The 57,174-nt window shown below is 55.2% G+C and carries 56 protein-coding genes (2 of these 56 cut by a window edge); 28 read left to right on the top strand and 28 right to left on the bottom strand.

Annotated features, from left to right (window positions below):
• Positions 1–634: the 5' portion of a cobalt-precorrin-6A reductase gene (locus tag MWU61_RS04560; RefSeq protein ID WP_247127059.1), read on the bottom strand. The gene continues 98 nt to the left of window position 1, outside the view; 634 of the gene's 732 nt are visible here — the first part of the coding sequence; the start codon lies at positions 632–634; its stop codon lies off the left edge, out of view.
• A complete protein-coding gene (locus tag MWU61_RS04555) occupies positions 631–1,674 on the bottom strand; it encodes a cobalt-precorrin-5B (C(1))-methyltransferase (RefSeq protein ID WP_247127058.1) in 1,044 nt (347 codons plus the stop codon). Before MWU61_RS04555 ends, MWU61_RS04560 begins: the two co-directional genes overlap by 4 nt.
• A gap of 97 nt (positions 1,675–1,771) precedes the next feature.
• Between MWU61_RS04555 and cobA the strand changes: the two genes are divergently transcribed.
• Genes cobA through MWU61_RS04540 form a run of 3 tightly spaced genes read left to right on the top strand, consistent with a single transcriptional unit; the run spans position 1,772 to position 5,205 of the window.
• Positions 1,772–2,623 (top strand): uroporphyrinogen-III C-methyltransferase, encoded by an 852-nt coding sequence (gene cobA / locus MWU61_RS04550; protein ID WP_247127057.1) that lies wholly within the window; start codon positions 1,772–1,774, stop codon positions 2,621–2,623.
• A 42-nt stretch (positions 2,624–2,665) separates the two neighbouring features.
• Positions 2,666–3,922 carry a cobyrinate a,c-diamide synthase gene (locus tag MWU61_RS04545; protein WP_247127056.1) on the top strand — a complete coding sequence of 419 codons (1,257 nt, stop codon included), beginning with the start codon at positions 2,666–2,668 and terminating at the stop codon, positions 3,920–3,922.
• A 44-nt stretch (positions 3,923–3,966) separates the two neighbouring features.
• Positions 3,967–5,205 (top strand): MFS transporter, encoded by a 1,239-nt coding sequence (locus MWU61_RS04540; RefSeq protein ID WP_247127055.1) that lies wholly within the window; start codon positions 3,967–3,969, stop codon positions 5,203–5,205.
• Here MWU61_RS04540 and MWU61_RS04535 read toward each other — a convergent pair whose 3' ends face one another.
• Genes MWU61_RS04535 through cysS form a run of 3 tightly spaced genes read right to left on the bottom strand, consistent with a single transcriptional unit; the run spans position 5,206 to position 9,050 of the window.
• The gene (locus MWU61_RS04535; RefSeq protein WP_247127054.1) at positions 5,206–5,976 is read right to left on the bottom strand and encodes a squalene/phytoene synthase family protein; all 771 of its coding nucleotides are present in this window, start codon (positions 5,974–5,976) and stop codon (positions 5,206–5,208) included.
• Positions 5,977–6,011: 35 nt separating this feature from the next.
• Positions 6,012–7,628, bottom strand: coding sequence for a citramalate synthase (cimA, locus tag MWU61_RS04530; RefSeq protein ID WP_247127053.1), 1,617 nt, complete (start codon positions 7,626–7,628; stop codon positions 6,012–6,014).
• 39 nt (positions 7,629–7,667) lie between these two features.
• Positions 7,668–9,050: a cysteine--tRNA ligase gene (gene cysS, locus MWU61_RS04525; RefSeq protein ID WP_247127052.1), complete on the bottom strand. Its 1,383-nt coding sequence runs from the start codon at positions 9,048–9,050 to the stop codon at positions 7,668–7,670.
• Between the two features lie 228 nt (positions 9,051–9,278).
• Here cysS and MWU61_RS04520 point away from each other — a divergent pair, with 228 nt between their 5' ends.
• Positions 9,279–9,608 (top strand): MmcQ/YjbR family DNA-binding protein, encoded by a 330-nt coding sequence (locus MWU61_RS04520; protein WP_247127051.1) that lies wholly within the window; start codon positions 9,279–9,281, stop codon positions 9,606–9,608.
• Between the two features lie 46 nt (positions 9,609–9,654).
• Here the strand turns inward: MWU61_RS04520 and MWU61_RS04515 are convergent, their stop codons facing one another.
• From MWU61_RS04515 to MWU61_RS04500, 4 genes are all read right to left on the bottom strand, one after another.
• Positions 9,655–10,896 (bottom strand): saccharopine dehydrogenase family protein, encoded by a 1,242-nt coding sequence (locus tag MWU61_RS04515; protein ID WP_247127050.1) that lies wholly within the window; start codon positions 10,894–10,896, stop codon positions 9,655–9,657.
• A gap of 29 nt (positions 10,897–10,925) precedes the next feature.
• Positions 10,926–12,020, bottom strand: a complete 1,095-nt coding sequence (locus MWU61_RS04510; RefSeq protein WP_247127217.1) for a carboxynorspermidine decarboxylase — start codon at positions 12,018–12,020, stop codon at positions 10,926–10,928.
• Between the two features lie 202 nt (positions 12,021–12,222).
• A complete protein-coding gene (locus tag MWU61_RS04505) occupies positions 12,223–12,612 on the bottom strand; it encodes a VOC family protein (protein WP_247127049.1) in 390 nt (129 codons plus the stop codon).
• On the bottom strand, positions 12,609–12,764 hold the full coding sequence (locus tag MWU61_RS04500) for a hypothetical protein (protein ID WP_247127048.1): 156 nt from the start codon (positions 12,762–12,764) through the stop codon (positions 12,609–12,611). Before MWU61_RS04500 ends, MWU61_RS04505 begins: the two co-directional genes overlap by 4 nt.
• 74 nt (positions 12,765–12,838) lie before the next feature.
• Between MWU61_RS04500 and soxR the strand changes: the two genes are divergently transcribed.
• Genes soxR through MWU61_RS04485 form a run of 3 tightly spaced genes read left to right on the top strand, consistent with a single transcriptional unit; the run spans position 12,839 to position 15,376 of the window.
• Positions 12,839–13,294, top strand: coding sequence for a redox-sensitive transcriptional activator SoxR (soxR, locus tag MWU61_RS04495; protein WP_247127047.1), 456 nt, complete (start codon positions 12,839–12,841; stop codon positions 13,292–13,294).
• 32 nt (positions 13,295–13,326) lie between these two features.
• Positions 13,327–14,505 (top strand): pyridoxal phosphate-dependent aminotransferase, encoded by a 1,179-nt coding sequence (locus MWU61_RS04490; RefSeq protein ID WP_247127046.1) that lies wholly within the window; start codon positions 13,327–13,329, stop codon positions 14,503–14,505.
• A gap of 55 nt (positions 14,506–14,560) precedes the next feature.
• Positions 14,561–15,376: an isocitrate lyase/phosphoenolpyruvate mutase family protein gene (locus MWU61_RS04485; protein WP_247127045.1), complete on the top strand. Its 816-nt coding sequence runs from the start codon at positions 14,561–14,563 to the stop codon at positions 15,374–15,376.
• A 151-nt stretch (positions 15,377–15,527) separates the two neighbouring features.
• Here MWU61_RS04485 and MWU61_RS04480 read toward each other — a convergent pair whose 3' ends face one another.
• Positions 15,528–16,127: an outer membrane beta-barrel protein gene (locus MWU61_RS04480; RefSeq protein WP_247127044.1), complete on the bottom strand. Its 600-nt coding sequence runs from the start codon at positions 16,125–16,127 to the stop codon at positions 15,528–15,530.
• A gap of 365 nt (positions 16,128–16,492) precedes the next feature.
• Between MWU61_RS04480 and MWU61_RS04475 the strand changes: the two genes are divergently transcribed.
• Positions 16,493–18,058, top strand: coding sequence for a trimethylamine methyltransferase family protein (locus tag MWU61_RS04475; RefSeq protein ID WP_247127043.1), 1,566 nt, complete (start codon positions 16,493–16,495; stop codon positions 18,056–18,058).
• Positions 18,059–18,105: 47 nt separating this feature from the next.
• Here the strand turns inward: MWU61_RS04475 and MWU61_RS04470 are convergent, their stop codons facing one another.
• Positions 18,106–19,209 (bottom strand): anhydro-N-acetylmuramic acid kinase, encoded by a 1,104-nt coding sequence (locus tag MWU61_RS04470; protein ID WP_247127042.1) that lies wholly within the window; start codon positions 19,207–19,209, stop codon positions 18,106–18,108.
• 62 nt (positions 19,210–19,271) lie between these two features.
• Between MWU61_RS04470 and tyrS the strand changes: the two genes are divergently transcribed.
• Positions 19,272–20,522: a tyrosine--tRNA ligase gene (gene tyrS / locus MWU61_RS04465; protein ID WP_247127041.1), complete on the top strand. Its 1,251-nt coding sequence runs from the start codon at positions 19,272–19,274 to the stop codon at positions 20,520–20,522.
• A gap of 1 nt (position 20,523) precedes the next feature.
• Here the strand turns inward: tyrS and MWU61_RS04460 are convergent, their stop codons facing one another.
• Positions 20,524–20,682, bottom strand: coding sequence for a hypothetical protein (locus MWU61_RS04460; RefSeq protein WP_247127040.1), 159 nt, complete (start codon positions 20,680–20,682; stop codon positions 20,524–20,526).
• A gap of 48 nt (positions 20,683–20,730) precedes the next feature.
• Here MWU61_RS04460 and MWU61_RS04455 point away from each other — a divergent pair, with 48 nt between their 5' ends.
• The 7 genes from MWU61_RS04455 (at position 20,731) to MWU61_RS04425 (ending at position 26,839) form a co-directional block, all read left to right on the top strand.
• The gene (locus MWU61_RS04455) at positions 20,731–21,624 is read left to right on the top strand and encodes a GNAT family N-acetyltransferase (protein WP_247127039.1); all 894 of its coding nucleotides are present in this window, start codon (positions 20,731–20,733) and stop codon (positions 21,622–21,624) included.
• Between the two features lie 71 nt (positions 21,625–21,695).
• Positions 21,696–22,547: a PhzF family phenazine biosynthesis protein gene (locus MWU61_RS04450; RefSeq protein ID WP_247127038.1), complete on the top strand. Its 852-nt coding sequence runs from the start codon at positions 21,696–21,698 to the stop codon at positions 22,545–22,547.
• The gene (locus MWU61_RS04445) at positions 22,537–23,499 is read left to right on the top strand and encodes a zinc transporter ZntB (protein WP_247127037.1); all 963 of its coding nucleotides are present in this window, start codon (positions 22,537–22,539) and stop codon (positions 23,497–23,499) included. Before MWU61_RS04450 ends, MWU61_RS04445 begins: the two co-directional genes overlap by 11 nt.
• A gap of 58 nt (positions 23,500–23,557) precedes the next feature.
• Positions 23,558–23,971: a Fur family transcriptional regulator gene (locus MWU61_RS04440; RefSeq protein ID WP_247127036.1), complete on the top strand. Its 414-nt coding sequence runs from the start codon at positions 23,558–23,560 to the stop codon at positions 23,969–23,971.
• A gap of 230 nt (positions 23,972–24,201) precedes the next feature.
• Positions 24,202–25,098: a DMT family transporter gene (locus MWU61_RS04435; RefSeq protein WP_247127035.1), complete on the top strand. Its 897-nt coding sequence runs from the start codon at positions 24,202–24,204 to the stop codon at positions 25,096–25,098.
• A gap of 39 nt (positions 25,099–25,137) precedes the next feature.
• Positions 25,138–26,415, top strand: coding sequence for a phosphopyruvate hydratase (eno, locus tag MWU61_RS04430; RefSeq protein ID WP_247127034.1), 1,278 nt, complete (start codon positions 25,138–25,140; stop codon positions 26,413–26,415).
• A 1-nt stretch (position 26,416) separates the two neighbouring features.
• The gene (locus tag MWU61_RS04425) at positions 26,417–26,839 is read left to right on the top strand and encodes a cupin domain-containing protein (protein ID WP_247127033.1); all 423 of its coding nucleotides are present in this window, start codon (positions 26,417–26,419) and stop codon (positions 26,837–26,839) included.
• Between the two features lie 56 nt (positions 26,840–26,895).
• On the opposite strand, the gene MWU61_RS04420 is transcribed toward MWU61_RS04425, so the two are convergent.
• From MWU61_RS04420 to MWU61_RS04380, 9 genes are all read right to left on the bottom strand, one after another.
• Complete coding sequence (locus MWU61_RS04420; protein WP_247127032.1) at positions 26,896–27,681, bottom strand: TIGR00266 family protein; 786 nt, start codon at positions 27,679–27,681, stop codon at positions 26,896–26,898.
• A gap of 83 nt (positions 27,682–27,764) precedes the next feature.
• Entirely contained in the window at positions 27,765–29,156 is a 1,392-nt protein-coding gene (locus MWU61_RS04415; protein WP_247127031.1) for an exonuclease domain-containing protein, read from the bottom strand.
• A 1-nt stretch (position 29,157) separates the two neighbouring features.
• Positions 29,158–29,679: a hypothetical protein gene (locus MWU61_RS04410; RefSeq protein ID WP_247127030.1), complete on the bottom strand. Its 522-nt coding sequence runs from the start codon at positions 29,677–29,679 to the stop codon at positions 29,158–29,160.
• 17 nt (positions 29,680–29,696) lie between these two features.
• Positions 29,697–31,523: a DUF294 nucleotidyltransferase-like domain-containing protein gene (locus tag MWU61_RS04405; protein ID WP_247127029.1), complete on the bottom strand. Its 1,827-nt coding sequence runs from the start codon at positions 31,521–31,523 to the stop codon at positions 29,697–29,699.
• Positions 31,524–31,581: 58 nt separating this feature from the next.
• Positions 31,582–33,378: a sodium:solute symporter family protein gene (locus tag MWU61_RS04400; protein ID WP_247127028.1), complete on the bottom strand. Its 1,797-nt coding sequence runs from the start codon at positions 33,376–33,378 to the stop codon at positions 31,582–31,584.
• A gap of 3 nt (positions 33,379–33,381) precedes the next feature.
• Positions 33,382–33,642, bottom strand: coding sequence for a DUF4212 domain-containing protein (locus tag MWU61_RS04395; RefSeq protein ID WP_247127027.1), 261 nt, complete (start codon positions 33,640–33,642; stop codon positions 33,382–33,384).
• Positions 33,639–34,397 (bottom strand): adenylate kinase, encoded by a 759-nt coding sequence (locus tag MWU61_RS04390; protein ID WP_247127026.1) that lies wholly within the window; start codon positions 34,395–34,397, stop codon positions 33,639–33,641. The genes MWU61_RS04395 and MWU61_RS04390 overlap by 4 nt, the downstream gene beginning before the upstream one ends.
• A gap of 3 nt (positions 34,398–34,400) precedes the next feature.
• Positions 34,401–36,362 (bottom strand): acetate--CoA ligase, encoded by a 1,962-nt coding sequence (gene acs / locus MWU61_RS04385; protein ID WP_247127025.1) that lies wholly within the window; start codon positions 36,360–36,362, stop codon positions 34,401–34,403.
• Positions 36,363–36,409: 47 nt separating this feature from the next.
• Positions 36,410–38,305 carry a propionyl-CoA synthetase gene (locus tag MWU61_RS04380; protein WP_247127024.1) on the bottom strand — a complete coding sequence of 632 codons (1,896 nt, stop codon included), beginning with the start codon at positions 38,303–38,305 and terminating at the stop codon, positions 36,410–36,412.
• A 284-nt stretch (positions 38,306–38,589) separates the two neighbouring features.
• On the opposite strand from MWU61_RS04380, the gene MWU61_RS04375 reads away from it, so the two are divergent.
• Positions 38,590–40,011, top strand: coding sequence for a helix-turn-helix transcriptional regulator (locus MWU61_RS04375; protein WP_247127023.1), 1,422 nt, complete (start codon positions 38,590–38,592; stop codon positions 40,009–40,011).
• Here the strand turns inward: MWU61_RS04375 and MWU61_RS04370 are convergent.
• From MWU61_RS04370 to MWU61_RS04360, 3 genes are all read right to left on the bottom strand, one after another.
• Positions 40,008–41,288 (bottom strand): TRAP transporter large permease, encoded by a 1,281-nt coding sequence (locus MWU61_RS04370; protein WP_247127022.1) that lies wholly within the window; start codon positions 41,286–41,288, stop codon positions 40,008–40,010. The two genes, MWU61_RS04375 and MWU61_RS04370, sit on opposite strands and share 4 nt — an antisense overlap.
• A 3-nt stretch (positions 41,289–41,291) precedes the next feature.
• Positions 41,292–41,822 carry a TRAP transporter small permease gene (locus tag MWU61_RS04365; protein WP_247127021.1) on the bottom strand — a complete coding sequence of 177 codons (531 nt, stop codon included), beginning with the start codon at positions 41,820–41,822 and terminating at the stop codon, positions 41,292–41,294.
• A gap of 102 nt (positions 41,823–41,924) precedes the next feature.
• A complete protein-coding gene (locus MWU61_RS04360; RefSeq protein ID WP_247127020.1) occupies positions 41,925–42,911 on the bottom strand; it encodes a TRAP transporter substrate-binding protein in 987 nt (328 codons plus the stop codon).
• A gap of 505 nt (positions 42,912–43,416) precedes the next feature.
• On the opposite strand from MWU61_RS04360, the gene MWU61_RS04355 reads away from it, so the two are divergent.
• Complete coding sequence (locus MWU61_RS04355) at positions 43,417–44,550, top strand: lytic murein transglycosylase (RefSeq protein ID WP_247127019.1); 1,134 nt, start codon at positions 43,417–43,419, stop codon at positions 44,548–44,550.
• Positions 44,551–44,612: 62 nt separating this feature from the next.
• On the opposite strand, the gene MWU61_RS04350 is transcribed toward MWU61_RS04355, so the two are convergent.
• Positions 44,613–46,802, bottom strand: a complete 2,190-nt coding sequence (locus MWU61_RS04350) for an NADP-dependent isocitrate dehydrogenase (protein ID WP_247127018.1) — start codon at positions 46,800–46,802, stop codon at positions 44,613–44,615.
• 137 nt (positions 46,803–46,939) lie between these two features.
• Positions 46,940–47,374, bottom strand: coding sequence for a hypothetical protein (locus tag MWU61_RS04345; RefSeq protein ID WP_247127017.1), 435 nt, complete (start codon positions 47,372–47,374; stop codon positions 46,940–46,942).
• A gap of 177 nt (positions 47,375–47,551) precedes the next feature.
• Between MWU61_RS04345 and MWU61_RS04340 the strand changes: the two genes are divergently transcribed.
• Entirely contained in the window at positions 47,552–48,490 is a 939-nt protein-coding gene (locus MWU61_RS04340) for an aldo/keto reductase (protein WP_247127016.1), read from the top strand.
• On the opposite strand, the gene MWU61_RS04335 is transcribed toward MWU61_RS04340, so the two are convergent.
• Positions 48,487–48,780, bottom strand: coding sequence for a hypothetical protein (locus MWU61_RS04335; RefSeq protein ID WP_247127015.1), 294 nt, complete (start codon positions 48,778–48,780; stop codon positions 48,487–48,489). The genes MWU61_RS04340 and MWU61_RS04335 overlap by 4 nt on opposite strands.
• Positions 48,781–49,019: 239 nt before the next feature.
• Between MWU61_RS04335 and phnC the strand changes: the two genes are divergently transcribed.
• The 6 genes from phnC to MWU61_RS04305 all read left to right on the top strand — a co-directional run bounded on the left by phnC (position 49,020) and on the right by MWU61_RS04305 (position 54,318).
• The gene (gene phnC / locus MWU61_RS04330) at positions 49,020–49,835 is read left to right on the top strand and encodes a phosphonate ABC transporter ATP-binding protein (protein WP_247127014.1); all 816 of its coding nucleotides are present in this window, start codon (positions 49,020–49,022) and stop codon (positions 49,833–49,835) included.
• A gap of 57 nt (positions 49,836–49,892) precedes the next feature.
• The gene (phnD, locus tag MWU61_RS04325) at positions 49,893–50,804 is read left to right on the top strand and encodes a phosphonate ABC transporter substrate-binding protein (RefSeq protein WP_247127013.1); all 912 of its coding nucleotides are present in this window, start codon (positions 49,893–49,895) and stop codon (positions 50,802–50,804) included.
• A gap of 61 nt (positions 50,805–50,865) precedes the next feature.
• Positions 50,866–51,741 (top strand): phosphonate ABC transporter, permease protein PhnE, encoded by an 876-nt coding sequence (gene phnE / locus MWU61_RS04320; RefSeq protein WP_247127012.1) that lies wholly within the window; start codon positions 50,866–50,868, stop codon positions 51,739–51,741.
• The gene (phnE, locus tag MWU61_RS04315; protein ID WP_247127011.1) at positions 51,738–53,051 is read left to right on the top strand and encodes a phosphonate ABC transporter, permease protein PhnE; all 1,314 of its coding nucleotides are present in this window, start codon (positions 51,738–51,740) and stop codon (positions 53,049–53,051) included. Before phnE (MWU61_RS04320) ends, phnE (MWU61_RS04315) begins: the two co-directional genes overlap by 4 nt.
• Positions 53,051–53,698, top strand: a complete 648-nt coding sequence (locus MWU61_RS04310) for an SDR family NAD(P)-dependent oxidoreductase (RefSeq protein ID WP_247127010.1) — start codon at positions 53,051–53,053, stop codon at positions 53,696–53,698. The genes phnE (MWU61_RS04315) and MWU61_RS04310 overlap by 1 nt, the downstream gene beginning before the upstream one ends.
• Positions 53,698–54,318, top strand: a complete 621-nt coding sequence (locus tag MWU61_RS04305) for a DapH/DapD/GlmU-related protein (protein WP_247127009.1) — start codon at positions 53,698–53,700, stop codon at positions 54,316–54,318. The genes MWU61_RS04310 and MWU61_RS04305 overlap by 1 nt, the downstream gene beginning before the upstream one ends.
• A 27-nt stretch (positions 54,319–54,345) precedes the next feature.
• Here the strand turns inward: MWU61_RS04305 and phnF are convergent, their stop codons facing one another.
• Positions 54,346–55,065: a phosphonate metabolism transcriptional regulator PhnF gene (gene phnF / locus MWU61_RS04300; RefSeq protein WP_247127008.1), complete on the bottom strand. Its 720-nt coding sequence runs from the start codon at positions 55,063–55,065 to the stop codon at positions 54,346–54,348.
• Positions 55,066–55,146: 81 nt separating this feature from the next.
• Here phnF and phnG point away from each other — a divergent pair, with 81 nt between their 5' ends.
• The 3 genes in view from phnG to MWU61_RS04285 are tightly spaced (each overlapping or abutting the next) and all read left to right on the top strand, a layout consistent with a single transcriptional unit that may run on beyond the window.
• Positions 55,147–55,602 (top strand): phosphonate C-P lyase system protein PhnG, encoded by a 456-nt coding sequence (gene phnG, locus MWU61_RS04295; protein ID WP_247127007.1) that lies wholly within the window; start codon positions 55,147–55,149, stop codon positions 55,600–55,602.
• Positions 55,602–56,171 (top strand): phosphonate C-P lyase system protein PhnH, encoded by a 570-nt coding sequence (phnH, locus tag MWU61_RS04290; protein ID WP_247127006.1) that lies wholly within the window; start codon positions 55,602–55,604, stop codon positions 56,169–56,171. The genes phnG and phnH overlap by 1 nt, the downstream gene beginning before the upstream one ends.
• Positions 56,162–57,174: the 5' portion of a carbon-phosphorus lyase complex subunit PhnI gene (locus tag MWU61_RS04285; RefSeq protein WP_247127005.1), read on the top strand. The gene runs 76 nt beyond the window's last position; the window shows 1,013 of its 1,089 coding nt (coding positions 1–1,013); it begins with the start codon at positions 56,162–56,164; its stop codon lies beyond the right edge, outside the window. Before phnH ends, MWU61_RS04285 begins: the two co-directional genes overlap by 10 nt.

Genomic DNA, 57,174 nt, shown 5'->3' with positions numbered 1-57,174 from the left:
CAAGCTGCCGAGCAGCAGTCAGCTTTGTCTCACTTCGCGCCCCACCTGCGTTCTTCACGATAAGCCAATCCACACCAAGCCGTTCAAACAAAGCGACCTCGTCCGCTACCGGAAACGGCGGACGTCCAACCAGAAATTCGCCCCCTTCAAAAGGAAACGGTCCTGTTGGCGGGTCAATCTGCCGACAAATCACACGACAGCCCTGTAGGTTCGCAAATCGGTCCAGCGTCTGACGGCCTGTTCCTAGGAAGACCGTTTGGCCTTCAGTTACAAATTCCGCAGCTTCAGCCTCCGATGTGATTTGGGTCCAGTTATCGCCGTCCTGCGGCTCCCACGGAGCCCGCAAGAACTGTGCATAGTCCAGTCCCAATTCCGCACAAATCGCTGCCGTTCTATCTGTGATCCGGTGTGCAAATGGATGCGTCGCATCCAAAATCGCTGTGATCCCAGCCTCTTCAAGATATGCCCGAAACCCGTCCGCGCTGCCAAAGCCACCTACGCGCGTAGGAATTGCCAGCGCCTTTGGCTGGCGCGTCGCCCCTGCCAAAGACGCAACCGCATCAATGCTCGTCTTGGCCAAACCTTTAGCGATATCCTTTGCTTCTCCGGTTCCAGCTAATAGCAATAACGTCATGCGCCTGCCCGCCCGATAATTGCACCTGACCGATCAATCACCACGACATCAAATGTCATGCCCGCGTAGGTCTGCGTGACACGGTCTAAGGCGCGCTGGGCAATCACATTGGCAAACGGTGCGCCAGCGATTGTATAAGCCTCTAACGCAGTATTTGCCTTGGCCAACCGCGGATCATCCATCATCTGTGCTAGATCGTCGAAATCCACCTGCGAACGTGACGAATGGAGATCAACGGCCCCCTGCGCGAGCTTTGTCAACTTGCCGATACCGCCGCCAATCGTGACACGCTCAATTGGTTTTTTGGCCAGATATTTCAGCATACCACCCGCGAAATCGCCCATATCCAACATCGCGTGATCCGGCAGACCGTACAGTTGTTGGACTGTGGTTTCTGAGGTCGCCCCCGTACACCCCGCCACATGCGTCAGCCCATCAGCGCGGGCCACGTCGACACCGCGATGGATCGACGCAATCCAAGCGGCACAAGAAAACGGACGGACAATTCCGGTTGTGCCAAGGATCGACAGCCCCCCTTTGATCCCCAACCGCGGGTTCCACGTTTTTTCGGCAATGGCAGCGCCACCCGGAACGGAAATCTCAATCTCGACGTCAGGGGATTGGGCACAATCAGCCGCCACTTCGGCGACGACATCATCCATCATCGCGCGCGGCACAGGATTGATCGCGGGTTCGCCAACGGCAATCGGTAGCCCTGCTTTTGTGACAGTCCCGACGCCTTCGCCTGCGCGAAACTGGATGCCACCATCTGACGCCGAAACCGTCGCAATGATCATCGCTTGATGCGTAACATCAGGATCGTCACCCGCGTCTTTCACAATACCAACCGAAACCCAGCCATCACCCCGTTCGGATTGCGCAATCTGGGGCGAGAACGTTTCACCTTTCGGCAAAACAATCGTAACGCTGTCAGGCACTTGCCCACGCCACAGGCCAATCAACGCAGCCTTTGTGGCGGCGGTGGCACAAGCCCCTGTGGTCCAGCCACGGCGCAACTCTCCCACGGGTTTGCGTGTCATACGCCGGACTATAATGTCGCAATGACGTGCCGCCAATGTGAATTAACAGGTCGCTTGAACTCTTTTCAACGGGGACCAAGCGCGGCATAAGCAAAGCATGACTACTAACGTCCCCCTTCCCGCCCACGCATGGCCGCAACTGGAACCTGGTTGGGTCTGGCTTTGTGGCGCAGGCCCCGGTGATCCAGGGCTGTTGACCTTGCATGCCGTGAACGCGCTGCGCCAAGCCGACGTGGTGATCTATGACGCGCTGGTTCAGGAAGCGATCCTTGAATGGGCGCCGCAAGCCGAACATATTTACGCGGGCAAACGCGGTGGCAAACCGTCTGCAAAACAACGCGATATTTCACTGCGCTTGGTTGATCTGGCACGCGAAGGCAAACGGGTACTGCGTCTTAAAGGCGGCGATCCCTTTGTGTTCGGTCGTGGCGGCGAAGAAGCGCAAACGCTCGTCCAACATGACGTGCCTGTCCGGATCATTCCCGGCATTTCAGCCGGCATCGGCGGTTTAGCCTACGCAGGCATTCCCGTTACGCACCGCGATGTGAACCAATCTGTCACCTTCATCACCGGCCACGACCAATCAGGCAACGCAACGGGATCTCTGAATTGGCAAGCGATCAGCGATGGTTCGCAAGTGCTCGTAATTTATATGGGCATGAAACACATCGCCCAGATTAGCAGCAAACTGATCGCAGCGGGCCGCCCGTTGTCCGAACCAGTCGCGGTTGTCACAACGGCAACGACTGACGACCAACGGGTGCTCGAAACCACGCTTGGCACAATTGTCGCTGACATCGCAGCAGCCGGAATGGAACCGCCGGCGATCATCTGCGTTGGATCATCTGTTTTGATGCGTCAGGTTCTTGATTGGCAAGGCATGGCGGCAGGTGAACCACCTCGGAACCTCGACCCTTTGGGACGCGGGCGGCCAGCCGAGTCGGCATGATCAGGTGACGACAAGTTTTCGCGAAGAATCGGAGCGGGCGACGTGAGTTTTCTGATAGCAGCGCCAGCATCCGGATCGGGTAAGACGACTGTCACCTTAGGTCTACTCCGCGCATTGGCTCAAGACGGCATAGCGTTGCGCGGCGCGAAATCTGGCCCCGACTATATTGATCCACGGTTTCACGAAGCGGCCTGCAGTCAACCTTGCCTAAACCTAGACGCATGGGCGATGTCGCCAGACCGGATAACATCGCTCGCCGCTGGATCACCGTTGATAATCGAAGGTGCAATGGGGCTGTTTGACGGCGCGCCGCCGGACGGCAAAGGCGCTTGCGCGGACCTTGCGCGCCAGTTGTCATTGCCCGTGGTACTGGTTGTAGACGCATCACGCATGGCCCAGTCCATCGCGCCGATCGTAAAGGGTTTCGCGTCCCACGATCCTGCGGTCGAAATCGCTGGGGTCATCCTGAACAAAGTTGGATCAGACCGTCACGCACGGATGTTGTGCGACGCATTGGCCCCGACCAATATCCCGGTTATTGGCTGCATTCCACGTGATCCAAGCCTCATACAACCGTCCCGTCATCTTGGTCTGGTACAAGCACAAGAACGACCCGATCTAGAAGCCTTCCTATCCCGCGCCGCTGACACAATGCGGGCCAATCTCGATTTCCAGCTCTTACCGGACCTAATATCAATAGGCTCCCCCCAAACGCGTCCGGCCATCGCCCCGCCGGCCCAATCCATTGCCATCGCCCAAGATGCAGCCTTTGCATTTGTTTACCCACATTTGCTTGCCGACTGGCAGGCAGCGGGTGCAACGATCACCACCTTCTCACCCCTTGCGGATGAAGCGGTGCCACAAGTTGATCTCATCTATTTGCCGGGTGGTTATCCGGAACTCCATGCGGGCCAACTCGCAGCAAACGCGACCTTCATTAAAAGCTTAAGATACGCCGCGCAAACGTCTGATATTTATGGCGAATGCGGCGGATATATGACGCTTGGCGAAACGCTAACTGACGCTCAAGGCTTGTCCCATCGCATGGCTGGACTGCTTCCACTAAAGACGTCTTTTGCCACCAGAAAACTGCACCTCGGCTACCGGTCAATCCAATCGAAGACAGGACCATTTCAGGGACGTTGGAAAGCGCATGAATTCCACTATGCGACCACCATCGCAGCCAAGGGCGACCCTCTTTTCACAGCCCAAGACGCGACCGGTGCAGACCTTCCAGACATGGGGCTCATTCAGGGTCGTGTATCCGGTTCTTTTGCGCATATCATTGACCAAGCCTGATTTCGCGATGGACAGGCCTTCGCCCGAGGTCTACCGATTGGCACATGACCGATATTTCCGATAGCCGCGCCAAACGTAACGTTGCTGTGCTTGTGATCGCGCAGGCGATTCTAGGCGCACAGATGCCAATGATCTTTGTGGTTGGGGGGCTTGCGGGCAGCATGCTCACGACGAACCCGTGTCTGGCCACATTACCGATTTCATTTATTGTTTTTGGATCAATGACTACAGCGCCGTGGATTTCGCCGTTGATGCAGTCGCGCGGACGTCGGTTCGGATTCATGATCGGGGCAATCGGTGGAGCCGCGGGGGCAGCGATTGCGGCCTATGGGCTCTTTAGCCAGTCCTTCCTGATCTTGTTGATCGGATCCTACCTGACCGGCATCTACATGTCTGCGCAGGGTTTTTATCGGTTTGCTGCAGCGGATTCCGCCTCTGACAGCTTCCGACCCAAAGCGATTTCTTACGTGATGGCCGGCGGTCTGATGTCCGCAATCTTTGGGCCTCAGTTAAACAAAGTTGTTGGAGAACTGTTCGTCATACCGTTCCTTGGCACATACATCGCCATCATTTTCTTGAACCTCTTCGGGATGGTTCTGTTCTTCGGGCTAGACCTACCCAAAGGTACGAAGAACGCGCCGCAACAGGCTGGTCCAACAGGCCGCACACGTCGTGAACTGCTGCGTGATCCACGTATCGTTGTCGCGATCATCTGCGCCATGGTCAGCTACGCATTGATGAACCTTGTTATGACGTCCACGCCACTGGCCGTCGTTGGCTGCGGTTTCACGGCGGCAGACGCCAACGACATCGTATCTGCGCATGTCTTGGCGATGTTCGCACCATCCTTCTTCACAGGCCATTTGATCGCCCGCTTCGGTGTCGAAAAGATCATCGGGCTTGGCTTGATCATCCTTGCAGGCGCGGGTGCCGCGTCCTTGTTCGGGATCGAAGTTGGCGGCGGCGACCCCGCGCTTTGGAGCTTTTACGCGGGCCTTATCCTTCTTGGTCTTGGCTGGAACTTCGGGTTCATTGGCGCCACGACGATGCTGACAGCGACGCACCGGCCAGAAGAACGCGGTGTCGTGCAAGGGATGAACGATATGCTTGTCTTCGGCTTTGTGACCATCGCGTCACTGGCATCCGGCGGCTTGATGAATTGTTCTGGCGGGACAGCCGTTGAAGGGTGGACTGCCGTTAACTATGCGATGGTGCCTTTCCTGATCTTGGCAGGTGGATCGCTTGTTTGGTTGGCACTGCGCGGCGGCAGAACCGAGGCCTAATTACCAGCGGTTCAACACAGCCCGACGCAACAACTCGCCCCGTTTACGGAACTCGGAAACCGCGAGCGTGCCATCTACGACACGCCGCGGATCTGCCACAACCTGCCGTAAAATCGGGGCCGTCAGCCAAGCGGCACGCAACGCGGGCACGGCTGAGCCAAAGGCAACATTGCGATGTTGTGCCAAGGCATCCAAGCCACGCTTGGCCCGCGCGACCAACACATCACTATCCAAATCGTCTGCAGCGGCACGTTTATGACCTATCAAGTCAGGGACCGCACGCATCCACAACGCGATGCCCATTGCTTCACCGACATCTGTGGCCACATCCGACACCACGGCATCCCCACCACAAGCCCGAGCGGTAAAGGCCATCAGATGTCCTGACGTGCGTCGCAAATAGGTGTCCAGATCAAAGCCCACCTGATCTGTGTCGTTTGGATAAATATCAAACCTGCGGGCCGCGATCATTTCATCCAAAACGGCGGCATCCAATCCGGTCTCGTTAATCAGCGCGGCCAACGGTGCCGCAACCTCATGTGCCCGAACAGGCTTCCCAGCAACAGCATCCGCAACCGTATCCCGCCAAAACTGCAGCCGCATTTCCGCGATCATCGGTTCTTGGGTTACAAACGGTGCCTTCGCGATTTCCAAGTTCAACGCATACAACACGAATAATCCGCCGCGCACATCCGCAGGGGCCGCCATCGCAGCCAAGAACCGTTCGGGATCACCCGCTTCAACAAGTGCCGCACATGCGTTTATCGACATGTCATCGCTTTCATCAGTCCACAGAAAATCAAAACCTAAACTTTCGCGTCACGCACTAGTTTCCAGTTGATCGCATCCAACAGGGCCTCAAATGACGCGTCCACGATGTTGGCTGACACACCAACAGTGGACCAGCGTTTCCCCTGCCCGTCTTCACTGTCAATGATGACGCGGGTCACGGCTTCGGTACCGCCGTTGGTGATCCGGACCTTGAAATCGACCAGACGCATATCATCAATGATATCCTGATAGCGCCCCAAATCTTTGCTCAACGCACGGTTCAACGCGTTCACAGGACCCTGATCCGACCCATCGTCGCCCAAACTGTCCGAAACATTCAGAACCTTCTGCCCGTCGATCTTCACAACAACAACGGCCTCGGACAACGACACCATCTCGCCGCGCTTATTCATCCGACGTTCAACCGTGACGCGGTAGCGTTTGACCTCGAAGAACGATGGCAATTGACCGAGTTCATCACGTGCCAACAATTCAAAGCTGGCCTGCGCGGTATCATAAGAATAGCCACGCGCCTCTTGCTCTTTGATCCGGTCAAGAATGCGCGACAGAGCAGGATCACCCTTTTCCACCGTCAGCCCAGCATCCGACAGCCGTTTGCGCAGGTTTGACTGTCCGGCTTGGTTCGACATCGGTACGATGCGGCTATTGCCCACAGTTGCAGGATCGACGTGTTCGTAGGTGGTCGGGTTCTTGAGGATCGCGCTGGCATGTAGTCCAGCCTTATGCGCAAAGGCCGAGGCACCGACAAATGCGGCCTGCTTAGCAGGCACACGGTTCAAGATATCATCCAAGGTGCGCGATACTTTGCGAAGACCCTTCAATGCATCCAACGTCACGCCAGTTTCAAACCGGCTCGCGAATGGTTCCTTCAGCAACAGCGTCGGGATGATCGTCGTCAGGTTCGCATTCCCACAGCGTTCGCCCAAACCGTTCAACGTCCCTTGCACTTGACGGACGCCTGCGAGAACGGCCGCAAGCGATCCTGCGACGGCCTGTTCGGTATCATTATGGGTATGAATGCCAAGCCGATCACCGGGAATACCGCTGGCGATCACATCGGTGACAATTTCAGCGATTTCAGCGGGTTGCGTGCCACCGTTCGTGTCGCACAGCACAATCCAACGACAGCCCGCGTCAAAGGCCGCATGTACGGCCCGCAGCGCGTAGTCGCGGTCAGCTTTGTAGCCGTCGAAGAAGTGTTCCGCGTCGAATAACGCCTCGCGACCTTCCGCCACGAGATGAGCAAAACTACCCGTCAGGTTTTCGGTATTTTCGTCCAGCGTAATCCCAAGCGCATCCGTCACATGAAATGCGCTCGACTTTCCCACCAGACAAACGGCAGGTGTGCCTGCGTTCATCACAGCCGCCAACACATCGTCATTCGCAGCAGAGCGTCCCGCCCGTTTGGTCATGCCAAAGGCGGTCATCCTCGCGCGTGTCTTGGGGGCCGCATCAAAAAAGTCGCTGTCCGTCGGGTTCGCGCCGGGCCAACCACCTTCAATGTAATCAACCCCAAGCCCGTCCAGCATTTCAGCAATCTGTTGCTTTTCAGCCGTCGAGAATTGCACGCCTTGGGTCTGCTGACCATCGCGCAGCGTTGTGTCGTAAAGGTACAGGCGTTCCTTAGTCATCGCGCTTAGCCCCACATCCTGAATTTATGCAAAGATTCATCATAACAACCCCTGAAGTTTCTCTGCGTCAAACCCAACAGCAGGCGTCAGTGAAACGCCTTCCTTCGACATTTTCACCTCAACACCAGCGTCGGTCAGTTGCTTTTTCAACGCATCTAATGGTCCGAAGTCTTTGGTTTCCATCGCCTCGGCCCGAATAGCATCGAAGTGCTCAACATAAGCCGATAGATCGACGTCATCGCCTGCAGCATCTAGGCGCGTTTGCATGTCCAGAAAACCCAAGAAACCCATGCCAGCTTTCAGCCCTGCAACATCTCCTGAGCTAGACAGTTTATGAAGCTCTGCGATTGCGCCGGACGTATTAAGGTCGTCGCTCACCGCCGCAATGACGGCTGATGGGACGCCGCCGATATTGACGTCCCCAACCTGTCCGTACCACTTCCGCAGCGTCTTCTCCGCCTCTTGCCGCTTGGCGTCTGTCCAGTCCATCGGCTTGCGGTAATGCGTTCCCAACATCACGAAGCGGATCACTTCACCCGGTACACCTTGGTCAAGCAGATCCCGGACCGTAAAGAAGTTGCCCAAAGACTTGGACATTTTTTTGCCTTCCACCTGCAGCATCTCATTGTGCAGCCAGTAGTTCGCAAACCTGTGACCCGCGCATTTGGACTGCGCGATCTCATTTTCGTGGTGCGGGAATTGCAGGTCGTTGCCGCCGCCGTGGATGTCAAACTGCGCACCTAGCAACTCGTACGCCATGGCAGAACACTCAATATGCCACCCCGGACGTCCACGCCCCCACGGGCTGTCCCAACCGGGTTGGTCGTCGGTTGAGGGCTTCCACAGCACAAAATCCATCGGATTGCGTTTATACGGTGCGACCTCAACCCGCGCACCCGCGATCATATCATCGACAGAACGGCCCGACAAAGCACCATAGTTCTTGTAGCTCTCAACAGCGAACAGCGCATGACCTTCAGCTTCATAGGCATGGCCCTTCGCAATCAAGTCTTCGATCATCGCAATCATCGGCGCGATCCATTGCGTCGCCCGCGGCATGGCGCGTTCGTGGTCAGTCCCTTTGATCGACGGCTGCAATGCTCCGACTGCCGCCATATCATCCAGATACCACTGGGTTGTCTCGGCTGTGATCTCACCGATCGAACGCCCGCTTTCCGCTGCCCGCGCATTGATCTTGTCATCCACGTCCGTAAAATTCCGAACGTAAGTCACGTGGTCTTCGCCGTAGGTGTGCCGCAGCAACCGGTAAAGCGTGTCAAACACAATCACGGGCCGCGCATTGCCTAGATGGGCGCGATCATAGACCGTCGGCCCGCAGACATACATCCGCACGTCGTCCTTATCCAAAGGCACAAAGTCCTCTTTGCGGCGGGTCGCGGTGTTGTGCAGTTTGATCGTCATGGTCTTACCTAATCTTGGCCCAAAGGCAGCCCAACGCGGGGCAAACGGTTTTCGCCTGCGGGCTTAACGACTTCAAGGATCAGATGAAACGTGAAAGAGCAGCCCGCGACGGTGTCAGCAGGAAATAATAATACAGCAAATGATGCAGCGGTGGCTCTTCATGCGGTATGGGTAGCAGTGCAGGTGCGTTGCGTCTAGTCTTTCGTCACGCAGCCAAAGGACACGGCCATGACCAGAGACGAGATTGACGCACTTTGCGGAACCCATGCAGGCGCCACGGCATCGGACCCCAGCACCGAATTGGATAGTTGGAAAGTCGGAGGCAAAATGTTCGTGTGTTTCGGCGACCGGATCGACGGGTTCTGCACGAAGACCGACAGCATCGAGACCGCGCAAATGCTAATCGACGCCGGTGCGGCCACGAAAGCTCCCTATTTTCATAAATCTTGGGTGTTGGTTGGGTTTGACGTCGAAGCCGAAGAAGCGGCACACCGGATCACTGTCTCTTACGACATTATCCACAAGGCGCTCCCTATGAAAATTCGCGACACCCTTTAGTTTTTGGTGGCGGCCCCAAGATCAGGAGCCGCTACCAAGCTATTGATTAAGCGCCGTTCCACGCCCGATCACCCTGCGCGTCTTTCACGCGTGTGGGCAATCCGATGTCGTCGAGCAAGGTGAACAATGGCTTCGGGTCTAATTCTTCGACGTTGACCATCGTACCGCTGTCGTAGGTCCCGTCTGCAATCAGCATAGCCATCGCAACAGGTGGCACACCTGCGGTGTAGGAAATGCCTTGGCTACCGACTTCGTTATAGGCGTCTTTGTGATCGGCGACGTTGTAAACGAACACCTCGACCTCTTCGCCGTCTTTGGTGCCTTTGACCAAATCACCGATGCAGGTCTTACCAGTGTAATTCGGCGCGAGGCTAGATGGATCGGGCAGTACGGCTTTCACAACCTTCAAAGGCACAACTTCTAGGCCTTCTGCCGTCGTGACAGGCTGTTCGGAGAGCAAGCCAAGGTTCTGTAGAACGCTGAACACATTGATGTAATGATCACCAAAGCCCATCCAGAACCGGATATCAGCCTGCGGGTAATTCGCGGCCAGCGAATGAACTTCGTCGTGGCCGGACATGTAGGTCTTTTGTTTACCGACGACGGGCAGATCCCATTCGCGGCCCAATTCGAACATCTTGTTTTCCTGCCACGCGCCGTCCTGCCAGCTGTAAACAGTGCCAGTGAATTCACGGAAATTGATTTCTGGGTCGAAGTTGGTCGAGAAATACTTGCCGTGATTGCCCGCGTTGATGTCGACGATATCGATAGATTTCACATCGTCCATGAATTCATCCACGGCAAAACGGGCAAACGCATTCACCATACCCGGATCAAAGCCAGCACCCAAGATCGCTGTCACGCCAGCGGCGGCACAATCTTCACGACGTTTCCACTCGTAATTGCCATACCAAGGTGGCGTTTCGCATATTTTAGTCGGATCTTCGTGGATCGCTGTGTCGATATAAGCCGCACCTGTCTGGATGCAGGCCTCCAGCACAGTCATGTTCACAAAGGGCGAACCGACGTTAATCACAATCTGCGCGCCCGTGTCTTTGATCAAGGCCACAACTGCAGCCGTATCCATGCCGTCAACTGAGTGGGATTTGAAAACACCGTCCTGTTTCATCGCGGATTTTTCATGCACGCTGGCAATGATCGCGTCGCATTTTTCAATGGTCCGACTGGCGATATGCAGATCGCCCAGAACATCGTTGTTTTGGGCGCATTTATGCGCGACGACTTGTGCGACGCCACCAGCGCCAATGATCAGGACATTGCGTTTCATGTATCCAAGAGACCTCTTATGATTATGCGTTAGGAAAGGGCTGCAGCGAAATCGCTGTAATCGAAATCACGCACCATTCGCGTGGTGCCATCTAGTTCACGGATTGCAATGCTGGGCATCTTGACCCCGTTGAACCAATTCTTCTTGACCATCGTGTAGCCTGCGGCATCCTGAAACGAAAGCCGATCGCCGGCTTTCAACGGCGCATCAAAATGGAATTCGCCAAAGATATCGCCCGCCAAACAGGATTTCCCGCAGATCATCCATTCCTCTGACCCGGTGTCAGGGCTGATCTTGGCCGGTTCGCGGTAGATCAAGAGATCCAGCATATGCGCTTCGATTGAACTATCGACGATGGCAAGGTTCTTGCCGTTGTGCATCGTATCAAGAACCGTCACCTCAAGCGTGGCAGCCCCCGTGATCGCCGCTTCACCCGGTTCGAGGTAGACTTGAATTCCAAACGATTGCGCAAATCGCTTGAGCCGCGCGGCGAGCTTTTCGATCGGATAACCCTCACCCGTAAAGTGGATTCCACCGCCCAAGCTGACCCAATCCATCTTATGGATCACATCGCCGAAACGATCCTCAATAAGGGTGAGCATCTCGTCAAAACGGTCATAGCTGTCATTTTCGCAATTGTTATGAAACATCAGACCGCGGATCTGATCCGCCACCGCGTCAATCGCGGCAGGGTCATGTTCGCCCAAACGGCTGAAGGGCCGCGCGGGGTCGGCCAAATCGAAATCCGACGTAGATACCCCCGGATTCACACGTAGACCGCGGATATGTCCCTGCGACGCGTCCGCGAACTTGTTCAATTGCCCGATAGAGTTAAAGATAATCTTGTCGGAACACTCCAAAACCTGTCCGATTTCGTGATCCGCGTAGGCCACAGAATAGGCATGGGTTTCACCCGGAAACTTTTCGCGCCCCAAACGGACTTCATACAAGGACGATGACGTCGATCCATCCATATATTCGGACATGAAATCGAACACCGACCACGTGGCGAAACACTTTAGTGCCAACAGACACTTTACGCCCGACGCTTCGCGCAACCACGCGATTTTTTCCATGTTCGGCAAAAGCCGTGATTTGTCGATCAAGTAATAAGGTGTTTGCACAGCGTGATCTTTCAGATGCGCCGCACATGCGGCTTGGGCCATGAACAATTGAAGCCGTTGATCCGCGCAAACATGGTGCACAATCCAGCGGTTTCAAGTCTTCAAGCTCCGTCGCAAATTTGGTGCGACGATGCAATCCAAAACACCACGATAGACGGGCGGGGACTATAGCGCATCCTTCCCGTCTACCGTTTGGTGCTGATCAAGCGTAGCAGATCACTTCGATTTCAATCTTGTTTTCATCCGTGAAATAGAACCTGCGGCCCGGCTCATAATCGGCGTGACTTGTTGGGGTATAACCAAGGTCTTTGACACGCGTCTCGACCGCATCCAGATCATCCACGACCACACCAATGTGGTTCAAACCCGATAGCCGGTTATAGCTGCGCCCTTCCAAAGGCGTAGGGCTGTTCGTACTGCCCGTATACAGCGCCAGATATGTGCGTTCCGTCCCGACATGCACAGTGTAACCTTCGCCCGCCATTGCTTCACCTTCCCAACGGATTTCCCATCCGAAAAGCGTATTCAGAACTCCGGCCATCTTCGTAGGGTCCGCCACAGTCACGTTGATATGTTCAAGTTCAGCCATCATTTTTCTCCGGATTTTTTGGATGTGTTTGGGGTTGGCATCGTGATCATGACAGTTCCTGATTGGGCATCGTGATCCCAGCCGAATTGATCGCGCGACAGTGCCGATACGCCTGCGCCTAAAACGACATGCCTACGTGCAAATGGGTTTCTCATGAATATTTCCTCTTGGATTCGTTTGATAAATCCTTTTAATTTCTCAAGTTAACTTGAGATCAAGGACTATTTTCATGGCTAACAACTTCTCCCAAGGACTAACGATAGGCGATCTTGCGGACCGCACAGGCCTTGCCGTGTCAGCGATCCGGTTCTACGAAACCCACGGCATCGTCCATCCGGTCCGTAACGCAGGTGGACACCGACGTTACGGCCGACACGATCTGCGCCGGCTATCATTCGCCATGGCGGCCCAAAGGCTTGGGTTCGCGCTGGGCAAGATTGCGGAGCTGCTGGCTGACCTGCCGGATCACAAAGCCCCGACAAAGCGTGACTGGACCCGTATCTCAAACGGTTTTCGTGCGGATATCGAAGCGCGGATCGCTGCCCTCGAAGACATGCGCGACAAGTTGGATGGGTGTATTGGTTGCGGCTGTTTGAGCCTCAAATCCTGCCAGCTTTACAACCCCGCCGATGTGAAAGGTGAAGATGGAACCGGGCCGCGGAATTTGATCGCTACAACGGATTGACTTTGGTCTGTTGCTTATGGCCCTGTGCGGACATGAAAGTATCAAACAGATTAAATACCATTAATGGTGATGGCGACGACGGTTGGGGGCTCTTCTACCGGTCGCGCAAAATGATTGTGGATGGTGTCAAAGTCACGGAATTGACGATCGGCGAACACGACATTCGCACCGACAAAAGCATCCTTGATGCGATGCATGCCTCTGCGGTTGGAGGACATACAGGCTATGCGATGATCCCCGGCACGGATGCGTTACGCGATGCCGTTGCCGATCGGATTCAGACACGGACAGGTATTCCGACAACGCGTGATAACGTCATGATCACACCAGGTGGTCAGTCGGCGCTTTATGCGACACATCTGGCCGCCCTCGATGCCGGCGACACGGCTCTTTTCATCGACCCACATTACGCCACTTATCCTGGCACGGTACGCGGTGTTGGCGGTATACCTGTCGCCCTAAAGGCATCGCCGGATAACGATTTCCAGCCGCAAATCGATGAACTGGCCGCTGCCGCCGCTGATCCACGCGCCAAGTCGTTGTTGATCAATACCCCAAACAATCCAACGGGCGTCGTCTATAGCCAAGAAACGCTCAACGGAATCGCGCAGGTATGCAAAGATCACGATCTGTGGCTGATTTCAGACGAAGTGTACGACACCCAAGTCTGGGATGGCGAACATATCTCTTCCCGGACCCTGCCTGATATGGCCGAACGGACGATGGTCGTAGGGTCGATGTCCAAAAGCCACGCAATGACGGGCAGCCGTGTGGGCTGGATCTGCGCACCTGCGGATATGATCGCTCACCTGATTAATCTGGCGACCAACACCAACTATGGTGTCCCCGGATTCATCCAAGATGCTGCCCTGTTTGCGCTGAAAGCAGGTGACGCGTTGGAAGCACAGGTGGCAGCCCCGTTTGAACGCCGCCGCGCTTTGACGTTGCAGGCGCTTGAAGGCCAGAATGTCGTGCGGGCGGTTCCCGCCCAAGGTGCGATGTACGTGATGCTAGATATTCGGGCCACCGGCAAAAGCAGCTGGGATTTCGCCAACGCGTTGCTGGACGAAGAACTTATCGCAGTGATGCCGGGGGAAAGTTTTGGATCAGCCGCCGCAGGCCATATCCGTGTCGCGATGACGATAGATGACGACGCATATGTGGATGCGATCAATCGGCTTGTCGCATTTGCAAAGGCATGCATAACTTAAACGGCGCTGGGCTATGAACATGTCGCGTGGCGCTGTCACACCGAAAGGACAGACCATGACCGATATCGGAGCCCAGTTCCGCGGCCTCCACGTTCCCGGAAAACCTTTTATCCTCGCAAACGCATGGGACATTGGATCAGCCAGAATGCTCGCCGCGCTGGGTGCGCAGGCCTTGGCGACGTCATCTGCCGCACATGCGTTTACACTGGGCAAACCGGATGGCGGCACGCTGACACGGGATGCTGCATTGGCCCACGCACAGGACATTGTGGCGGCGACACCATTGCCGGTGCAGGGCGATTTTGAAAATGGCTTTGGCGACGATCCAGAAACATGCGCGGAGACGGTCAAACTTGCTGCCGAGGTCGGTCTGGCGGGTATCTGTATCGAAGACATCGCGCTTCCATCGGATAACGCCTACGATTTTGACCTATCCGTCGAACGGATCAAAGCCGCAACTGCAGCTGCACGGGCATTACCTAACGATTTTGTTCTGACCGCGCGTGCGGACGGGATCTTGCGGAGCGTATACGACAACGACGAAGCGATCCGTAGGCTACAGGCCTACGAGGCTGCGGGCGCAGATTGTCTCTATGCGCCGATGCCAAAAACAATGGATGATCTGGCGAAACTGACACAATCTGTATCGACACCGGTCAACGCCTTGATCGCAGGGCCATACACTCAATCTGATGTCGCCAGTTTCGCGAAGCTGAACGTGGCACGACTGTCTCTTGGCTCATCACTCGCGCGGATCACACATCGTGCTATCTATGATGCGGCCAAAGAGATGTTCGAAGATGGCGGGTTTACCTTGCTTGGCAAGGGGATCAGCAGCGATAAGGTGGATGCGTTACTATCATTGGAATAGGTGATGCGCCTGATTTACTCTGGGTGGGATCGACGCAGGAACGGCAGCGATCTATTTCGAAAACCCTCTGAAGTAGACGAGTTTCAAGGCCGCTAACCAAAAGGCGACGGCGCCACCGGAAAATGGTGACGCCGCCGATATCTTAAGGGTCTTAGAAGTTGTATGACACGCGCAGACCAACTGTGTCGGCTGTGATGTCCGCGCCGCCGTTAAAGTCCTCGAATTCGTGACGCAGCACTTCACCACCAACTGTAAAGCTGTCTGACAAAGCGTAATCGACGCCCAAGCCATAGAAATAACCGTTGTCTTCGTCACCGTTCACTGTGGCTTGCGCTACACCTGCGGTGACGTACGGCAGATATGCACCGGCGTCGTAACCAGCGCGAACTTTGGCCCGCAGAACCTGTTCAAGTTCAAGACCTGTTGCGTCGTTCACGAAATCATCTGTGCCGACGGCTTCCAGTTCGGCACCAAGGACCACGTTGCCCATGTCGTAGTTATAACCGATGTGACCACCAAAGGTCGTACCTTCGAAGTCACCTGTAACCCCGGTCGCATCGACGTCACCGTAACCCAAAGACAGACCGCCGTAAGCGCCTGACCAGTCGTTTCCGTAGGACACAGGTGCCGCAACGGCGACTGGTGAAGGGGCTGCAGCAGCTACTGGTTCGGCAAGGCCACCGGCAGTCGCAAATGAACCCGCGACAGCCAATGGGGCAGCGATCAAAGCAGTTGTAAGTGTACGTTTCATAATCATTCTCCGTTCGTGAGTGTGCGTCGTTGTGGTCTGACAACTGGTCACTTCGGTATTGGTTCAGATTTTTTTAAGGGGTCTCACAACTGTGTGAAAAAGCGCGATCAAAACGCGCTGAAAATCGCTGATCTTACAAAAAGCCGCGCACCATGCGCCAAACACGACATGTCGTCGCATTTGGAATAGACCTTAACGTTTTTTGCGCAAAACTAACGAATAGGGAGGCGCAATGACGCAGCATCGGCCAAAATACGTGAGGGTAGCCCGTACAATCGGGGCACGCCGCGGTCGCGCAGCGCGAGGGCGTCCGAATTTGGACTGATCATCCAAATTCAATTTCCAAACTGCGAAAGATCAAACCCATGAACGATGAATCAACAGCACCACGCCGCGGTCGCCCTGCCCGCAGCGGTGGTCGTGCAGCACGTCACGCTATGCGGGCGGCCCCGCTCACACGCGACAAGCAGCCCATAAAAGCGGGCATGTCCGGTGGGACCTACAATCCTTTGTCGCGACAAGACATGGAACGCATTTATGAGGCGGCACTGGTCGCTTTAGAACAGATCGGGTTGTGCGATGCCCCTGAAAGCGGCGTTGCTGTCATGACTGCCGCAGGTGCGACGCTAGGCGAAGACGGGCGACTGCGGTTCCCACGGGCCTTAGTGAAGAAGATGCTTGGGTTGGCACAAAAGGATATCACACTGCACGCCCGCGATCCGCAGTATGACCTGCACCTCAGCGGTACAAAGGTCCATTACGGGACTGCTGGGGCTGCCGTGCACATGGTCGATGTTCTAGGCCGGAACTATCGGGAAAGCACCCTGCAAGACCTGCACGACGCAGGCCGTATCGTTCAGGAATTGGACAATATCCACTTTCTGCAACGGCCGATGGTCGCCCGCGATGTTCCAGACAATCGCGAAATGGACCTAAACACGATCTATGCCTGTTGCAGTGGCACATCAAAACACGTCGGAACGTCATTTACGGAACCGGATTTCGTCACGGATGCACTGGAAATGCTCGCGCTGATGGCTGGCGGTGAAGACAAATGGCGGGAAAGACCCTTTGTCCTGAATTCCAACTGCTTCGTTGTCCCACCTATGAAATTCGCCACAGAATCCTGCCAAGTGATGGAACATTGCATTGCGGGCGGCATGCCTGTCTTGCTGCTGTCAGCTGGCCAAGCTGGTGCGACGGCCCCTGCCCCGATTGCGGGGGCTATTGTCCAAGCTGTCGCCGAATGTCTTGCAGGTGTTGTATATGTCAATGCAATCAAACCGGGTCATCCGGCGGTCTTCGGCACATGGCCGTTTGTGTCTGATCTGCGAACGGGTGCGATGTCTGGCGGGTCTGGCGAACAGGCTTTGCTGACTGCGGGCTGTGCCCAAATGCACCGTTTTCTTGGGGTGCCGGGTGGCGCTGCCGCAGGGATCGCAGACGCGAAACTGCCAGATATGCAAGCCGGTTGGGAACAGATGTGTTCCAACGTCATGGCGGGTCTGTCCGGCCTCAACATGGTTTATGAGGCCGCAGGGATGCACGCTTCTCTGCTCGGGTTTTGCTTTGAATCGTTGATCCTTGGTGATGATCTACTGGGTCAAGCAATGCGCTGTGTCCGTGGGATTGAAGTCACCGACGAAACGCTTGGCTTCGCGACGATGAACGATGTCTGCCTGAACGGGCCAGGTCATTACCTTGGCTCTGATCAAACGCTCGGTTTGATGGAGACCGAATATGTCTATCCCGTTGTCGCTGACCGCACATCACCCAAAGAATGGGCTGAAAAAGGTAAACCCGATTTGATCGCACAGGCCATCGCCCGCAAAGAAAGCATCCTGAGCAAACCGTCAGCAGTTGCGTTCTCTGCGGATGTTGATGCGGCAATTCGGGCGCGGTTTAACATCCATTTGCCGCCCGTCGGCTAAGTCATGTTAGAGGGCGGTGCCCCCGCATCGCAACCCCGATAGTCCTGCTAGCCCATAGAAGCCGGGCGTGAGAGCGTGCCGCCGGACACCGCGGCTCTGACGCCCGTGGTGTTCTGGCACGACGTCGGCAATCCACGCGCCACGCGCACGGCCAAATATGCAAAAGCCTGCGCTTCCAGCATATCGCCATCCAGCCCCACGTCTTCGACTGGAATCACCGCGCAATCCAAGCTGGCAGCGAGCATCGCCATCAAGGTCGGATTGCGCCGTCCGCCGCCCGTCACAAGAACGCGCTTCGGCGGCGCTGGGCAATGACTGATGCTATGCGCCACGCTCATCGCTGCGGCAGCGGTCAAAGTTGCCGCGGCATCCGCGTCAGACAAATCCACGACCTTTGCTGTCAAATCAGCAAAGTCGTCGCGATCGAGTGATTTTGGCGGTATTTTGTAAAAATATGGGTGGTTAAGAAACTGTTCGATGATGCTTTCGTCAACCACGCCGCTTTGCGCCAATTTGCCGTCTACATCACAGGTTTCGCCGCGTCGTGTTTGCATCAAATCATTCAGCGGGGCATTCGCCGGACCGGTATCGAAGGCTAACAAAGCCCCATCCGCATGTGGTTCGTTCACTGCGGGATCAATCCAAGTCAAGTTCCCCACGCCGCCGAGGTTCAGGAACACGAGCGGTTCGGTCGCTTTGATGTACTGGGCGAGTGCGAAATGAAAGAACGGGGCCAATGGTGCCCCTTCACCGCCAAGTCGCACATCCGCGCTTCGGAAATCCCACACGACTGGTTTGTTCAAGACCTCAGCCAGTACCGCACCATCTCCGCATTGATGCGTGCCGCGCCCGTGTGGATCATGGGCCAGTGTCTGACCATGAAATCCGACCAGCTCTGCATCCTGAAAGTCGTGCAGCACTTGCGCATGCGTCGTCTCGATCAGTTCCGCCACGGCGTCGACGTCATCGTCTTGCCACTTCCCTAACGCCGCTTTGAGCACGGACCGCTCAGCATCAGTGTACGCCCGATAAGCAACAGGTCCGAATTCACTAATCGTTACCCCGTCGGTGACGATTTCCGCCGCATCCACCCCATCAAGTGATGTCCCAGACATCGCCCCAACCGACCTGATCGGCCCTGACTTCAACATGTGCTTTCCCTACCCGAACTTGCGCCTTATAGACTGCACTGCACACGAGATGGGAACAAGATATGACCTACCACCCCAAGTCCGAATTTATCGCAATCATGATGGAACGCGGCTTTTTGGCCGATTGTACCGATTATCAAGGTTTGGATGATGCGTTCTCGAAGGGGGTCGTTCCTGCTTATATCGGCTATGATGCAACGGCAAAGTCGCTGCATGTCGGCCATTTGATGAACATCATGGTGCTGCGTTGGCTGCAAAAATGCGGTCACAAGCCGATCACATTGATGGGCGGCGGCACAACAAAGGTCGGCGATCCATCGTTCCGGTCTGATGAGCGGCCGTTGCTGGATGACGCGGCGATCCAGTCGAACATCGACGGTATGCAGCAGGTATTTGCGAAATACCTCGACTACGGCGACGCGGACACCGACGCGATGATGCTGAACAACGCCGAATGGTTGGACGGGTTGAACTACCTGTCGTTCCTGCGCGACATCGGCCGTCATTTCAGCGTGAACCGGATGCTGTCGTTTGAAAGCGTGAAGTCGCGTTTGGACCGCGAACAAAGCCTATCATTCCTCGAATTCAACTACATGATTTTGCAGGCCTATGATTTCCTCGAACTGAACCGCCGTTACGGCTGTCTGTTGCAGATGGGCGGGTCTGACCAATGGGGCAACATCGTTAACGGGATCGACCTGACGCGTCGGGTCTTGGATCACGAGATTTACGGGCTGACCACGCCTCTGCTCACGACCTCTGACGGCCGCAAAATGGGGAAATCCCAAGGTGGCGCGATCTGGCTGAACGACGAAATGCTCAGCTCTTACGAGTTCTGGCAATTCTGGCGCAACACGACGGATGCGGACACGGGCAAGTTCCTGAAAATTTTCACTGAACTGCCAGTTGAGGAATGCGACCGCCTGGGCGCGCTGGAAGGGTCAGACATAAACGCGGCGAAGATCATTCTCGCCAATGAGGTCACGACCTTGCTGCACGGTGCGGATGCGGCGAAAGCGGCGGAAGCCACGGCGCGTGAAGTCTTTGAAAAAGGCGGCGTTGGGGATGATCTGCCAACGCTGACGTTGTCAGCGGATGATCTGGGTGACGGCATGTCCATCGTGCAGGTGATCGTCAAGGCGGGTCTGGCCGATTCCGGCAAAGCCGCTAAACGTTTGATCGGCGAAAACGGCGCGAAACTGAACGATGAGCCTTTGACCAACGCCGGCCTGATGATTGACGCAGCTGCGCTTGCCAGCCCAATCAAGCTCAGCGCGGGGAAAAAGCGCCACGCTCTGGTCCAATTGGGCTAAGTCAGCAGGTCGATAGGTCGATTACGCTGACGACAATGACGAATGGTAATGAAATGGCCGTCGCAACCAATGCGGCGGCCAATTTTGTGGGGCGTGGTCCATGGACGACGACGCCTGCAACACGGTAACGTTTCAGGCGGATGTCTTGAGATGATTTCATGGACAATCTTTACCAGTATTTAGGTTTCCATCTATTTAACTCGCGCACATGAAGATTGATCAATCGACGTTTCAGACGCCGCATCACCAGCCCTTGCAACAGCACCCTCATTTCGCAGCTGCGCTGTCCGGAATGGGCCAACCGATGACGTCCTACTTCCTGCCCGAAGATGGATCCGCGCAGGTGTTTTCACGTCAGCTTTGGCCGCTTCGCAAACCATTCAAGATGATGTCGCGCGGGCCGTTCTGGCCCACTCCACCGTCCGAAAAAGCACAATTCGACGCCGTCTGCATGCTGCGCGATGAAAATGTGCGGATGATAAACGCCGAAGATGTGGCACCTGCCATTCTGACGGCTGCCGGATACCGTCAGATCATGACGCCGGCCAGTGTGGCAGTCATGGATTTGCGGCACGGACCAGATGTCAGGCGCGCGCTCATGTCGATCAAATGGCGCAATGCACTGCGCAAAGCTGAATCCGCCGATCTGCGTATCTCAACACGCAGCTATCAAAACACGACCGACAAATGGCTGCTTGACGAAGATGAAAAACAACAGGCAGCGCGCGGGTATCGCGCGTTGCCTGCCGCTGTTACGCAGGCCTATTCCGTGATGAACAAAGGTCAGGCCATTATCGTCACCGCGTCACGCGTCGCCGTTCCGATTGCTGCAATGATCTTCTTACGCCACGGGTCAGCCGCGACATATCACATTGGCTGGACGTCGGATGAAGGGCGGGATTGCAATGCGCATAACCTGTGTTTGGCAACCGCAATGGACAGCTTGCAGGACCTTGGAACCGACGTGCTGGACCTTGGATCAATTGACACGGTGATGTCGCCCGGGATCGCGCGGTTCAAACTCGGTGCGGGGGCGCATGTCAAAACGCTTGGCGGTACGTGGCTTCATTTAGGGTGCTTTCGAAATTCAGCATCGTATTGAGGTGACTTGCAAAACATGTCGCGCCTGATCATGGTTTGGTTCGATACCAATCCAGACAATAAGGCCGCACCATGCCATCATATCGCGTCTACGACGTCTTCACTGACACAGCTTTTGGCGGCAACCCATTGGCGGTCTTCCCCGACGCAAAAGACATCCCCGAAGCGACGTTGCAGAAAATCGCCCGCGAATTCAATTTTTCGGAGACGACATTCGTCTTTCCACCAGATGATCCCGCCCATACCGCAAAAGTCCGCATTTTCACGCCAATGCGCGAAATCATCTTTGCAGGGCATCCAACGATAGGAACGGCCATTGCGCTTTCTGATCTCGGCCATGACGGACCCATGGTTCTGGAACTGGGCGTCGGTCCGATCCCTTGCACTGTCACCAAAGACGGCGCGAGCTTCACGACAAGCGCACCGCTCGATATTTTCGCGCATCCGTCGCTGGATTTGGTTGCTGCCGCAATCGACATCTCGCCGGACCTAATTCAGACTGAGACGCACGTGCCTACGCAGGCCAGCTTGGGTCTAGAATTCGTGTTTGTGGAACTCAAATCACGCGCAGACCTTTCCGCCTGTACCCCAGTGACCGACGGGTTCAAAGCAGGTGCTGCGGTCCATCCCGCTGGATTGGATTTCGCAATTTTCGCCTATGTCCGCAATGGCAACCGTCTGGACGCACGCATGTTTGCCCCGCTTGATAACATGCCGGAAGATCCTGCGACCGGCAGCGCCTGTGCCACCATCGCGGCCCTACTAAGCGAACTTGCTGGCGAACCACTTTCGTTCGACATCCACCAAGGCGACGACATGGGACGCCCGTCGCGGATCAAAGCAACGGCCCTGCCCGGCAAACCCTATCCAATCAAGATTGCCGGAAATGCTGTTCTGACGATGGAGGGGCAATTTGTCGGTTAATCCAACGCCGGTCACGGCGCTCGATATATTCGCAGATGGCACGTCGCAACCAGTGACGGACCCGACCGCGTCGCCGGTCGACGGTGCTGCGTTTCGCTGGCTGCATTTTGATTTGCATACGCCCGAGTTGGACCAGTGGTGCCGCGAATATCTCCCGCCGCTCGCCTTTCGCACGCTTCTGGCGCCCCGCACGAGACCACGCGTTGATATCCATGACGACGGTATCTTGCTGACCTTGCGCGGGATTAACCTGAACGATGGTCAAGAAGTCGAAGACATGGTGTCACTGCGCCTTTGGGCCACGCAGAACCTTGTCGTGACGGTCAGAAAACAACGTATTTTTGCGCTTGATGACATCAAAAATCAAATCACAACGGGCGATGCCCCAGACACGCCTGCCCGCTTGATCGCGCGGATCACAGAACGACTTGTTGATCGGATCGAGACCGTGTCGCTCGACCTCGAAGACCGTGCTGAAGACATGGAAAACGCGGTCTATGACAGGCAGGCACCACCACCGTCCGAACTTGCCCCCTTGCGTCGATCAGTCATCACCTTGCGTCGCCATGTAGGGCCGTTGTCCGAAGCGTTGGTTGACCTTGCCAAGATCGAAACACCACTCATTTCCAAGGCCTTTCGTAATAGGTTCCGACATACGGCCAACCGCGCAAAAAGATCCGTCGATGAAGTCCACGAAGTTGGGGATCGACTGACCGCGCTAGCCGATCATGTGGAACTGCAACAGGACGGTCGTTTGGCGCGCAATAGCTATGTCTTGTCCGTGATTGCCGCAATTTTCCTGCCGCTCGGGTTTTTGACAGGTCTGTTTGGCGTCAATGTCGGCGGGATGCCGGGCATGAACAACCCCGACGCCTTTTTGATCCTTTGTGGTGCTATGGTCGCAATTGGCGTGATTTTGTATATCGTTTTGCGGTGGATCAAGTGGTTCTAAGACTAGCCAGATCAGCCGACACAGTCTAAAGGGGCGGCACCAACGGAAAGGGCCAGTGATGAGCAGCGGAATATTGCAAAAATGCGAAGCCAAAGGCCTGCGCATGACTGAACAACGCCGGACCATCGCGACAGTTCTCGAAGCCGCAGATGATCATCCTGATGTTGAAGAACTGTACAACCGCGCTGTTCTGGCCGATCCGAATATATCGTTGGCCACCGTATACCGCACGGTCAAACTGCTTGAGGAATCCGGTATTCTTGAAAAGCATGAATTCGGTGACGGACGTGCGCGGTATGAAACTGCCGACCGCGAACACCATGATCATTTGATCGACATGCATTCAGGCGAAGTGTTCGAATTTGTCGACCCCGACATCGAAGCCTTACAGGAAAAAATTGCTGCAAAGCTCGGGTATCGCCTGATGGGTCACCGTCTGGAACTTTATGGTGTGCCTGTCAAAAAACCGTAATCAATACCGTGGCCACTGGCGCTGCCGCGACTTTACTCGCCAGTGCAGTCACCGACGCCCACCCCATCACAAATAAGCAAAATCGCATTTCAAATCCCCAGATGATGCTCAAATTTATACTCCTAGAATTGGATGAAGACAGGCATTCATCAAGGCAGGGAATCCAGACCCTTTTGTTTCGGCCTCCGGCCATGTAACGCGGGGTCAGGACAACCTTGAGGATCACCCACATGGACAATTTTCGTGGTGCAATGCTGATGGTCTTGGCCATGTTCGGCTTCGCCGTCGAAGACATGTTGATCAAACAGATGGCAGCGGGCCTTGCCGTTGGTCAGGTGATCACGGTCTTGGGCATTGGAGGTGCGATCATCTTTGCATTTATCGCTAAATCCTACGGTGACAGACTGTGGTCCCCCGATATGTTGAACCCCACTTTGATGCTGCGCAACGGGTTCGAAATGTTCGGCACCCTTGGTTTTGTTGCCGCCATTGCGCTCACCCCTATTTCAACAGCATCCGCGATCCTACAAGCCACGCCTTTGGTTGTGACGCTTGGGGCCGCTTTGTTTCTTGGTGAAGCCGTTGGATGGCGTCGGTGGCTTGCCATCGGCATTGGCCTGTTTGGCGTCTTATTGATTATCCGTCCGGGCATGGATGCGTTTGACCCAAAATCGTTGCTGGCCGTGATGGGCGTGATCGGCCTTGCCGGACGTGATCTTGCGACACGCCGGATCAAGGCGACGATTTCATCACGTGTCATCGCCTTTTATGCTTTTGTCGTGTCCATCTTTACGGGACTGTTGTTGCTCGCGTTTGGCGTCACCGGATCAAGCTGGTCGATGCCCGGAACAGTCGACACCTTCCGCCTGATCGCGGCTGTCTTTATTGGTGTAGCAGCTTACTACGCCATCGTGGCCGCAACCCGTATCGGCGAAATGTCGATCATCGCCCCGTTCCGGTATTCACGCCTTGTCTTTGCGCTAGTCATTGGTGTTTTCGCATTCCAAGAAAGCCCTGACAGCCTGACCCTGCTGGGTGCATTCATCATCGTCGCATCCGGCATTTACACCCTGTGGCGCGAGGCGAAACTCCGCCACGCTTCACCTTCTGACCCAACCGCGCTATAGAGCCGCTAACGCTAACACAGCCGACCTTAGGAGCCTCCCATGAGCACCATTATCGACATCCACGCCCGCGAAATTCTTGACAGCCGGGGCAACCCAACTGTCGAAGTCGACGTGACACTTGAAGACGGCACAATGGGCCGCGCTGCTGTGCCATCAGGCGCATCCACGGGTGCGCACGAAGCCGTTGAAAAACGCGATGGCGACAAAGGTCGTTACATGGGCAAAGGCGTGCTAGAAGCCGTCGCCGCCGTCAACGGTGAAATCGCCGAAGCCATCCTTGGCTTTGACGCGACTGAACAGGTCGGCATCGACATGGCGATGATCGAACTCGACGGGACACCAAACAAAGCCCGCCTCGGTGCAAACGCAATCCTTGGTGTATCCATGGCCGTTGCCAAAGCCGCTGCTGACTACACAGAACAACCCTTGTTCCGTTACATCGGCGGCACATCCGCGCGCACCCTGCCCGTTCCAATGATGAACATCATCAACGGTGGCGAACACGCGGACAACCCGATCGACATCCAAGAATTCATGATCATGCCGGTCTCTGCGACCAACATCAAAGAAGCTGTGCGCATGGGTTCCGAAATCTTCCATACACTGAAGAAAGAACTGACAGCGGCTGGACACAACACAGGTATCGGCGACGAAGGCGGGTTTGCGCCAAACATCGGATCAACCCGTGAAGCGCTTGATTTCATTATGACATCAATCGAAAAAGCAGGCTACAAAGCAGGCGAAGACGTCTACCTCGCACTCGATTGCGCAGCGACAGAATACTTCAAAGACGGCAAATATGAACTGAAGGGCGAAGGCAAATCCCTGACGTCTGAAGAAAACGCCGAATACCTCGCGCAATTGGTCAATGACTACCCGATCATCTCGATCGAGGACGGCATGGACGAAGACGATTGGGACGGCTGGAAAGCCCTGACCGACAAAATCGGCGACAAAGTGCAACTTGTTGGCGACGATCTGTTCGTGACAAACCCTGCACGTTTGGCTGACGGTATTGCGAAGGGGTCTGCGAACTCCATGCTGGTAAAAGTCAACCAAATCGGGACATTGACCGAGACTCTTCAAGCTGTGGATATGGCGCACCGCGCACAATTCACCAACGTGATGTCGCACCGCTCCGGCGAAACAGAAGACGCAACAATCGCCGATCTGGCTGTTGCGACAAACTGTGGGCAAATCAAAACCGGTTCCCTGTCCCGTTCAGATCGTCTGGCAAAATACAACCAGCTGATCCGCATCGAGGAAATGCTGGGCGAAACTGCGGTTTACGCAGGCCGTTCTATCCTAAAAGGCTGATATGACCGCCGACGCGATCATCCAAAAACTCAACCTCGCCCCCCATCCGGAGGGCGGGTTTTACCGCCAGACGTGGATTGCCGACAATGATGGCCGTCCTGTTGGCACTGCGATCTATTTCCTATTGAAAGACGGCGGCTCCAGCCATTGGCACACTGTGGATGCCAGTGAAATCTGGTTCTACCATGCAGGCGCACCGCTGATCCTGTCAATCTCCGCAACCGACGCAGGCCCCGCCCGTGATATCCGTCTTGGCCCTGATGTTCTGAACGGTGACCAGCCGCAAGGCATCGTTCCGAAAGGCCATTGGCAAGCCGCCCGCACCACGGGCGACTACACGTTGGTCAGTTGCACCGTGTCACCGGGTTTCAGCTTCGACGGTTTTCACCTCGCCGCGCCGGACTTTGACATCCCGCGCGGTTAGCCTCTTCTTTTGGTCTCAAATATCTCGGGGTCTGGGGCAACGCCCCAAGACGCCAATTACCGATCCCCGAACATATCGCCTAAGCCACCAAGGATGGACCCTTCACCTTTGCTTCCGCCCGGCCCTGCAGCGCGCATGATCCGATCAGCCAATCGCGAGAACGGCAAGCTTTGGAGATAAACCGTTCCGGGACCGCGTAACGTGGCAAGGAAAATCCCTTCTCCACCAAAGACCATCGACTTCAGGTTTCCCGCGCGTTCGATGTCGTAATCCACACCACCCGTCATCGCAGCAAGACAGCCCGTATCCACGCGCATCACCTCGCCGGGTTTTAGGTCCCGTTTAATGACCGTGCCGCCAACATGAATGAACGCCATGCCATCACCATTGAGCCGTTGAAGAATGAAGCCTTCACCACCAAAAAAACCTGCGCCAAGCTTTTTCTGAAACGCAATATCTGTAGATGTCCCAAAAGCTGCGCACAGAAATGCATCCTTTTGACAGATCAGTTCCCCCCCCAATTCGGCCATGTTCACAGGGATGATCTTGCCCGGATAAGGTGCTGCAAACGCGACCCGCTTTTTGCCCTGCCCGTTGTTTGTGAAATGGGTCATGAAGATCGATTCACCGGTCAGCACGCGTTTGCCAACGTTCAACAGTGAATCCATGATGCCGCCGGATGGCCGCGATCCGTCGCCCATGCGGGTTTCAAAACCGATTCCGTCTTCCATGTAATTCATCGCGCCAGCTTCGGCGATGACGACCTCTTGCGGGTCAAGTTCGACCTCCACAATCTGCATATCGTCGCCGAAAACTTCATAATCTACTTCATGGCACCGCATCTTAAATCTCCTGAATAAAACTACCGCCAGACTATGCCGCGACATGCGATGACGACAACATCCGGTTTTCCCGACCTTCCGTTTTATCTTTTCAGAATCCGGCGGTGTTTCGCGGTTTCAGCCTGCAGGGCACCAAACGTCGTCAAACCACGCCCTTCTAAAATCTTGAGCATTGCAAGAAACGCGCGTCCCGTCGCCACGGCGTCACCCATTGCCGTGTGACGCAAATCAGCGGCGATCGTGATATCCAGACGGTCACAAATTGCATCCAGCGTATGGATCGCTGCCCCGCCAAAAGTGACCGCTGAGAGAAGCACGGTATCAAGGACTGGATTATCGAATGTGATATCCCCGTCCTCCGCACCGCGGTCCAGAAACGCTATATCAAACGGGGCGTTATGCGCGACAAGAACAGCACCCTGCGAAAAGCGATGAAAGGCGTCACACACCTGTGCAAAATCTGGTGCATCCGAAACCATCGCATCTGTAATGCCATGCACGTCCGTAGATCGCGACGGGATCAAACGCCCCGGATTAACCAAGGTTTCCAAGACTTCACCGTCGACAATCTTCGCATTTACAATGCGCACGGCACCAAGCTGAACGACGTCGTCCTTTTGCGGATCGAGGCCTGTCGTTTCGGTATCAAACACGACATAAACGAGGTCAGACAGTGGTGTACTATCCAGATGTGTCGACTTTTTCGAACGCAGAAGATCAAAGTCATACGTCATCGGCCGCGCTGGTGCCAAGGCGTGCGGTTCTAACATCAAGGTGTAACCTCGGCCTTCTCCAAACATGCGGATGTAGCCGTGATAGGTTTCACCGCAATGTCCTTTAACCGCGATTTCGCTGCGGTCATTGGGACTGGTTTGTAGCTGAGCCAAGGCATCCTTGATCTGATCCGCACCAAGGTATTCAAACACCGACGTCTTCAGTTTCGCGGCTCCCACACGTTCCATTAAGTTGGCCGCTTGGCCGTCATACAGAACGATCTGATGGTCGGCACTGATCAGCAGCGTGGCAATCGGAATGTCTGACAGGATCGTCACGAGCTGGTCGCGCTGCGCCCTTAGCAAAGCCACTTCCGACTGCGCTGTCATTGCCCCGCCGTTCAACGCTTCATCCAACGCGGTTTGGGCAGCCACAACCGCTGGCCCAAGATCGCCCAGATACTGCGCGGCCCCACTGTCGAACGTCGCATTACCTCGGGTATGTGTCTTGACACGCAGACTTGCCGCGATTGTCTCAATCGGTTTGCTGACGTGATCGTCAAATAACAGCCAAACGCCTGCGGACAGCCCTAGAATGCCAAACGCGGCGACCATTCCACTCGTAACAAAACCTGAAATGGTGTCGCCATCTTCAACTTGCCGCCACCCCAACCAGAGCCCAACCGCAACCACGCAGATGGCAGCAAATGCGTAGCCGCAGAACATCAAGAACACCCTGATCCGTAAACTCAAATGTGTCATGTTATGCGGATGCACAGGCCGCCAGTAAAACGGGCGCATCTGTTGCCATAGGTCGCCAATCTGCGTCGGCAACAGCGCCATCATCGTCGAATTCTACACCGTCAACCAGATCTGCTCGATTGCCTGCCGCGCAGTCAAACAGGACGGGAATTTTCGCCGTCCGGGTCCAGCGGCCATAAAACACCAGATCAACGATTCGCTGTTTCGGATGTGCGGGATGCGTTTTTGCGCCCGCTTGATCCACTGCAACAAAGCGGCTGACAAATGGTTTTGCGTAGGTCCAAGGACGATAGAACTGTTTGTCTTCAACGGTCTCAGCCACGATAAAACCAGCGGGCAGACTCGCTTGAGTCCGTGCGAACCAGCCGTATTCGCTGGTGATCGTCGCCAACAGCATAGCCCCGCCAGCCGCAACCGGCATCAGCCACGATGGCAAACGTCCCTTCAATGCGCGATTGATCGCCCAGACCAACAGGGCCGCAGCAACACCCGCCAAGATCGTACCGATCAGTTCAAAAAACATAGCGTCCTCCTATTGCGTCAAGCCAGCGTGCCGCGGCCTTGCATGAGCGCAGATTGCATCGTTTTGATCACCACAAACGCATCCCGCAAGTGACTGCGTTCAAACCCCGACAGGGTCGCAGGTAGTAAGAAATTGTCAGGCGCATTGCCCTGTTTGATCAGGCGTGCCTGATGGTCCAATCGTGTTTGGGCAATCAGATCGTAGGCATCAAGCAAATCATGCCCGCCGCTTTTACTAATGATACCACCTTCAAGCGCGGATTCGATCCGCGCGCGGGTATTGAGCGCCTTGAACTGTCCTTGCAACGCATACATCCGCCCCAGATCGACCACCGGAACGACCCCATTCAATTTCATATCAATGGTATCGCGATGTTCTCCTGCGCGGATTGTTGATAACCCGCGCAACAGCCCCAACGGCGTCCCATGTGTCAGTGCATTGCTGGCCATATGCGCCGTGAAAATTGAATTTTCTGCTGCATGCCGCTGTGTTTCAGCGTGTAATTCGTCAAACAGCGCGTCCTCACCGCCAATGACCCGCAAATCGAACATCACAGACGCCAGCATTTGCGCCTCTTTGCCCGGTGACGCGATCCAGCCTTGAAAGTATGACGCCCAAACCGAAACTGGCTGACACCAACGCGGGTTCGTCGCCATCATGTCACCCGGACAAAACACGTACCCACAGGCATTCAAACCATCGGAAACAAATCGCGCAAGTTGATCAAAATAAGCCGTGTCGTCCGTACCCAGCCCGTCTTCGTAAATCAGACAATTGTCTTGGTCTGACACGCCTGTTTGTTCTTGGCGTCCTTGTGATCCACAGGCAAGCCACACATAGCGTCCGGGTGCGACACCAAGGGCGTCTTCCCCCATACGGATCAACCGACGTGTCACCACATCTGCAATGTCGGTTATCATCCGTGTCAATGTGTCGTGGCGTTGGCCGCTTGCGACAAGCTGCACCAACAACTGCGGAATGCGCGCCGTTATGGCGGCAAGGTCAGGAACTGAAGTGGCACCCGCGACTTGCCCAACAAAACTGGCAGTGTGTAACGCTTGATAGCGAATCAAATCCGTCTGGGTCACGATCCCAACGAGACGCCCTTCTGAAACAACTGGCAAATGACCCAAGCGATGTTCCATCATCAAATGCAAGACGTCGGACCCGATTGCAGACCGTAACAAAACACGCGGCGTTTCTGTCATAATCGATGCGACTGACGACGTCCGGCTGATATCGTGCGCGACAACTTTGCCTACGACGTCCCGCAGGGTCACAATGCCTTTCAAAGCGTCACCCTCTACTATGCAAAGGGAAGAGATCTTGGCATCGCTCATCAAGCGCGCAGCATCTTGGATTATTGTGGCAGGCGAACAGCTGACGGGATTTTTCACCATCAAAGCATCAACACGCGCAGCCGCCAATGTGCCACTATGAACAGTCGCCGTTCCGGCGGCACGCCCGGTCCGCTGATAAAACCGCGCAAAGTCTGGTTCACGCCTTAGAAGATCATGAAAAACCTCAGACGGAATAACAAGCAGACGGCAATCAGTTTCGGCAACGGCCTGCGTGACTGCGGATCCATCCTGCAGCAAACCACGTTCACCGAAAGAATTCTCCCGACCAAGCAACGAAATCGGGGCATCATTAGCATCGGTGACAGTCACTTGACCATCAGCGATGATATACAGGCCAGTCAGGGTATCACCAATCGCGTATATGGGGCGTCCTGCTGGGACATCCACCCATTCGCTTTGATCTAAAATCTGTGTACGCTTGTCCGCCGACAGCACGTCGTAAGGGTGCAGATACGACAGAATAGATGTGTCAGTGTCGATCATCATGCGTTCCCTTGGTTAAGGTCAGGCTGGCACTTGATTAGGCGCCAGCCCAATTCGTTTAGTGGTCTACTGCACCGCCAGCACCTGCTGGAATACGCACGCTTTCGACCAAGTCTTTGATCTCTTGCGGCGTGTCTTTGGTTGCCATGGATACAGCGTATGCAACTGCAAAATTGATGATCGCACCAACCGCACCAATCGCGGTGGATTGGATACCGAACAATGATCCATCGACCGTATCAGGGAACGAATTTGTCCCTGCGATGAACAACCAACCTTTGTGCAAGAAAATATACACAAGCGTGAAGCCAAGACCGGCCAACATGCCAGACACAGCGCCCACGTTGTTCACACGCTTAGAGAAGATCCCCATCATCAACGCGGGGAAGATCGACGCCGCTGCCAGACCAAAGGCCAACGCAACTGTTTGCGCCGCAAAACCCGGTGGGTTCAGACCAAGGATCGTCGCCACCGCAATAGCCACAGCCATCGCAATACGTGCTGACATCAATTCTGCCTTCTCAGACATGTTTGGCGTTAACTGACCTTTGAGCAGATCGTGAGACACAGCAGACGAGATAGCCAACAGCAGACCCGCCGCTGTAGACAACGCAGCTGCAAGGCCACCTGCGGCCACAAGACCAATGACCCAACCCGGAAGGTTCGCAATTTCAGGGTTCGCCAGAACCAGAATATCGCGGTTGAACTTTGTCAGCTCGTTGCCTTCCCAACCGTTTGCCGCAGCCTTTTCAGCCATCGCATCAGATTGATCGTTGTAGTATTGGATTTGACCGTCGCCATTCTTGTCTTTCCAGTCCAAAAGACCAGTTTTCTGCCACGTTTCCATCCAGTCGTAACGCTCGTCTTCAGCGATCATTTGAACGGAGACAGCATCGCCGTCCGTGCCGTTTGGCCACATCAGGTTTGTGATGTTCAAACGCGCCATCGCACCTACAGCAGGCGCTGTGAGGTAGAGAAGTGCGATAAACACAAGCGCCCAACCAGCGGACCAACGGGCGTCAGACACTTTTGGCACCGTAAAGAAGCGCATGATTACGTGTGGCAAACCAGCTGTACCGATCATCAAGGACAGCGTGAACAAGACCATGTTCAGATTGTCTTTGTGGGCTTCGGTGTAGCTTGCAAAACCAAGGTCTGTGACGATCCGGTCAAGCTTTTGCAGCAGATAAACGCTGCTTTCGCCACCTGTTGAGACCTCAGAGAACAAACCAATCGCTGGAATTGGCGTGCCGGTCAGTTGCAACGAGATGAACACCGCAGGGATGGTGTAGGCGAGGATCAGCACGACGTATTGTGCCACTTGGGTGTAAGTTACACCTTTCATGCCGCCAAATACCGCGTATGCAAACACGATGCAGGCACCGATCAGCAAACCGGATGTGTTGGAAATTTCCAAGAACCGGCCAAAGGCCACGCCAACACCAGTCATCTGACCGATCACGTATGTGGTGGATGCAACGATCAGACAGATCACTGCGACCAAACGTGCTGTCGGCGAATAAAACCGGTCGCCGATAAATTCGGATACCGTGAATTTGCCGAACTTACGCAGGTAAGGTGCCAGCAGCAACGCCAACAGAACGTAACCACCGGTCCAGCCCATCAAGAAGGACGAATTGTCGTAGCCGGTAAAGGCAATCAAACCAGCCATCGAAATAAACGACGCCGCAGACATCCAGTCAGCCGCAGTCGCCATGCCGTTCGTGACGGGGTGAACGCCCCGACCAGCCGCATAAAATTCAGACGTAGACCCAGCACGGGCCCAAATCGCGATGCCGATGTAAAGCGCAAATGACGCGCCCACAAACAGCAGGTTCAGTGTAAACTGGTCCATGGGTTAATCCTCTTCCACGCCAAATTCACGGTCGAGCTTGTTCATGCGCCATGCGTAGAAAAAGATCAGACCAAGAAAGACGATGATCGACCCTTGCTGGGCAAACCAGAACCCAAGGTCGGTACCGCCGACTTCAATGCCGGACAGCATGGGGCGTAGCAAAATGCCAAACCCGAATGAGACAACAGCCCATATGATCAGGCTGACGATAATGATGCGCAGATTGGCAGACCAATATGCGCTTGGTTCCGGTCGTTCACTCATTGTGTTTCCTCCAATTGAGATGATTTTGAGCAAGCCGAAATGCCTTTGACGCCGCGGACGTCGATGACGATCGGTCGGATAATTTTGCGTAACGCGTCGGTAATTGCGTCGATCTCGCCCATGGCGTCCAACGTCTGCAAAGACCCTTCGGCCTCGTAAAACGCAATCAAAGGGGCGGTTTCGGCGTGATACGCCACAAGACGGTTGCGGACTGTATCCGCATTATCATCCGCACGGCGACGGAAGTCATGGCTGCCGCACTGGTCACATTGGCCTTCTGCCGCAGGCTGCTTGAAGGATTCGTGATAGCCCTCACCGCAACCACCACAAGTATAGCGACCGGAAATGCGGGTGATCATGGCCTCGTCTTCGACTTCTAGGCTGATCGCCGCATCCACTTGCGCGCCTTTTGCTTTCAAAAGGGCAGACAAAGCTTCGGCTTGCGGGATTGTGCGCGGAAATCCGTCAAGGATCACACCAGCAGAACAATCAGGATCGCCCAAGCGGTCACGCAAGATGTTCAGCACGATGTCATCGCTGACCAACCCCCCTGCTTCCATGACGGATTTGGCAGTTTTGCCAGCGTCCGTGCCGTTGGCGACAGCTTGGCGCAACAAATCGCCCGTCGATAATTGAACCAACCCGAACTTGTCTTCCAGACGTTTGGCTTGCGTCCCCTTGCCCGCACCCGGTGGTCCAAGAAGGATCAAGACCGGCATCTTACTGCGTTTAGGCTTTTCGCTATTCTCAGGCATCTTTCACCCCTTGTTCATTCTGTTTTCAATGAGATCGTCGACCACGGATGGGTCGGCCAACGTTGACGTGTCGCCCAAAGCGCCAAAGTCGTCTTCGGCGATTTTGCGTAGAATCCGGCGCATGATTTTACCTGACCGCGTCTTAGGAAGACCTGGCGCCCATTGGATCAAATCAGGTGCAGCAATGGGGCCAATTTCGGTGCGGACCCACGTGCGCAATTCCTTGCGCAGTTCCTCGGTTGGTTCTTCGCCATTCATCAAAGTGACGTAGCAATAGATGCCCTGCCCCTTAATTTCGTGCGGGTATCCGACAACAGCAGCTTCCGCCACTTTCCGGTGGGCGACCAAGGCGCTTTCAACTTCTGCGGTGCCCATCCGGTGGCCAGATACGTTGATCACATCGTCGACGCGGCCCGTGATCCAATAGTCGCCATCTTCATCGCGACGACAGCCATCACCCGTGAAGTAGTAGCCGTGGTAATCCGAGAAATACGTTTTCTCGAACCGATCGTGATCACGCCAAACGGTGCGCATCTGGCCGGGCCAGCTGCCCTTGAGGCATAATACGCCTTCGCACGCCGTGTCGTGAAATTCTTCGCCTGTTGTTGGCTCCAGCACCACAGGCTCGATCCCGAAGAAAGGCTTCATCGCAGAGCCGGGTTTTAGCGCATGGGCACCGGGCAATGGTGTTAGCAAATGACCACCGGTTTCGGTCTGCCACCACGTATCAACAATCGGCAGTTTGCCACCGCCAACAACGTCATTGTACCAGTTCCACGCTTCTGGATTGATCGGTTCACCAACTGTGCCAAGAACCTTCAGGCTGCTGAGATCACATTTTTCAACAAACTCTGGGCCCTTCGCCATCAGAGCGCGGATTGCGGTTGGCGCTGTGTAAAACTGGGCCACTTTATGCTTCTCAACGACCTGCCAAAACCGGCTGGCGTCCGGATAGGTTGGTACACCTTCGAACATTACAGTCGTGGCACCATTCGCCAGCGGACCATAGACGATATAGCTGTGACCCGTGACCCAACCCACATCAGCCGTACACCAGTAAACGTCGCCTTCGTGGTAATCGAAGACCAGTTCCTGCGTCATCGCGGCATAAACAAGATATCCGCCAGAGCTGTGCACCACACCTTTCGGCTGACCGGTGGAACCAGATGTGTATAGAATGAACAACGGATCTTCTGCGCTCACTTCAACTGGCTCGCACGTCGGTGCCGCAGCAGCGGCCAAGGCGCCGTAGTCCAAGTCGCGCCCATCAACCCAAGTCGTCTGACCACCCGTCCGTTTCACGACCAGACATTTCACCGTGTCTTTGCAGTGCAACAACGCCTCATCAGCGTTGGACTTCAGCGGCGTTTGACGTCCACCGCGTGGCGCGTAATCAGCCGTGATTACGACTTTGGCGTCCGATCCATTTACGCGAGCTGCCAAAGCATCGGGCGAAAAGCCTGCAAATACGATGGAATGAATCGCACCTAGACGGGCGCACGCCAGCATCGCGTAGGCGGCTTCTGGAATCATTGGCAGATAAATGACAACACGGTCGCCTTTACCCACACCTTGATCAGCTAGGACATTCGCCATGCGGCAAACGGACTCATGCAGCGCCTTGTAGGTAATGTGCTGGGCGTCTTCGGCAGGATCGTCCGGTTCAAAAATGATCGCTGTCTGATCACCACGTGTTGCAAGGTGGCGATCAATACAGTTGGCAGAGACGTTGAGCGTCGCATCGGCATACCAATTGATATGTACATTCCCGAGATTAAAATCGACGTCTTTCACGGTCGTGTAGGGCTTGATCCAGTCGATCCGTTTGCCCTGCTCGCCCCAAAATGCATCTGGATCAGCAAGCGACGCGGCATACATTTCGTCGTATTTTGCCTCGTTGATATGTGCACCTGCGATCATGTCCGCGCTTGGCGCATAGGTTCTGAGTTTCGCATCTACGGTCATCTGAAATTTCCTTTGATGGTGTCTAAGTATTGAAAACGCACAGCGGCCTAGGACAGGGTTTCCCCTATCCCGGCGATCCGTGCGGCAATGGCATCAAGTGTGGCAGGGTCATCAATTGTGGCCGGCAAGTTCCACGGCGTGCTGTCAGCGATGGAAACCATTGTGCCGCGTAGCACTTTGCCGGAACGAGTTTTCGGCAAGGCGTCGATGACGATGCAGCGTTTGAACGCTGCGACCGGTCCGATCTCTTGACGGACAAGGGCCACACATTCTTTTGCGATCTCTTCTTCGGACCGATCCGTGCCGTTGTTTAGACACACTAATCCCAGCGGGGCCTGTCCTTTCAGCGCATCACCGATCCCGATCACAGCGCACTCAGCGACATCGGGGTGATTGGACAGCACTTCTTCCATCGCGCCCGTCGATAAACGGTGCCCTGCGACGTTGATCACGTCATCCGTGCGGGCCATGATATAAAGGTAGCCGTCGTCGTCTTTGATCCCCGCATCTCCGGTTTCGTAGTAACCCGGAAAGGTTTGCAGATACGCGGACTTATAGCGGTCTTCCGCGTTCCAAAGCGTCGGCAATGCACCCGGCGGCAAAGGCAATTTGATGGCAATTGCGCCCAACTCTCCGGCCGCGACCGGATTGCCCCCTTCATCCAAAATATCGACCTGATAGCCTGGCATTGGCACAGCGGGCGATCCCGGCTTGATGGCCAGTTCTTCGATCCCAAGCGGATTTGCGGCGATGGCCCAACCCGTTTCGGTTTGCCACCAATGGTCAATAATCGGTTTTTGCAGATACTTTTGCGCCCAACCGATTGTGTCCGGATCAGCGCGTTCGCCAGCGAGGAATAGCGACTGCAAACCGCTTAGGTCATAATTGTGCAGATATTCCGCGTTCGGGTCTTCGCGCTTGATCGCACGTAAAGCAGTTGGTGCAGTGAACAGAACCTTAACGTCATGTTCTTCAATCACCCGCCAGAACGTACCTGCATCCGGTGTCCCGATAGGTTTGCCTTCGAAAACGACAGTCGTGCAACCGGCCAACAAAGGGCCATAGCAAATGTAACTGTGGCCCACGACCCAGCCAACGTCAGACGCGGCCCAAAAGACATCTCCCGCATCGACATTGTAGATGTTCTTCATCGTCCAGTTCAGGGCGACCATGTGCCCTGCGTTGTGGCGCACAACGCCCTTGGGCTGACCTGTCGTCCCAGAGGTATAAAGGATGTAAAGCGAATCAGCGCCCCCGACGGGAGTACAGGGCGCATGCGCTGCGATGGCCGCCTCGGCTGTCCAATCGAAATCAAACCCGCCGACCAATTCCGCCTCGGCCTGTGGACGCTGCAGGACCAAAGTGAAGTCCGGCTTGTGGTCAGCGCGTGCAATCGCACCATCCAAGAGCGGCTTGTAAGGAATAACCTTCTGACCTTCGATGCCACACGATGCCGCCAGAATTGCCTTGGGCGTTGCGTCATCAATTCGGACCGCCAATTCGTGTGCGGCAAACCCACCAAACACGACCGAATGCACGGCGCCGATCCGGGCGCATGCCAACATCGCGACCAAGGCTTCTGGGATCATCGGCATATAGATGACAACGCGATCACCTTTCTCGATACCTTTTGCCGCTAAGACACCTGCGATGCGGGACACGCGGTCCAATAGGTCGGCGTAAGTAATCTTGGTCTGGCTATCCGTCACAGGGCTGTCATGGATGATCGCGGTCTGATCACCACGGCCAGCAGCTACGTGCCGATCAACCGCGTTATAACACGTGTTGCAGACCGCGTCCGGAAACCACGTGGTCATCGGCGCATTGGCCGTATCCAAAATCACGTCCGGTGCTTTGATCCAGTTAATGTCGGTCGCTGCATTCGCCCAAAAAGCTTCAGGATCTGCCTGCCAGTTTGCATAAATGTCCGCGTAAGTCGCCATGGTGTATCCCCTCCCAAATTGGAAGCGTACGACCCCATGCTGCGATTGGCGTGACATGTCTGGCAACCTGCCAGTAGTCCCGCAAATGTAAGGATTTCAAACTGGTACCGAACCCTCCCAGGTTCCCAAATTGATGGTTTCCTCCACGGTCCGCGCAGACTTTAGAATCGACGTTCCGTAAGGTCAGGTGATTATGGTAAATCGGCTTTTTCCAAAGGGCTGAACGTGTTAAGATGCAACAAATAGCAACTTGAAGACTGCAAAATGCGAAAAAGTGTAAAGCCATGACCGCGTCCCGAAAAATCTTCGCCGGTGCCCGCATTCGCCTTTTGCGACAGGGACTGAATTTGACGCAGGCTGAATTTGCCCAGCAAATCGGAATTTCGACAAGCTATTTAAATCAAATAGAAAATAACCAGCGTGCCCTGTCAGGCTCTGTCATTCTCGCGCTTGTCGATACGTTCAACTTCGACCTATCGGAACTCGCATTGGATGGTGCGGGAAAGGTATCAGTCGATTTGCAAGAAGTCCTGACCGACCCGATTTTCAGTGACAACAAAGTGCTGACGCAGGAAATAAAAGTTGCAGCAACGAACGCCCCAAATGTGACGAAGGCGTTTCTGGACCTTTACCGGATGTTCCAGAAGTCGCGCGAACAGCTGGGCGAAGTCGATAATGCGCTCAAAGACCGAGAAGCTTCGCTGGCGCCCCTGCCCTATGAAGAGGTCCGCGACTATTTTCATTACAACGACAACTACATCGATAGCTTGGATCGCGCCGCCGAAAGTTTTGCGACCTCGCTGCCGCATTCCGATGCAGGCCGCCACACCGATATCGCCGATTACCTACGTCAAAAGCACGATGTTCGCGTTGTGCTGCGCAAAGACAAACCAAGCTCCGGGACGGTCCGCACCTATGATCCGGCGACCAAAACCATCTACCTCAATGCAGCGTCAACAATGGCCACGAATTTGTTTCAACTGGCTTACCAAGTGGGCCTGCTTGAACAAGGCAACCTGATCGAACAGCTTTTGGACGATGCCGGCTTCCACACCGATGTCGCCCGCGAAGTATGTCGGATGACCTTTGCCAACTACTTTGCTGGTGCGGTCGTGCTCCCCTATTCAGAATTCGCCCAAGCCGCCAAAGATCAACGGCACGACGTAGAAAAACTTGCCTTCCAATTTGACGCGAGTGTTGAACAGGTCTGCCATCGCCTCAGCATGCTGCAGCGCCCCGGTGAAAAAGGCATCCCGTTCTATTTTCTGCGGATCGATCAAGCGGGCAACATCACCAAGCGACACAGCGCCACAACGCTTCAATTCACGCGATTTGGCGGTGGCTGCCCGCTCTGGAACGTTCATCACGCATTTCAGTCCCCCGGCGAAATTCTGCGGCAACTGGCCGTGACACCTGACGGTGTGCAGTATCTATCGCTTGCCTTCGTGCAAACAAAACGCGTGGCGGGCTTCAAATCCCCAGTGCGTAAATACGCGATTGGATTGGGCTGCGAGATCAAACATGCGGGCCACGTGGTTTATGCGGACGACATGGGCACAACAGATGCGTCCAACTTTGACCCCATCGGGACAAGCTGCCGGATATGCGAAAGGACCGACTGTTTTCATAGGTCGGTCCCCCCAATTGGAAAAGACATTAAGGTCGATCACAACACGCGTGGCAGCGTGCCGTTCAAGATTGCTTAGCCCAGCAACGACGGCAACCAAAGCGACACGGCTGGCACATATGTGACCAAGATGAGCGCGGCCAGGATGGCGATGTAGAACGGCCAGATCGACTTGAGCGCTTGTTCAATCTTGATCTTACCCACGGCGCAACCCACGAACAGACAGGTTCCGACAGGTGGCGTACACAGGCCCAGACCAAGGTTCACCAACATCATGATACCGAACTGCGTTGGGTCCATGCCCAAGCCCTTGGCGATCGGCAAGAAAATCGGCGTACAGATCAAGATCAACGCGGCCATGTCCATGATCATGCCCAAGATCAGCAGGATGATGTTGATCATCAGCAAGATGACGATGGGGTTGTCCGAGATCGACACAAGCAAGTCGCTCAGCTTTGTTGGGACTTGGTACAGCGCCAACAGGTAGGCAAACGATGACGCAAAAGCGATCAGTATCATCACCATCGACGTGGTCCGTACAGCGCCGGTTACGGCTAGCACAAAGGCGTCCCAGCTCAGCGAACGGTAGTAGAACTTCGTCAGCAGCAAGGCATAGAGCGCACCAAACGCGCCGGATTCAGTCACTGTGAACACACCAGACAACGTACCACCAACGATGATCACAGCTGTGATGAAACCAGGAATTGCATCTGCGGCTGCGCGACCAACTTCCGCCCAACCCGGGAAAGGTTCTGCGGGGTACTTGTGTTTGACCGACAGGATGTAAGCGGCAACAGCTAGGCTGAGACACATCAAAACACCCGGAACAACGCCCGCGAGGAAGAGTTTGGAGATCGAAATACCGCCCCCAGCAGCCACCGCGAAAATAATCATGTTGTGGCTTGGCGGAATGACGATTCCGGCAATGGACGACGTGACCGTGACGTTCACGGCGAAATCAGGACGATAACCGCGTTCTTTCATCACGGGGATCAACAAAGACCCAAGCGCTGAAATATCCGCGACCGCCGATCCAGAAATCCCGCCAAACAGCATGGACGAGAAGATGTTCACCATAGCCAAACCACCTTTCAGGTGGCCGACCAAAGCCGCGGCAAGCTTGACCAATCGCTTGGCAATCCCACCGTGCAACATGATCTCGCCCGCAAAGACGAAGAATGGAATAGCGAGCAGCGAAAAGACCGACACACCGGCCGTCGCACGCTGGAAGGTGATCAGCATCGGGAAGCCTTCAAACCAAAAGGCCGAAGCTGCAGCAATCCCCATCGCAAAGGCGACAGGCATACCCACGACGACAAGAATGCCGAAGACCAGCAGAAGAATTAAGAGGCCCATAATTTAGATTTCCAGCTCTTCGACGACAGGTTGCCAGTCGGAAAATGTCAGTACGCGCAGCACACCACGTGCGCCCGCAAATAGAAGGATCAACGCACCGCAAGACGTAATCGCCAGCGTGCGGAAACTTTCGGGAATATCCAGCATCGGCAAAAGCGTATCCCAGCCGAACTGCATCAAGGTAACACCTGCGACCAGCATCACACCGCCAAAGATAGCGAGTGCGAAATCAATCGCAACAATCAGAACTTTTTGAACAACGCGCGGCATCAAATCACGAAACAGATTCACACCCAGGTGAAAATTTTCGCGGATACCGGCAGCGGCACCTAGGAATGCGATGTAGCAGATCAACAGCAACGCTAGCTGTTCAACCCAAGTTGGCGTGACGTTCAGAACATAGCGGCCAAAAACCAGCCAGCCGAATGTCGCAACGAGGATCACCAAAGCAATCGATGCGGCAAAGATACAAGCCGCGCGGATCGCTTCTAAGGCGGCCTCGAGCTTGACGAATTTGTGTGATTGGCTCGTCATTTCGGGCCCCCTGTTATCTTGTGTCAGGCTACCCAACGAAGGGCCGCAGTGACAAGAAGGCCCGCCACACAAGAGGCGGACCTTCAATCTTAAGTGGCTCGCTTATTCCGCGTTGCGGATCAGGTTCACCAGATCAGACAGATCGGGGTTATCAGCCAAGAACTGTTCGTAGACTGGCGCCATTGCTTCTTGGAATGGTGCTTTGTCAGCGATTGTGTTCACGGTTGTACCACCAGCCTGCACGATTTCCATGGATGCCGCTTCACGGGCCTGCCACAGTTCACGCTGCAACTCAGCAGATGCTTGACCAGCAGCTTTCAGGATTTCCTGCTGCTCTGGTGTCATCTTTTCCCAAGTCTTCAGGCTCATGCACAAGCATTCTGGAATGATCAGGTGCTCAGTCAAAGAATAGTACTGCGCCACTTCAAAGTGGTTTGTGGATTCGTATGATGGCGGGTTGTTTTCCGCACCGTCCACAACACCAGTTTTGATTGACTGGTACACTTCGCCAAATGCCATTGGTGTCGCGTTACCGGACATTGATTCAACCATACCCACGAACAGGTCGTTTGACATCACACGTACCTTCAGACCTTCAACGTCTGCTGGTGTGTTGATTGGACGGACAGAGTTGTAGAATGACCGTGCACCAGCGTCGTACCAACCAAGTGGGACGATACCTTTTTCGATCATGCCAGCGCCGATAGCTTCGCCAACTTCGCCGTCCATCAGTTCATACATCTTAGGGATGGATGGGAAGATGAATGGCAAAGAAACAACGTTCGTCTCAGGAATGGACTGACCCATCGGCCCAAGGCTGAATTCACCAAAGTCGATCACGCCAAGACGGATCTGTTCAATCGCATCAGGCTGGCTGCCCAAAACACCGTTGTGGTAAATCTGACCAGTCACTTCGCCGCCAGTCTTTTCAGCGACTTCAGCCATGAATGATTCCATAGCGATAGACACTGGGTAATCTTCGACGTGAATGTTCCAGCCGCGCAGTTCAGCAGCATTGGCAGCAGTACCAGCAACGGCGCCTGCGAGTGCAATTGAAGTCACAGTTGTCCGTAAATTAAAATGTAGCATAGTGCGATCCCTCCCGATCGTTTTATAGCGCGGCCTGACGACACTCCCATGTCCTAAAGCACACACACATTCTCGACCCAAGTTCACTGACACCGACAAGCGGCAGCATTCCCAGATCAATTGGTATACTAGTATTAACACACCCTGCACCTGTCAACGAATTGGTAGCGCTAACAGTTGTGGTCGACCGCCACTGCCAGAGGAAAGTGAACAGCAAGCCACTGCGAATAAGTACTTTTTTGCGTGAAACGCTACGGCGAATAAATGAGACTAAGTACGATCAACGTTACCATCTGGATCAAGAAACACAATTCAAAGGTGATTACTGCAAGCAACCTATCGCCCATAAGGCAAGATCGCAAAGCCAATTCACCGCCCGAGCACGTCAAATTTCACATGCCCCGCTTTCCGCCTGTTCACGGCAAACTTGCTTGATGCCTCCCAGTGATTGTTGCACGGTCAACGTGTAACAAGGTGATCCACGTACTGAGCTAGGCGGCGTTAAATGATTTTGAATAGACGGCTATTTTTATCGGTTTTGGGTAGTTTCAGTCTGGCAGGTTGCGCCAGCACTGCGCAGTCCCCAAGGACAGCATCGACCGCACCTGACCTGATCCCCGTGCAAACACCTGCCTTCTCCGCATGGGTCGCACGTTTCAAACCACGCGCCCTTGCTGCAGGCATTTCTTCCACGACCTTTGATCGCGCATTCGCGAATGCAGGCTTCATCCCCGGCGTCGTGACGCGCGACGGCAACCAGATCCAAACGCGCCGGACCTTGGAGGATTACCTTTCCATTGCCACCTCAGATGAACGCATGTCAAAGGGGCGCGTCGCCATCGCCCGACATGCTACCACCCTCGCCCCAGTCGAGCAGCGTTATGGCGTGGACCGCAATATCGTCGCCGCAATCTGGGGCATGGAAAGCCTGTTTGGTGAACGTCGTGGTGATATTCCAGTGGTGTCAGCGACAGCGACGCTGGCCTTCGACGGCCGCCGTGGTGCATTCTACGAAAAGCAGCTGATTGCGGCTTTGCAAATACTCGAACGGGGCGACACGACGCCCGATCAAATGATCGGCAGCTGGGCTGGTGCGATGGGCCACACGCAATTCATACCGACATCGTATCAGTCTTTCGCCGTGGATTTCACGGGCGATGGAAAGCGCGACATCTGGACGGATGACCCCACAGATTCGCTTGCCTCGACCGCCGCGTATCTGTCGCGCAACGGATGGCGCAGCGGACTGAAATGGGGATCAGAGGCAGGCACAGGCGGGCCATCAGGTCGCAGCCTACAGCCCCAAGCCGGTGGCGTAACATTTACTGTAACGCGCAACTTCAACGTTTTGAAAACCTACAATAATTCGGACTTCTACGCGATCGGCATCGGGCATCTGGCTGACCGCCTCGGCGGCGCTGGCCCCTTACGTGGCAATTTCCCACCCGACGAAAACGGACTAACTAAAGCGGACCGTCAAACCGTGCAACGCGCCCTCGCCCGACGTGGCTATGATGTCGGTCCCGCAGATGGCGTGATCGGCGGACAAACACGCGCTGCCGTCAGCGATTTCCAACGGCGCGAAGGTTTGCCCGTCACGGGCATCGCAGATCGCACTGTCCTCGCCGCCCTACGCTAGCCCATACAAAAAAACCCCGCGCATCATCTGATGCGCGGGGTCTTTTATCTCTAAATCCGACCTTAGCCGATGATCCCGTTCAACGTTGCCGATGGGCGCATCACAGCAGCGGTTTTCGCCGCATCACCGTGGTAGTAGCCCCCCAGATCAACGGCGCTGCCTTGTGCGGCTGCCAGTTCAGACACAATTGCCGCTTCGCCAGCAACCAGTGCTTCGGCGATTGGGGCAAAATGCGCGGCCAGCTCTGCATCGTCGGACTGCGCCGCTAGTGCTTCTGCCCAGTAACGCGCGAACCAGTAGTGGCTGTCGCGGTTGTCCGGCTCACCCACTTTACGCGATGGGGAACGGCTGTTGTCGAGGATGCCTTGCGTGGCAGTATCAACGGCTTGGCCCAGAACGCGGGCTTTTTCGTTGCCGCGTGCGTCTGCGAGGAATTGCAGGCTTTCACCCAACGCACAGAATTCACCTAGTGAATCCCACCGCAAGTGGTTTTCTTCAACCAACTGCTGCACGTGCTTTGGTGCAGAACCACCAGCACCCGTCTCAAACAGACCACCGCCCTGCATCAGCTTCACGATGGACAGCATTTTCGCAGATGTCGCCAGTTCCAAGATCGGGAACAAGTCAGTCAGATAGTCACGCAGCACGTTACCAGTGATCGCAATCGTGTTTTCGCCCTTGGTGATCGTTTCCAATGACGCACGTGTGGCTTCACGTGGTGCCATGATTTCAAACTTGTCGGCCACGCCTTTCGCTTCCAAGATCGGCTTCACATAAGCGATCAGTTCCGCGTCATGCGCACGATCGGCATCGAGCCAGAAAATCGCGCGGCAGCCTTCGGCCTTTTGGCGATCAATCGCGAGGTTCACCCAATCTTCAATCGGGGCTTTACGCGCAGAGGCGGACCGCCAGATGTCGTTGGCCTCAACAGTGTGCTGGTGCAGCACCGTGCCATCGTCGAGGATCATCTTCACGGTGCCCGCTTCCGGCATTTCGAACGTGGTCGGGTGTGACCCGTATTCCTCTGCTTTTTGCGCCATCAGACCGATGTTCTGGACGGTGCCCGCAGTCGCAGGGTTCAATTTACCGTTTTCTTTGAAGAACTTGATGCTCTCGTCGTAAACCGGCGCATATGAATTGTCAGGGATCACACAGTTTGAATCTGCTTCTTTCCCGTCTGGGCCCCAGCCCTTACCGCCAGCGCGGATCAGCGCAGGCATGGATGCATCGATGATCACGTCGGATGACACATGCAGGTTGGTGATGCCTTTGTCGGAATCAACCATATACATCGGTGGGCGCGCCGCCATGCAGGATTCGATATCAGTCATAATGTCGGCGTTGCCTTCAACACGCGCCAACAGATCACCCAAACCAGAATTCGGGTTCACGCCCAGATCAGCCATCGCAGCACCGTGCTTTTCAAACACAGGTGCCAAGAATGCCTTCACAGCGTGACCAAAGATGATCGGGTCAGAAACCTTCATCATTGTCGCTTTCATGTGAAGCGAGAACAAAGTGCCTTCAGCCTTTGTTTGTTCAAGTTGCTCAGCCAGGAAAGACTGCAATGCCGCCGCCGACATGAAAGTCGCGTCAACCACTGTGCCCGCTGGGTAAGATACACCCTCTTTCAGAACAGTTTCGCCGTTGGCAGTTTCCAGAACGATCTTTGCAGTCGCTTCTTTGGCAAGCGTCGCAGACACTTCGTTGGAGAAGAAATCGCCACCAGACATGGACGAAACCTTCGTCTTGCTGTCCGCATTCCATTCACCCATCCGGTGTGGATTGTTCTGAGCGAAAGATTTCACTGCTTTGGCAGCGCGACGATCCGAATTCCCTTCGCGCAACACAGGGTTCACGGCAGAGCCTTTGATCCCGTCGTATTTTGCGCGGATCGCTTTTTCTTCGTCAGTCGCGGGGGCTTCTGGATAATCCGGCAGCGCGTAGCCTTGGGATTGCAGTTCTTTCACAGCGGCAACCAATTGCGGCACAGATGCAGAGATGTTTGGCAGCTTGATCACGTTGGCTTCCGCCGTCTTCACCAAACGACCCAGTTCGGCCAGATCGTCAGACTGCTGCTGATCGGCTTTCAGGTGCTCTGGGAATGTCGCAAGGATACGACCAGCCAGTGAAATGTCCTTGGTCCCCACAGACACGCCAGCGGCTGCTGCGAATTTCTGAATGATTGGCAGGAAGGACGCAGAGGCCAGTTCCGGCGCTTCGTCAACTTTGGTGTAAATAATATCGGTCATGGTAACCCTCGCGATTGAATTTGCCTGTCCTTAGCGGATGCAACCTGCGACGTCCATTGTATACCATGGTATATCGAAACAATTCTGAGCCAAAATGCGCGTCTTTTGGCCACATGCAAGGGTTTTGGCCTGAAACTTTAACCCTCGAGGAAGGCCTGCGCTGCAAGGACCGCTTCCGCCATCCTGTCAAAGAAACCTGGAACGGTTACATCAACCAACGCCGTTTGACCGTCGCCTGGCACGTAATCCTCGGGCGCTTTGCGGGTCGGAAACTTCGGATCAGACATCGCAAGCAATTCACGGTGGCTGGCCCCTTTCCCGTGTTTGATCACGTTCACCGCAAGATAATACTGGTAAACCCGTTCTGCCAGATCCGCCTCTCCCGCCTCAATCAACGCAGACTTCAACTTCCGTGAAAACGGGCCACGACGGAAATGATGCTGCATCCGCGCCTCAAACGCACCGAACGTATCCACGGCAATCGCTTCAAGCGCCAATGCGTCGCCCGCCGCGTCTTTGGCCTTTTCCTGCGCCGTAGCAATCAGTTCAGGTAAGCTTTGTGTCGCGGACATGATGCATTCTCCGTTAGTGTTGCCTGTCCATACGCTATCAATTGCAGAAAGATAATGGGCGTTGTCATGAAAAGACGCTTCCGTTTCGCTTATCCGGCGCGATTGAGAAACGTGTCACAAATCTCTTTCCATTCTCGGGTATCGCCGCCTAGTAGCGATCTAAAGAAGGCACCTCAGATGACCAAATTGCAGACAATCAACGGGAACGACACATCTGGAATTTGTTTTGGTTGCATGCAGTTTGGCGGTACTGCCGACAAAACCGCCAGTCACGAAATGTTTGATCTATGTCGTGCGCGGCAGGTCAATTTTTTTGACACGGCACACACATACACAAGCGGTGCATCTGAACGCATGCTGGGGGAATTTGTCGAACATGAACGCGATCAAATTATCGTAGCAACAAAGGCCGGATATACCGGTGGGAGCAGTTCAGAAAACATCCTGACCCAATTTGATGAAAGCCGTTCGCGTTTGAAGATGGACGTCGTGGATATTCTATATTTGCACCGCTGGGACCCGCAGACAGCATTGGAGGAAACGTTTGATGCGCTCGCCAAGCTGCAACAATCCGGCTTGATCCGCTATATCGGCGTGTCAAACTTTGCTGCTTGGCAGGTCATGAAAGCGCAAGCGGTAGCGGCGCGTTTCGACGTAAAAATTGATGTTATCCAGCCAATGTATTCTTTGGTGAAACGACAAGCAGAGGTCGAACTGTTTCCAATGGCCATGTCAGAGAAGATCGCTGTGGCATCATACTCTCCTCTAGGAGCAGGTCTGCTGACTGGGAAGTACAGTGCCGAAGCCACGGGACGGCTTTCGACGGATCAACGATACGCGGCCCGCTATGGTCAATCGTGGATGCAACGCACTGCCGACGCGCTTACGGACCTTGCGGCCGAGATAGACGTTGATCCGGCAACTCTTGCCGTCGCGTGGGCTGCTAATCATCCTGCGGTGACAGCCCCGATCATCAGTGCGCGGAACGCGACGCAGTTGAATGCATCCTTGGCGGCACAAAACGTGCTTATGACCCCGCAGCTTTATACGCGAATAGAGGCGTTGTCGCTCCGCCCTGCCCCTGCGACAGACCGATTGGAAGAAGCAACGCCTTAAGCCGGGTTATGATCTGTGGCTTCCCAATGTTCGCCAAGTGCTACAATGCACGACGTGCCATTGGCGTAGGTTTGAACAACCATGAAATCGCCCGTCCCGGCAGTGACCCAGACCTCAAGAACCGTTTCCGGTTCCCGTAAACCTTGCCCCTGACGTTCGGCCCCCATCACGTCGGTCAAGGTTTCGTTCAGGCGAGCACTGTCATCGCAAGTCAGGTCGGAAAAGTTCGCCCGCGCGATGACCGGCAATGTCGCGATCAAGCACAATAAATAGGAAAGGCGTTTGGACATACCGAAAGGATAACCAGACATACATCAAAATGTAACGGTTTTATGAATTTGTATGCTTAAAATCATCTGCAACGAGGAATATCCGCCGTCGCCCTTTCCGTATGGGCGCTTTTGCAATCTGCCAGACGCGATCTGATTTTCTGTCATGAATCTGTTTCGAAAGCTTCAAAAACTTGAATCAGAACCGTCACGTCGCTGTCGTCTACCATCCATATCCATCGCCCAAACATGGGGGCGATATGCTAACTATAGATGCACTAACAAAGCGGTTCGGCGACAAGACGGCCGTTCATGCGGCCAGTATAACCGTTGAAAAACCGGCTATGATCGGGATCATCGGGCGCTCTGGTGCTGGCAAATCGACGCTGTTGCGGATGGTCAATCGGTTGAATGACGCAACCGAAGGCACAATCACCTTCGAAGGTGAAGACATCACCGGATTGCGCGGGGCCGCCAAACGGGATTGGCAATCTCGGTGTGCCATGATCTTCCAACAGTTCAATTTGGTGCCGCGCATGGACGTCGTATCAAACGTCTTGCACGGAACGTTGAATAAGCGATCCACTTTCGCGACCCTATTCAATCTATATCCTCAGTCCGACATCCACCGCGCAATTGAAATTCTTGATCGTCTCGGGATTGCCGAACAGGCACCGAAACGTGCCGAAGCCCTATCTGGTGGGCAGCAGCAACGCGTCGCGATTGCACGGGCATTGATGCAGGATCCCAAGATCATTTTGGCAGATGAACCGATTGCGTCGCTTGATCCCATGAACGCGCAGATCGTCATGCAATCCCTGCGCACGATCCACGAAGAAGACGGTCGCACGGTTATTGCGAATTTGCACACGTTGGACACTGCACGACGGTATTGTGACCGTGTGATTGGCATGCGGGACGGCCGGATCGTGTTCGATGGCACACCCGAACAACTGACCTTTGGCGTTGCCCGCGACATCTACGGCGCAGGCGCGGATTTTTCCGAAGCCGCCACATCCACCGAAATTGAAACACTGGACAGCAAAAAGGCCCCCAAAACGGGTGCCTACGCCTAAGCCAGTCACGTCCCGCTTCTCTCGCGGGCCACCTTCATCAACCCTACGGAGATAACGATGAAAAAGACCCTCGCAATGGCGCTTGCCGCCACAACAGCACTGAGCACAGGCGCGGTCGCGCAAGACATCACAGAATTCCGTATCGGTATTCTGGGCGGTGAAAACGCACAGGACCGCATGAACAACTACGAATGCATGGTCAACTACACGACTGAAGCGCTTGGCGTTGAAACAAAGCTTTTCGCACCTGCGGATTACAACGGCGTCATTCAGGGGCTGCTCGGCGGCACAATCGACATGGCATGGCTTGGCGCATCGTCTTACGCAGCAACATACTTGCAAGACTCCGAAGCGGTCGAGCCTGTCCTGATCAAAGTGAACCTAGACGGCTCTGTCGGCTACCATTCCATCGGCTTTGCGCGCGTGGACAGCGGCATCACATCGCTGGACGATATGGCAGGCAAAGCATTTGGTTTCGGTGATCCGAATTCCACATCCGGTTACTTGATCCCATCCATCGAAATCCCGCAGTACAAAGACGGTATCACGATGGAATCCGGTGACTATTTCGGTGAAGTTAAATTCACTGGTGGTCACGAGCAGACAATCGTCGCAGTTAACAACGGCGACATCGAAGGTGGCGTCACTTGGGCGGATGGCCAAGGTAACTGGGAAGACGGTTATAACTCTGGCGCGCTGCGCCGCGCCGTTGATGCTGGTCTCGTGGACATGAACGACCTCGTGCAGATTTGGCAGTCAAACGTGATCCCTGAGGGCCCAGTTGTGCTGCGCAGCGCACTGCCGGAAGAGGTGAAAGTCAAAATGACAACGCTGGTCGACGAACTTTTCGAAAACGACCCTGATTGTGCTTACGGCGTCGCAGCCGGTGACACACTGGGCTTCCAGCCTGTCACCCACGAGATGTACGAAAGCATCGTCGCTGCACGTCAATCCGTGATTGGTAACTAATCCATTTTTATGACGCATCCGGCAGCCCTTTGGGGCTGCCGGTTTTTCGTTTGGGGGCCACATGGCAGAAACAGCATTCAGCGGCGCGCCGCAAAACGTCGGCAGTATTCAGTCGACCTATATGGCGCAAGTCCAGCGACGCAGGCTCTATGGCGGGCTAACATTGCTGATCTTTGTTGTCCTGATGGTGTCCGGATTTAACATTGCGGACGACCGGAACGCTGGCGGTTTCTGGGATGGCTTGCACCAGATCGGCGATTATCCCGCCGATGTTTTGTCAGAAGCATGGGAAAAACGAGCGGAATTGCCTGCCTTGGTGTTCAAGTATTTTCCGGCTCTTATTGAAACGATCAACATCGCGGCGGTTTCGACCCTGCTTGGGGCGATTGGCGGTTTGTTTCTTTCTCTACATGGCACACGCGGGTTGGCGAAATGGCCCCGTTTGATCCCGTTGTTTCGCCGTATTTCCGACATCATGCGCGCAGTGCCCGAAATCGTCGTCGCCCTTGTTTTGATCTTTGTCCTTGGGGGCGGGCCCGTGCCTGCGATGATCGCTATTTCCATCCACACGGCTGGCGCATTGGGAAAAATGTTCTCAGAAGTCTCCGAGAACGCTGATTTGAAGCCGCTTGAAGGGTTGGTCTCAACTGGGGCTACGTGGTCACAACGGATGATACTTGGTGTGCTTCCACAGGTCGCACCAAACTATATCAGCTATGCGCTTTTGCGGTTCGAAATCAATATTCGCGCGTCCGCTATACTTGGGTTCGTGGGTGCTGGCGGCTTAGGTTACGAGCTGCGTAATGCGATGGCATGGGGGCCCGGTCGATTTGACGAAGCCGCAGCCATCTTCGTTCTTCTATTCGGCACAATCGTATTCTTCGACCAAGTGTCCAGCCGTTACCGTAATCGTCTGACCGAAGGACAAGCCCAATGACCGCGATCGATCTGGATACAACAAAGATTCAGGCTGAACAGATTTTCCAGCGCAAGCGACTGATTGGTTTTGGCCTGCCTGCCGTGATCTTCGCCTATCTGGTGTATATCTTCTTTGCCTTCGATCTGGCCGGTCTCGCGGGACGCGCCAATGTCGACAATGCAAAGACGCTGACGTCGGACATCTGGTCGTACAAGGTACATGTCACGCGCAACAACCGCTCTGGCGACATCAGTTACGCCGTCGAAGGCGAACGCAAAGGCACTTATCCGGATGGCGAACGTCCCGCATGGGTCAGCGGCGATGACGTGATCGCAATCGATCTCGGCGCAGATCACATCGTACGCTATTTGCCCGACAACCGCACAGAGATTGATGTGCCGGGATTTCCGTCGATCGAGGTGCAAGCCGAAGGTCGCACGGTGACCAGCAACCTGCCTGACGATCTACCCGATTGGATTTCTGCCTCCGACCGCCGCATTGGCATCACAACAGACGAAGGGCGCATCACGCTGACTGGCGCGCGGACAGAGGTTTTCAATTACTTCGCAGGGTGGGAACTGTTTTGGTTTACGCTCGACAGCCCATACCATGGCGAAGGCATCGGCACGATCCTGTTCGGGGAACGGCTCGATCCTACGCGCAGCAACATCGCGGGTGCCATGTCGGACTGGTGGAACAACAAGATGTGGCGGCACAAGGACGTCGCGTGGGCCATCGGGGAAACGATTTTGATGGCATTTCTTGGCACGATGGGGGCCGCTATGGTCGCGTTGCCCTTGGCCTTTCTGGCCGCCAAGAAATTTTCCCCAGTCATGGTCTTACGTGCCGCGACACGCCGCCTGTTCGACTTCGTTCGCGGCGTCGATGCCCTGATCTGGACAGTCGTTCTTGCCCGCGCTTTTGGCCCCGGCCCACTGACTGGATCATTGGCGATCCTGATCACGGATACGGGCACATTCGGTAAAACCTTTTCCGAGGCCTTAGAAAACGTTGATCAAAAGCAGATCGAAGGGATTTCTTCCACTGGTGCGAAGCCCCTGCAACGCTACCGCTTTGGCGTGATCCCGCAAGTGGTTCCGGTTTTGCTGGCGCAGGTTCTGTATTTTCTTGAATCCAACACGCGGTCGGCTACCATCATTGGCGCGATCACTGGTGGCGGCATCGGCCTGATGCTGACCCAAGCGATCCAAACCCAAAAAGACTGGGAAGAAGTCGCCTATTACATCGTGCTGATCATCCTGATGGTGATGTTTATGGATTGGTTCTCAGGCTGGTTACGCAGCAAATTGATCGGACGCAAAGACTAATGGCAAACATTCTCATCACAGGCGTTAACCGCGGCATAGGGGCGGCTTTGCATCAAGCGGCATCTGCTGCAGGCCATCACGTCATTGGCACCACACGCGATGGTCGAAACGGAACGATAGCCTTGGAACTGTCCGACCCTGCCGCAGTCGCAGATCAGTTGGGGGAACTGCCGCAGATTGACGTGCTCATCAATAACGCTGGCATTATCGGTCCACAATCGGACCAGCAATCTCCCCTTTCGATGGACTGGGACGGTATGCGCGAAACGTTCGCCATCAACAGCATCGCTCCGCTCGCAGTGGCGCAGTCAGCACTGCCAACATTGCGAAAGTCAGAGCAGCCCAGAATACTGACAATTTCGAGCCAGATGGCCAGCTTTGCCACCCCTAAATCCAACCAGATCGCATATCGTGCTTCCAAGGCAGCGGTGAATAAAGTGATGCAAGGGCTGGCAGTTGAGCTGGAACCAGAGGGTATCCCCGTTGTCGTGATCAACCCGGGTTGGGTGCGAACGGATATGGGTGGTGCAGGTGCCGACGAAGACCCAAACGACGTGGCCCAAGGAATTTTGGCCATAATGGAACGGTTGACGATTGAAGATACCGGAAAGTTTCTGAGGTTCACGGGCGAAGAGTTCGCTTACTAATGGCACGTTTGACCGCGAATGCGCCATTGCTTCACCCCGAATGCGAGATCACGGATAGCACCTTCGGCGCCTTTGTAGAGATCGGTAAGGGCAGCCGCCTCAACAACGCATCCTTCGGCGATTACAGCTATTGCGATCGTTATGCGGATATCGCTAATGCGCAGATTGGCAAGTTTGCGAATATCGCGGCGTTTTCGCGGATCGGCGCGACGGATCATCCGTTGGATACGGCGTCTTGCCACCATTTTCTGTACCGATCCGATGACTACTGGGACGATGCGGATCGCGATGCGGATTTCTTTGCCCGCCGCAGCTCCCGCGTTGCACATATCGGTCACGACACGTGGATTGGCGCAGGCGCTATGATCAAGCCAGAGGTCACGCTCGGCCACGGGGCTGTTGTCGCAGCGGGCGCGGTCGTGACGAAGGATGTCGCGCCTTACACAATCGTTGCAGGGACACCCGCGACGCCACTTCGCCACCGCCAACCCGTACCAATTGCGGACCGGTTGATGGAACTAGCGTGGTGGGATTGGTCGCATGAAGATCTGCGCACCGCGCTCCCAGATTTTCGGTCGATGTCGGCTGAGGCATTTCTTGAAAAATATGAGACCGCTTAACGTTCGAGACAATCAACTTCGAGCGGTTCAGCTTTCAATCGTTAAAGTCACACGATCCCCAGCAAAGTAGGTCCGTCCGTATTCGATCGCGGTCTTGGTGTCATCGACGTTGACACTGCTTGACCGCAGCAGTGGGTCGCCTTCATGAACCTGCAGATGCAGCGCTTGGGTGGCATCGGCGCGCACGGCCGTCAGGCGCGTCGACGCACGCGCAAAATCTGCAATGCCGCAAAGCGCCAACGCATCGGTCACGCTGCTTGTCTGTTTGAATGCATCAAAAATGCCAATGATCCGCGACAGCGGGAAAAGGCTTTCGAACAGGGCAATCGGCTGCCCGTCGGACAGTGACAATCCTTGATATACGCATACGCGATCACCGGCGGCGATATTCAGCGCAAACGCCTCGCCGTCGGATGCCGCACGTTCTTCAAGATGGATCACCCGTTTCTCAGGCCGTCGTCCTGCTGCGATCAGGTTTTCGTGGAACCGAACCCGTTTGCCGATGGCGTAATCCGTTGGCGTGGCCGCAACAAACGCGCCAGCGCCCCGCCGCGTGCGCACCAAGCCTTCGCCCACCAGCGCCGAAATGCCGTGACGCACCGTATGGCGATTAACGCCGAACCTTTCGGCCAGCGCAGCTTCGGTCGGCAGTTTGTCACCGGGGGCATAACGGCCTTCAGCAAGGTCTAGGCGAAGCGCTGCCGCAATCGCTTTCCAAACAGGGGTCTTGGGGGCCGTGTCACTCAAACTTCACAAATCTTTTCTATCGGGAAACGCAAAATATGTTAGGATATGTATAGTTGTATAGATGAAAGACAAGTTGTCGAGATGAAACATACATTCGATACAGAAAACCCCCGCAAAGTCTGGATGGGGCTTTTGGCGAAAGCGCCCGAGGGTCGTGTTTCGCAATTGTTGGATACGCATTTGTCGCGGCCCAGATTCACTTGGCTGCGCGCCCCCGAAATCGGCAGCACGATGGTGCAAGGCCGCGCTGGCGGAACGGGCGCACCCTTCAATTTGGGTGAAGTAACCGTGACCCGCTGTGCCTTGACCCTTGCGACGGGCAAAGTCGGACACGCCTATATTCAAGGGCGCAGCAAGGCAGATGCAGAAGCGGCGGCACTGATTGATGCGATGATGCAAACGGCACATGCGGACGACGTGCGTGCTGCTGTGCTGTCACCGCTCGAAACGGAAGCGATGGCGCGCAAGGCGCACCGCGCCGCCAAAGCTGCCGCAACGAAGGTCGATTTTTTCACGATGGTGCGGGGGGACGATTGATGGACGCGCAAACGTTACGCGGCGGGTTTACTGACCCAGCCATTCAATCTGCACATGCCTTTCGAAGCGTCATGGAAGCTATGGCACGACCCGGCACCATACAAGACATCACCGGGGCCGAACCCCCTGCCCCCCTATCCAAAGCCGCTGGCGCTGTTCTACTGACCCTTTGCGACGCCGACACGCCGGTTTATCTGGCCGGAGATACTGATTGCGCGGACGTACGGTCTTGGTTGGCGTTTCACACCGGCGCACCGGTCACGGGGCCATCACAGGCGATGTTCGCAGTCGGCACGTGGGGCGCACTTGGACCTTTGTCGGCTTATCCGGTGGGCACGTCGGAATACCCAGATCGGTCCGCGACACTGATTATCGAAAGCGATACCCTATCGGGCAATACCGCGTTGACCGGACCCGGCATTAAGCAAACCGCTTACCTGAACTTGCCCGAAACTGCTGCGTTTCAATTGAACCACACGCTATTCCCGCTCGGTCTAGATTTCATTTTCACATGCGGCGATCAATTAGCAGCCCTGCCGCGTTCAGCGGAGGTGTCGTCATGTACGTAGCCGTCAAAGGTGGCGAACGGGCCATCGAAAACGCACATGCGTGGTTAGCCGAAGAACGACGCGGCGATACCAGCGTTACAGAGTTGAGCGTTGCGCAAATTCGCGAACAGCTCAGTCTTGCGGTGAACCGCGTCATGGCCGAAGGGTCGCTTTATGATCCGGACCTTGCCGCTTTGGCGATCAAACAAGCACGGGGTGATTTAATCGAAGCGATCTTTCTGATCCGCGCCTACCGCACGACATTGCCGCGCTTTGTCTCATCTCTCCCAGTGGACACAGGTGCGATGGCGTGTGACCGGCGCATCTCTGCGACCTTCAAAGACTTACCCGGCGGTCAAATTCTAGGCCCGACGTTCGATTACACGCACCGTTTGCTGGACTTCAAACTGGCCGCAGATGGCGATGTCGCTGACGCCCCAACGCGCGAGGCCGACCCTGCAACCGTCCCCCATGTGACCGACTTCCTAAATCAGGAAGGGCTGATCGAGGAGCCCCCCCTCGACGACACCCCTCCGCCCGATCTGACCCGTGAACCTTTGGAAATGCCAGCGGAACGCGCGCTACGACTGCAAGCGCTCACACGATCAGACGAAGGATTCACGCTCGGTTTGGCCTATTCCACACAGCGGGGGTACGCCCGCAACCACGCTTTTGTGGGCGAACTACGGATCGGAACGGTGCCTGTTGAAATGGAAATCCCAGAACTGGGATTTTCTGTGGAAATTGGCGAAATCACCCTGACCGAATGCGAAACCGTTAATCAATTCAAAGGCTCCAAAACAGAGCCCCCCCAGTTTACGCGCGGGTACGGATTGGTCTTCGGCCAGACCGAACGCAAAGCGATTTCAATGGCTTTGGTCGACCGCGCATTACGATGGGAGGAACTAGGCGAAGATAACGAAGGCGCACCCGCGCAGGACGCTGAATTTGTGCTGTATCACGCAGACAACATTCAGGCGACGGGGTTCCTCGAACATATCAAACTGCCACACTACGTCGATTT

The organism is Loktanella sp. F6476L (assembly GCF_023015725.1).
GTDB lineage: Bacteria > Pseudomonadota > Alphaproteobacteria > Rhodobacterales > Rhodobacteraceae > Yoonia.
Note: the sequence above shows the minus strand (reverse complement) of the source record. Positions and strands in the feature narration are given on the sequence as shown.

Bases quoted from the DNA above. Each gene is read 5' to 3' on its own strand.
- MWU61_RS04390 (WP_247127026.1), bottom strand. From the start codon at position 34,397: ATGCCTGAGAATAGCGAAAAGCCTAAACGCAGTAAGATGCCGGTCTTG.
- MWU61_RS04440 (WP_247127036.1), top strand. From the start codon at position 23,558: ATGAGCAGCGGAATATTGCAAAAATGCGAAGCCAAAGGCCTGCGCATG.
- phnG (WP_247127007.1), top strand. From the start codon at position 55,147: ATGAAACATACATTCGATACAGAAAACCCCCGCAAAGTCTGGATGGGG.
- MWU61_RS04375 (WP_247127023.1), top strand. From the start codon at position 38,590: ATGACCGCGTCCCGAAAAATCTTCGCCGGTGCCCGCATTCGCCTTTTG.
- MWU61_RS04410 (WP_247127030.1), bottom strand. From the start codon at position 29,679: ATGTTTTTTGAACTGATCGGTACGATCTTGGCGGGTGTTGCTGCGGCC.
- MWU61_RS04450 (WP_247127038.1), top strand. From the start codon at position 21,696: ATGCCATCATATCGCGTCTACGACGTCTTCACTGACACAGCTTTTGGC.
- MWU61_RS04365 (WP_247127021.1), bottom strand. From the start codon at position 41,822: ATGACGAGCCAATCACACAAATTCGTCAAGCTCGAGGCCGCCTTAGAA.
- soxR (WP_247127047.1), top strand. From the start codon at position 12,839: ATGGCTAACAACTTCTCCCAAGGACTAACGATAGGCGATCTTGCGGAC.
- MWU61_RS04490 (WP_247127046.1), top strand. From the start codon at position 13,327: ATGAAAGTATCAAACAGATTAAATACCATTAATGGTGATGGCGACGAC.
- MWU61_RS04500 (WP_247127048.1), bottom strand. From the start codon at position 12,764: ATGAGAAACCCATTTGCACGTAGGCATGTCGTTTTAGGCGCAGGCGTA.
- phnD (WP_247127013.1), top strand. From the start codon at position 49,893: ATGAAAAAGACCCTCGCAATGGCGCTTGCCGCCACAACAGCACTGAGC.
- MWU61_RS04515 (WP_247127050.1), bottom strand. From the start codon at position 10,896: ATGAAACGCAATGTCCTGATCATTGGCGCTGGTGGCGTCGCACAAGTC.
- MWU61_RS04415 (WP_247127031.1), bottom strand. From the start codon at position 29,156: ATGACACATTTGAGTTTACGGATCAGGGTGTTCTTGATGTTCTGCGGC.
- MWU61_RS04455 (WP_247127039.1), top strand. From the start codon at position 20,731: ATGAAGATTGATCAATCGACGTTTCAGACGCCGCATCACCAGCCCTTG.
- MWU61_RS04360 (WP_247127020.1), bottom strand. From the start codon at position 42,911: ATGCTACATTTTAATTTACGGACAACTGTGACTTCAATTGCACTCGCA.
- cysS (WP_247127052.1), bottom strand. From the start codon at position 9,050: ATGACGATCAAACTGCACAACACCGCGACCCGCCGCAAAGAGGACTTT.
- MWU61_RS04305 (WP_247127009.1), top strand. From the start codon at position 53,698: ATGGCACGTTTGACCGCGAATGCGCCATTGCTTCACCCCGAATGCGAG.
- MWU61_RS04480 (WP_247127044.1), bottom strand. From the start codon at position 16,127: ATGAAACGTACACTTACAACTGCTTTGATCGCTGCCCCATTGGCTGTC.
- MWU61_RS04340 (WP_247127016.1), top strand. From the start codon at position 47,552: ATGACCAAATTGCAGACAATCAACGGGAACGACACATCTGGAATTTGT.
- MWU61_RS04345 (WP_247127017.1), bottom strand. From the start codon at position 47,374: ATGTCCGCGACACAAAGCTTACCTGAACTGATTGCTACGGCGCAGGAA.
- cimA (WP_247127053.1), bottom strand. From the start codon at position 7,628: ATGACTAAGGAACGCCTGTACCTTTACGACACAACGCTGCGCGATGGT.
- MWU61_RS04380 (WP_247127024.1), bottom strand. From the start codon at position 38,305: ATGGCGACTTACGCGGACATTTATGCAAACTGGCAGGCAGATCCTGAA.
- tyrS (WP_247127041.1), top strand. From the start codon at position 19,272: ATGACCTACCACCCCAAGTCCGAATTTATCGCAATCATGATGGAACGC.
- acs (WP_247127025.1), bottom strand. From the start codon at position 36,362: ATGACCGTAGATGCGAAACTCAGAACCTATGCGCCAAGCGCGGACATG.
- eno (WP_247127034.1), top strand. From the start codon at position 25,138: ATGAGCACCATTATCGACATCCACGCCCGCGAAATTCTTGACAGCCGG.
- MWU61_RS04400 (WP_247127028.1), bottom strand. From the start codon at position 33,378: ATGGACCAGTTTACACTGAACCTGCTGTTTGTGGGCGCGTCATTTGCG.
- MWU61_RS04520 (WP_247127051.1), top strand. From the start codon at position 9,279: ATGACCAGAGACGAGATTGACGCACTTTGCGGAACCCATGCAGGCGCC.
- MWU61_RS04350 (WP_247127018.1), bottom strand. From the start codon at position 46,802: ATGACCGATATTATTTACACCAAAGTTGACGAAGCGCCGGAACTGGCC.
- MWU61_RS04435 (WP_247127035.1), top strand. From the start codon at position 24,202: ATGGACAATTTTCGTGGTGCAATGCTGATGGTCTTGGCCATGTTCGGC.
- MWU61_RS04395 (WP_247127027.1), bottom strand. From the start codon at position 33,642: ATGAGTGAACGACCGGAACCAAGCGCATATTGGTCTGCCAATCTGCGC.
- MWU61_RS04505 (WP_247127049.1), bottom strand. From the start codon at position 12,612: ATGATGGCTGAACTTGAACATATCAACGTGACTGTGGCGGACCCTACG.
- MWU61_RS04425 (WP_247127033.1), top strand. From the start codon at position 26,417: ATGACCGCCGACGCGATCATCCAAAAACTCAACCTCGCCCCCCATCCG.
- phnE (WP_247127012.1), top strand. From the start codon at position 50,866: ATGGCAGAAACAGCATTCAGCGGCGCGCCGCAAAACGTCGGCAGTATT.
- MWU61_RS04540 (WP_247127055.1), top strand. From the start codon at position 3,967: ATGACCGATATTTCCGATAGCCGCGCCAAACGTAACGTTGCTGTGCTT.
- MWU61_RS04555 (WP_247127058.1), bottom strand. From the start codon at position 1,674: ATGACACGCAAACCCGTGGGAGAGTTGCGCCGTGGCTGGACCACAGGG.
- MWU61_RS04355 (WP_247127019.1), top strand. From the start codon at position 43,417: ATGATTTTGAATAGACGGCTATTTTTATCGGTTTTGGGTAGTTTCAGT.
- MWU61_RS04405 (WP_247127029.1), bottom strand. From the start codon at position 31,523: ATGATCGACACTGACACATCTATTCTGTCGTATCTGCACCCTTACGAC.
- MWU61_RS04535 (WP_247127054.1), bottom strand. From the start codon at position 5,976: ATGTCGATAAACGCATGTGCGGCACTTGTTGAAGCGGGTGATCCCGAA.
- MWU61_RS04485 (WP_247127045.1), top strand. From the start codon at position 14,561: ATGACCGATATCGGAGCCCAGTTCCGCGGCCTCCACGTTCCCGGAAAA.
- MWU61_RS04310 (WP_247127010.1), top strand. From the start codon at position 53,051: ATGGCAAACATTCTCATCACAGGCGTTAACCGCGGCATAGGGGCGGCT.
- MWU61_RS04420 (WP_247127032.1), bottom strand. From the start codon at position 27,681: ATGCGGTGCCATGAAGTAGATTATGAAGTTTTCGGCGACGATATGCAG.
- MWU61_RS04470 (WP_247127042.1), bottom strand. From the start codon at position 19,209: ATGTTGAAGTCAGGGCCGATCAGGTCGGTTGGGGCGATGTCTGGGACA.
- MWU61_RS04370 (WP_247127022.1), bottom strand. From the start codon at position 41,288: ATGGGCCTCTTAATTCTTCTGCTGGTCTTCGGCATTCTTGTCGTCGTG.
- MWU61_RS04475 (WP_247127043.1), top strand. From the start codon at position 16,493: ATGAACGATGAATCAACAGCACCACGCCGCGGTCGCCCTGCCCGCAGC.
- MWU61_RS04335 (WP_247127015.1), bottom strand. From the start codon at position 48,780: ATGTCCAAACGCCTTTCCTATTTATTGTGCTTGATCGCGACATTGCCG.
- phnE (WP_247127011.1), top strand. From the start codon at position 51,738: ATGACCGCGATCGATCTGGATACAACAAAGATTCAGGCTGAACAGATT.
- phnH (WP_247127006.1), top strand. From the start codon at position 55,602: ATGGACGCGCAAACGTTACGCGGCGGGTTTACTGACCCAGCCATTCAA.
- MWU61_RS04460 (WP_247127040.1), bottom strand. From the start codon at position 20,682: ATGAAATCATCTCAAGACATCCGCCTGAAACGTTACCGTGTTGCAGGC.
- cobA (WP_247127057.1), top strand. From the start codon at position 1,772: ATGACTACTAACGTCCCCCTTCCCGCCCACGCATGGCCGCAACTGGAA.
- phnC (WP_247127014.1), top strand. From the start codon at position 49,020: ATGCTAACTATAGATGCACTAACAAAGCGGTTCGGCGACAAGACGGCC.